The following is a 57,671-nucleotide window of genomic DNA, read 5'->3' on the forward strand; positions in this document are numbered from 1 at the left end:
AAACCGTGCAGACCATGGCTTCCTCCGGGGTCAAAGCGGAATACACCGCGATGTTCTCCTCAAATAACCCAGATAGCTGGGCCAAACAGTACGGCAAAGATCAGTCCATCCGCGTCAAACTACTCAGCATTCAGCTGATTGGCGGCGGCGAAGGTGTGACGCCCCGCGGCGCCACCGTGCGTTTCCAGCGCAGCCTTTTCAACAAATCGAATGGCGCCACCCGGACCCTCGACAGCAAGATCGCCACGATCGAGTTCACCTACAAGCAGAATCTGGAAATGGACGACCAGAATCGGATCGAGAATCCACTGGGATTCTGGGTAACCAGTTATCGGGTAGACGACGACTACGCTACCGCACCACCGGCGGAAATTTCGGGGTCACCCATCGCCCCGCAGGCGGCAGTACCGACATTCGCCGCTCCTGCGAGTTCGGCGACCACCGCCGCAGCGATCCCGGTTCCGACAACGTCTACCGATTCCGCCACGGGAGCGGCTCGCCGATGAAACGATCAAGCCTCTGGTGCCTTGGCGCCGCCCTGTGTGTTGCCGCTGCCATTGCACCTTCCACAGCAGCGGCGCAGGTGCTAACGCGCTACCAGTTCAAGCCCGACAGTATTTATCCGGTAAACACTGGCCTGGGTATCACCACCCAGATCGAGCTCAGCCCCAACGAGAAAGTGCTCGATTACAGCACTGGTTTCAGCGGCGGATGGGACCTTACTCGTCGTGAAAACGTTTTCTACCTGAAGCCCAAGAACGTGGATGTTGACACCAACATGATGGTGCGCACCGCGACACATTCCTACATTTTCGAACTCAAGGTGGTGGCGACGGACTGGAAGACCCTGGCGCAGGCCCGCCGCGACGGCGTGCAGTACAAGATCGCCTTCACCTACCCGGCCGATACCAGCTTCGCCAACGAAAAGAAAAAGCAACTTCAGGCTGCCGCGCAGGACAGCAACCTGCTACCTGACCGCAGCTACAACTTTGACTACGACTACGCCACCAAGAGCAAAGCAGCTCCATGGCTGGTCCCCGCCAACGTCTACGACGATGGTCGCTTCACGTATATCAAGATGAGCGACCTGAAGGCCTTCCCAACCGGCGATTTTCCGGCCGTCTACATGCGCGAACAGGAGCACGGCGAAGACTCGCTGGTGAATACCACCGTCGAAGGCAACACCATCATCGTCCACGGCACTTACAGCTATCTGGTCATCCGCCACGGCGACGACGTCGTGGGCCTGCGCAGGAATACCAAAAAGTGAATACTCCCCGGCACCCCGAAGATGAGCGCGCAGGCAACGAGCCGGCGCAGGCCGCCCCGCGCGACCAGAGCGAGGCAATTCACGATAACCCGTACGCAAACCGGTACCAGCGTGGTGCGGAGCCCGATCTCGACGCCAGCGCACCTGAGCTGCGTAGCAATGAACTACGACAGATGAACCGCCGCGCGCTGTTCTTGTTGGGTGCCGTGGTGTTGCTGCTGCTATTCCTGGCCTTTTGGCTAATCAGCGGCGCGGGCAAAAAGAGCGATCAGTCCAAACCGCGCGAGGAAAAGGTGACGGTGGCCGAGGCGCCTGCATCTCTTGTCCTGCCACAGTTGCCTCTCGCGCCGGCCCCGCAGCCAGCGGCCCAACCCATTCCACTGATACCACCACCAACGCCAGTGCCGAACAAGCAGAATCCGGCATCGAGTGGCCCCACCCTGCTGCAGCGCCGGCTCGCTGCCAGCGGTGACGACACTGGCACCAGCGATTCCGGTTCGCTGACTGCAGCCCAGCAATCGCTTGGAAAGAAGCTGCCCGGCGATGTCGATTCCGTTCCCACCAGTGCACAGCCGCTGACCCATCCGGATACGCTGTTGCAGCGTGGAACCTACATCCGCTGCGTGCTGGAAACGCGCATCATTTCAGACATCCCCGGTTTCAGTACCTGCTTGGTCACCGAACCGGTCTACTCCTTCAACGGCCATACCTTGCTGCTTCCGAAGGGTTCCAAGCTGCTGGGTAGCTATAGCGGCGGCCCCACCGGCGATCGAGAAGCGGTGCTCTGGGATCGCATCATCACGCCCACCGGTATCGACGTGAATATGTCCAGCCCTGGCATTGACAACCTCGGCGGCGCAGGCGTGCCGGGTTACTACGATGCTCACTGGGGCAAGCGCATCGGTTCCGCCTTGCTGATCAGTCTGCTCAGCGATGCCTTCAAATATGAGGCGGCCGAGCACGGGCCTCGCACCACCAGCATAAGCAACGGTGTCGTGACCCAGACACCGTTCGAAAGCAACACCGCTCAAACCATCCAGAACCTGGCCAATCAGGCCGTTCGTGAAGCCGCCAACCGCCCGCCGACAGTCACCATCAACCAGGGGACCGTCATCTACGTCTACGTGACCAAGGATGTGGACTTCAGCGGCGTGGTTGCGCGCTCCTGATCCGGAATAGTCAATAAGCACCTAATCAATAAGCACCTAACTGGTATAGCCATGGAAGACGTCACCACCCACATCTCGAATGACTTTCTCGACTACCAGTACGAGGTGCTGGGTGTGCGCGAATACATGGCCTCTCCCGAGGTCACCGAGATCTGCATCAACCGCCCCGGCGAGCTGTATCTGGAGAGCCGCGGTAGTTGGCAGCGGGTGGATGTGCCTTCGCTCACCTTCGAGCGCGCGCGACAGTTCTGCACCGCCGTGATCAACGAGAGCAACACCGGTCAACGCATTACCGACGTGGATCCGGTGGTCTCGCTGACCTTTCCCACCGGCCAGCGCGCGCAGTTCGTGATTCCACCGGCCTGTGAGGCAGGCTTCGTCTCTATCACTATCCGGCTGCCGTCCAAGCAGCTCAAGACGCTGGAACAGTACGAAAGCGACGGCTTTTTTGATGAGATCGTGGAAATCAGCCACGGTCTCAGCGACCTGGATAGCAAGCTTCTGGAACTGCGCGCGGCACGGCGCTACGCCGAGTTCTTCCGCCAGGCCGTGCTCGGCAAGAAAAACATCGTGGTCTCCGGTGCCACCGGTAGCGGCAAGACCACCTTCATGAAGTCCCTGGTCAACCACATCCCTGCCGATGAGCGTCTGGTCACCATCGAAGACGCGCGCGAGCTCTTTATCGACCAACCAAATGTGGTGCACTTGCTGTACTCCAAGGGCGGGCAGAGCACCAGCAACGTCACCGCCAAAAGCTGCATGGAAGCCTGCCTCCGGATGAAACCCGACCGCATCATCCTTGCGGAGCTACGCGGCGATGAGTCCTTCTACTTCATTCGCAACTGCGCCTCAGGTCACCCCGGTTCCATTACCAGTTGCCACTCCGGCAGCACCGAGCAAACCTGGGACCAGCTCGCGCTGATGGTCAAGGCATCCACTGAGGGCGCCGGGCTGGAGTTCAACACAATCAAACGCCTGCTGATGATGACCATCGACATCGTGGTGCACATCAAGGCACACGGCGGACGTCGCTGCATCACCGGCATCGACTTCAATCCCCAACGCAGCCATGAGGAGCATTGAATGTTGCCCGGAATGGAAATGCTGGCTTGTCCCAACCTCGCCGTCTCACCCGAGGTAATGCAACACGTCGTGCACGTCGAATCCAACGCCAATCCCTACGCCATCGGTGTCGTCGGCGGTCAGCTGCAGCGCCAGCCCAAGAACCTCGCCGAGGCGCTTGCAACTGTGCAGATGCTCGATACCAGGGGTTACAACTTTTCAGTGGGTCTGGCCCAGGTCAACCGCGCCAATCTCGGCCGTTACGGACTCGATTCGTATCAGAAGGCGTTCAGCACCTGCGCCAACCTGTCCGCTGGCGCGCATATTCTGGCCGACTGCTACGCCAGTGCGCACGGCGACTGGGGCAAGGCCTTCAGCTGTTACTACTCGGGCAACTTCGCCACTGGTTTCCGCGACGGCTATGTGCAGAAGGTTTATGCCTCGATCAGCCACGAGGCCAACGAGCCAGGAAAAGTGATGTCTACCTCGGTGCCTGCAACAGAGGCCATTGCGCTGCGCTCGCGACCAGCGGCGCCAACAGAATCGGAGGCACCCACACGCGCAACCGATCTCAAACCCGTCATCATATACGCCTCCGGTAGCGCCAACTATCGCGTTGCCCTGCGCAGCATGGCAATAGACGCAACCGCGGCGGCCACGGTGCCCGCGATCGTCACTGCGATCGCCCACGCTACGCCCGCGAATGCGGCAGTACCCCCGGGTTCGCCGGCGATCAGTCCCATCGACGCGAATACCAATCAAACCCTGCCAGCAACGCCGGGTCCGGTAGACGCCTCACTTGCACAGACCTTGGCAGCAATGACCCAAGCATCCGCGGCATCCAGTGGCAGCTCGTCGAACGATGCCGTATTCGTTCCCAAGGTTCGTGGCCCCAACGATTTACCCGATGCCTCCGCATCCACTGAATCAGGCCCCGCCATAACCCAGGCAACGTCCTCCAACGCAGGCGCAGATCGCGCCGACCTCCGCCAGGAGCAGCGCGATGCCGCTTTTGTCTTCTGATGGAACTGGGTCTCTGCCCAATCCGGTGATTTTTCTTTTACCCGACGCACACCTCCATACGCGTCGTCCTGGCCTCACGGCCATCCAAGCGTCGCGGGGCAACCCGGGACATAGCGCAGCACGCACCGCCGCCCAAAGCGGCCGAACCTGAACCGGCTGTCGCCACCTGTCTGGCGTACTGCTTCAACTATCGACAAGGAAACTCAGATGGCTATCCACTCGCTCGGCAACGAAAGCATTCTGCACTCTCAGCGCACGCGGCTTTTCATGATCATGTGCATCATGGCCTTTATCGTACTTCCCGGCCTTGCTTTCGCGCAGGACGCAAGCGCGACGATCGATACGACCTGCGGTTTCGCGTCGAACATCCAGAAAATCCTCAACGCGTTGTCCATCGTCGTCGTCACCATTGCGGTGATTTTCTCCGGCTATCAGATCGCCTTCGCGCACAAGCGCATTGGCGACGTCGCGCCAATCATGATCGGTGCCATCCTGATCGGTGCAGCCGGACAGATCGCCAAGATGTTTCTGGGCACCAGCGCCGGAACTGACGCCTGCAAAGCGACCACGAACCTGATCACGCACGCACTCGTCAACTATGTATAAAAACCCGCTGTTTCGCGGCTGCACCCGCCCGCCGATGTTCATGGGCGTGCCGTACATACCTTTTTTCATGGGTGCGGGTGGGTGCTTTCTGCTGGCGGTGTACACCAACTTTTTCTACCTGCTGCTGTTGCCGGTAGTGATCTTCATCATGCGGCAGATGGCACGCCGCGATGAGATGATTTTCCGTCTACTGGGCCTGCGCTTGCAGTTCCGCACGCGGGTCAGAAACCTGGGCGATAACGACGGCATGTGGGTGTTTACCCCCAACAGTCATCGCGGTCAGGGCAAGGACAAATCGTAGTTTCCCCAGATGCCCTGATCGCAAGGTCAGGGCATCATCTCGGACCCGAACCATGGCTAAACCCAACTTTAGACCCGACACCCCCATCGCCGAATTCCTGCCGCTGTCCACGCACGTGTCGCCCACTGTGCTGAAGACTACCGACGGGGATTTTCTGCTGGTGTGGCGCCTCGGCGGACTGCCATTCGTGGGTCGCGAGGAATGGGAAATCGAGCACCGCCACAACACCTTCAACCGCCTGCTGCAAACGCTGCGGGCACCAGACTTTGTCAATGTGGCGTTCTGGGTGCACGACGTGCGCCGTCGCCGTCGTTTGAAAGACCACAGCAAGTTCGATCAAAGTTTCAACCAACAGATGTCGGACACCTATTTCGAGGCTTTGTCCGCCCAGAAGTTGATGCAGAACGAGCTTTATCTGACCATGATGTACCGGCCCATCGTGAGCGGCAAACGCTTTGCGGAAAAGTCCAGCGACGTCGGCCGACTGGAGTCCCAGCAGCTCGACGCGGTAAGCACCATGCTGGAGCTGGCCGGCAACGTGGAAGCCGTGCTCAAGGACTACGCCCCGTATCGTCTAGGCATGTACGAAGCCGGCAACGGCGTGGTGTTTTCCGAAGCACTGGAGCTTTACGGCTACTTGCTCAATCGAATCGACGAGCCGGTACCCGTGCTCAATGCACCCGTCTACAACTACCTGGCGGTAAGCAAACAACGTTTCTCGGCCAAGACGGGTGATTTCGTGATCACTACGCCCGAAGGCAAAAATCACTTCGGCGCCATGCTCAACATCAAGGAATACACCGACGGTACCTATCCCGGCATCCTCAATGGCCTGAAGTACCTGGATTTCGAATATGTCATCACCCACTCCTTCAGCCCCATGGGTCGCCAGGACGCACTGAAGGCATTGGACCGTACCAAGGGCATGATGGTCTCCTCCGGCGACAAGGCCTTCAGTCAGATCGCCGAGCTCGATCACGCGATGGACCAGCTCGCCTCCGGCAACTTCGTGCTGGGTGAATACCACTTCTCCATGGCCATTTACGCACCCAGCCAGGAGGCGCTCTCCCAACAAATCGCGACCACCCGGGCGGAGCTTTCCAACGCCGGCTTTGTCTCGGTCAAGGAAGACCTGGCTGTCACGGCCGCCTTCTACGCCCAGTTTCCGGGTAACTGGAAATACCGCACCCGGTTGGCCAACGTTAGTTCGCTCAACTTCCTGGGCCTGTCACCGCTGCACAACTTTGCCACCGGCAAAAAAGAGAACAATCCCTGGGGCGATTGCGTCACCACGTTGCAGACCACCAACGGTCAGGCTTATCACTTCAACTTCCACGCCACCCACCCGGCGGAGAATTCCCTCGGCGAGAAGGCCATCGCCAACACGATGGTCATCGGCAAGTCCGGTACCGGCAAAACCGCGCTGATCAACTTCCTGCTCAGTCAGGTGCAAAAGCTGAAGCCCTCGCCCACCATTTTCTTCTTCGACAAGGACCGCGGCGCGGAAATTTTTGTGCGTGCCTGTGGCGGCAACTACCTTGCGCTGGAAAACGGGAAACCCACCGGCTTCAACCCGTTCCAGTGCGAGCGCACCGAGGCCAACGTGCAATTTTTGGCCGAGCTGGTGAAAGTGCTGGTGGGCAAAAGCGTCTACAGCTCGCGCGAGGAAGAAGACATCTTTCGCGCGGTCGAGAACATGCTCGACACACCCATGCATCTACGCACCATGACCAACTTCCAGAAGAGCCTGCCCAATATGGGTGACGATGGGCTTTTCATCCGCATGCGCAAGTGGACCGCCAGCAATTCGCTCGGCTGGGTTTTTGACAACCCTGCCGACACCATCGATCTGGAAAAAGCCAATATCATCGGCTTCGACTACACCGATCTGATCGACAACCCCGAAGTACGTGTACCGGTCATCAACTATCTGCTGCATAAACTGGAGGCGCTGATTGACGGCCGCCCGCTCATCTACGTGATGGACGAGTTCTGGAAGATCCTCGACGGCAAAGGCGGGCTCAAGGAGTTCGCCAAGAACAAGCAGAAAACGATCCGCAAGCAGAACGGTCTCGGCATCTTCGCCACCCAAAGCCCGGAGGACGCCCTGGCCAGCGACATCGCCGCCGCCCTCATCGAGCAAACGGCCACGATGATCCTGCTACCCAACCCCAACGCCAGTCGCGAGGACTACGTCGGAGGGCTGAAGCTGACAGACGCCGAATACAAAGTCGTTGTAAGTTTGGACGAACGCTCGCGCTGCTTCCTCGTCAAGCAAGGCCACGCCAGCGCGGTATGCCAATTGAACTTGCGCGGCATGGACGATGCTTTGGCAGTCATTTCAGCCTCCACCGACAACATCGAAATCATGCACGACGTATTGTCGCAGCGAGCTGCGGTCGAAGGCGTACCCGTCGATGCCCTTAGTCCCGAGCAGTGGCTCAACGATTTCTATGAAAATCGAAAAGGCAGCGGTAAATCCAGGCCCAAACCACCGTCCACCTCCAGTGCTGCCCGCACGGCGGCCGGCTAGTCCGTGTGTGATCGACCACAATTACAAAAGGAGTGCGTCATGCCTCATTTGCCCACCCGTCCGATGAAATTGCAATTGCGCCAAGTCGCTCTGGCCGTCTCCTTGCTCGGCATCTTTGCCGGCACCGCCCACGCCCAGGTCTTGGTCACCGATAATGCCGCCATCTCGACCAATCAGGAGGGTTTCAAGTCGCAGTTGGCCCAAACCGTAGAGCAGTACACCAAGCAGGGCATGCAGTACGCGAAGCAGCTTCAGCAGTACGAAACACAACTGCAGCAATACGAGCAGATGGTCATGAAGGTACAGGGCCTCGGCACAAACATATCAATCACCCCAAACAATCTGCAGCAGATTAACGACCCTTCAGCCCTTATCGCTCAGAACTGTCCAGGTTCATCCGGCGGCTCAGTGGTCGGGAGTGTGGTGACGTCCATTGCATCCGCTTTCAGTCCCGGGGACTCCATCACCAAGAGCCAGCAGACGATCTGCGCCAAGATCGTCACGCTTCAAGTCGACAAGTACAACAAGACGGTCATCATTCTCAACGACCTCAACACGTACGGCGGCACGTTGCAGCAGCTCAACGATCTGGCCAATCAGGTGACCAATGTTGGCAACGCCAGCAATACCACTTCGCAAGCTGAGACAGTCAGCGCAACCATGGCCCGAAGCATGTCCGACTGGCAAACCTCGATAGCAGGGGATGATGCCCTCATCAGCTCGCTCAACCAGCAGCAACAAATTCTCGCCAAGGTCGCGTTGAACGGCAGCCCCTTGGGAAATGTGGTGCAAGGTGCGGCATTCGCGCTGGCATTCGGCAAATGACGCAAACACAGGCCTGCAATCGGGCCTGATGCAGCGTTTCACCACTCGGCTGGGATCACGAGCACCATGGTTTACTTCGTCCTTATCTACAATTGGCTTCACAGCAGGATCGACAGCTTCGGGGCCAACCTGATGGGCGCTGTGACCAGTTGGATGACAGCTCTCGCGCTGCTTCTGGTCACCATATGGATCATGATCCAGGGCTACCGCCTGATCACCGGCCAGTCGCGCGAATCCATGATGGGCCTGGTGACCAACATGGTGCGGGTGGTGGTGATCGTCGCCGTCGCCACCACCGTCGGAGCCGTCGGCCACAACCTGCATACCCTTGTCACCACCGAGCTGACTACCGACATCAATCAATTGTTCACCGGTGACGACACCACGCTGGCGCAGACCATCGATAAAAATCTCGCCGAAACCCAACTCGCCATGTCGGCCATCGATACCGTACAGGTTCCCCCAGGCGACACGGAAGGCGCCGCCAGCAAGGCGCGCGCGCAGACCTTCGCCACCTTTGGCACCGCCAGCCCCGCCATGGCCGCGGCTGCCATGCTGCTGCTGTACGAGATCACGCTAGCCCTGGTGATAGGGCTGGCGCCGTTATTCATCATGTGCCTGATCTTCGAGCAGACCAAAGGCTTGTTCCAGAAGTGGCTTCTCTACGGTGTCGGCACGCTGTTTTCGATGGGCGTGCTGGCCTTTATCAGTTCACTGGTACTGGAGCTCACCTACAAGGTTGCCGAAGCACTGTGGGCAAGCTCAATCATCAATAGCGTCACCGGCCTAGGTGCCGAGGGCTTCACCAGTCAATCGATGCAGCAAGGCGGCGTCGGCCTGCTGATGACCGTGCTGATCATCTCCTCGCCTCCGCTGGCGGCGATGTTCTTTCAGGGGACGGTGGGCAATTTCATGCACTTCTCAGCCTTTGGCGGCGGCATGGCCAGCCGACCAGGGCCGCAAGGGCAGCCACCTGGGTCGTATGGCGGATATGGCGGTGGTGGGTTCCCGACACCACATATTGATTCTCGGCAGACCAGCGCAGCACAACAAAGCGCTCCTTCCAGCAGCCTTAATTTTGGCCAAATGGCAGGTAGGGCAGCTACTGTTCAGGCCGATGTCACAAAGACCACTAGTCACCGATCGTAAGAGGCTAGCAATGAATCCTACATGCCTACTTAGGCTGATGTTTGCTCTTTTGCTATTAGTGACAGGCTGGGTGCATGCCGAAGGTGGCTGCCCACCTGGACTAATTCCCGCAAACGGCACGAATGTCAATTCATGCGTTCCCATACCTCCGGGGTACTACAACAATCAACAGGGAGTTCAGCAACTACAACCGCTTCCGCCCGTCTGGGCCAATCGATACGGTGCGATTGCAACCGATATTCCAAATAGAAGCGGAGGGATTTCGATTAACCAGCCGGATAGAAGCAGAGCAGAACAAGTGGCAGTCGCCAATTGCCAATCAAATGGCGGATCGAATTGCAACATAGAGATTTCTTATGGAAATGAATGTGTTGCTTTGGTAGGTGGAAAAACCGGTCACAACGCAAAGGCCGGCCCTACGATAGAGGCTGCTACTCAAGCTGCTATGAAAGTCTGCGATGCGGCCGATACTCATTGCCAAGTCACGTATGCCGCCTGCAGCCCAGCCATACGAATTCAGTAGCCCAAAGGACCACTGCTATCACGAACTCGCGTAACCAAACACGGAGGTATGCCATGAAACTTCGCGCCCTGTTCACCACCGTCGCTCTCGGCGCGGCATGTTTGACCATCGCTCCCATTCACGCCCAGGGCGTGGACCCCTGCACCGTCTACATGTGCATGGCCGGAATTTCCGGTGCCGGCACCAGCGGTGGTCCGGCTTGCATCCCATCACTGACTTACTGGCATACCGCCTTGGCCGTCTACAGTCCCTATTTCAACCCGCCTGCCAGCGCCGCACGGCGCAAGGCATACCTGATGACCTGCCCTGGTGCTACCACCGCGACCAACGCCGGGGTGCTGAGCGCCATCATCGCCCAATGGGGTTCGGTGCCATAGGGCATCGCGTCTACTTCACCACCGGCAGCCTGCCCCGGCGAATTCAATGACCAAACAGATCACGAACTGCCATGTCAAAACGCCTGACCTCCTCGCTGATTCTATTTCTGACCCTGATCACCTCTGCCTGTGGCTCCCCCATGAAAACTCCCGACATCAAGCAAAATCCGCATCCGAAGATGCGCTACGAAATCACCATGACCATCCAGGGTGCGCCGGGACCGTTCGACTCGATCAGCGGGTTTGTGCAGTACAAGGTTTCGAACGATCGCTGCGTGCCATTGACTCCCGTCAGCGGCGCGACGTTACCGCCAGAGAAAAGTGTTCCGCTTGAGTTGTCTCATGTCAGCGACAACGTCTACAAGGGCACACTCTATGTCGATCTTCTTCAGGACGAGGACTATTACGGCCTTGGCGTCTGCCACTGGGCGGTTGTGGCAGCCACGGCCTCACTAAAGGTCAAGAAGGCTGATTTCAGCCCCGATCTGTTTGCGGAGAGCGTTCTGAAGCAGGCATCCGAAACACGCTATTTCAGCAAGAAGCAATTTGAGGCCGTTGGCCGCGGCGAGTTGGCGCCGCCGGTAGTAAGCGGCGTATTGCCTGCCGAATACAGGAATCTCAAACCTGAGTGGCAACAGGACATGTTCTCGGTGACTCTGTCAGCCAAGGAAGATTTCCAATGACGACAGCAACTGATACGTACGCCTTGCTGGCTCAGGATTCGTACAAAGATCATCAGCTCAGTCAAATAGTCTCGATCGCAGGCATCGACTACAAGATTCTCGACCAGACCAGCGATCCGGTCACTGGATACCAGGGCGTTGCCTATCAGCGCGTGGGAACCGATGACATCGTCATCGCTCATCGTGGCACCGAGCAGATTGTCCGCGATGGCGTCCTTACGGATGGCGGCATGGTCTTGACCGGAATGAATCTTCAAACGCCCGATGCCATGGCATTTACGCGACGTGTGCTCGACGAAGCCAAAGCAGATGCAGAAGCGAATCACCGGCCTCTCAATGTCACCGTCACCGGTCATTCCCTCGGGGGCACATTGGCCGAAATCACTGCATCGCGGTTCGGCTTGCACGGTGAAACGTTCAACGCATATGGCGCGGCTGGCTTGCTTCAGGATATTCCCAAAGGCGGCAACCAGGTCATTGACCATGTCCGCGCCACCGATGTGGTCAGCGCCGGCAGCATTCATTTCGGTGAAGTCCACGTCTATGCCGCGCAGCAGGATATCGACCGGTTGAGCAGCGCCGGCTATCGCGACGACGGGAGCATCCTGAAGCTGCGCGATCCACTCAAGGCGATTGACCTCGGCGCTCATGGTATCGACAACTTTGTGCCAGGCAGTAAGATCCTTGGCCAGTCCATCATCAGTCCGGAAAGCGAAGCGCGTTATCGCGCGCATCACGGCATGATCGATCGCTACCGCAGCGATGTCATGGATTTGCGCACCGGTTTGTCGGCGAATTGGGAGATACCCAAGGCAGCGGCAGAGAGTGGCATGGCGCTTGGACATGCCGCCGCCCGTGAAGTCTCGCTAGGCGTGCACGCTGTCGAGCGCGCAGCGCAGCATGCCGCTCGAGTGGTCGAGAATACGACCCAGAGCGTTGCGCGCACCGTCCGTGACGACCTTCTGCAGGGTGCACACGCTACGGAGCGTGCTGTATCGCAGGGTGCCCATGCCATCGAACATGGCGCGCAATATCTCGCCGACAAAGCGGCGCAAGGTGCGCGCGCGGCCGAGCACGGCGTCCAGCAGGCAGCCCAGACCGTCGAGCACGCGGCGATGAATGTCGCCCACACGGTCGGCGAAAACGTTTCGCATGGCATGCACGCCGCGGAGCGCGCTGTTTCGCAAGGCATCCATGCCGCGGAACATGCCGCACAATCCCTCGCCAGCGACGCGTCGCAGGCATTCGATGCGCTGCGTCATCCCGGCTCCTTGTTCGATAGCAAGCCGGCACCATTATCGGCTCCGGTGCGACTGGATCACGCGACGCATCCGGATCATCCGCTCTATCAGCAGACACGCGATGCCGTGCATCGGCTGGATGCCGAACACCATCGAACGCCCGATCAGCACAGCGACAACCTCGCTGCCTCCCTGGTGGTGGCCGCGCGGCGTGATGGCATGCAGGCAGTCAACCACGTCGTGCTCAGCAATGACGCGGCACGGACCTTTGCCGTGCAGGGCGAGCTGAACTCGTCGTTCAAGCAGATCACCCACGTGGAAACGGCACAAGCCAGCAACACGTCCATCGAACAAAGCAGTGCAGCGTGGCACTCCATGCAACAGAAGCAGTCGGATCCGGCTCACGCACTACAGATGACGCAGGAGCAGCGAACTCAACAACCATCCCAACCTGCGATGGGCTCGTAGCTGACCGCGCTGTGGAGTTTTTTCGTGAACCGAACGGTCGAGTGCGGACTCGCTGCACCCATCAACGAGGCGCATGCACTCCTGTCATTCGAAAAAAACGCAGTACGAGAAGCGGTCGACGAATGGCGAGTGGTGCGTATGAGACCTTAGGTCAAAGATGCCCGTTCTGTCGCCGACATTCCATTCGAACGCCTGACCATAGAAGCCGAACCCGGAAAGCAACCCCATGAAGCCAAACTGCACAAGCGCTCTATTCGCCACTCTTCTTGGCATGTGCTCGCTGCCATCGTTTGCAGCGGACTCAGCCAATACCTTGTGTGCTTCGACGGACAAGGTGGTTTTCTCCTGCCCGCTCGGTAACGGCAAAAAGGTCGTGTCCATGTGCGCGTCCGGCGACGCAAGCCAGGGGCACGGACGTTTCTACTACGCCTATGGACGACCCTCCGCACCGGAGCTTGTCTACCCCGCCAAGGATCAATCGTCGGACGGCGTGTTCATGAGATCTCACCTGGTCTACGGAGGAGCCTCGGGAGGAACTGCTTATTCGTTCGTCAAAGATGGATACAAATATATTGTCTACTCGATTGCCGGAACCGGTTTCCACGATGGCGGAGTCATCGTGCAGCGCTCGGGCGAGGCCGGGGCCGCGAAGAAGATGCAGTGCCAGTCGTCCAAGATCGTCGAATCCCAGGACGATGGCGTCATCGACGCAACTCTCAAATGGAAAAGCGATTCTCCGCTCGCAACACACGGCCTGCCGGGCGTGCGCTGATCGACCCATCTGTCACAGACTTTGACTGAGGAAACCAGATCATGTCATCCAAAGACAATGCCGATTACCTGATGCAGGTAGCTATGACAAGCGGCATCCGAGACCCCCAGGAACTTGGCAATTTCATGGGACAGATGCAGGTCGAGTCCGGTGGTTTTGCGAGCATGAACGAGAACCTTCGCTACTCGGGCGAACGCCTGCTGGCGGTGTTCCCCGGTCGCAATGGCATGAATAATCTCAAGGAGGCCAACCAGATCGCATCAGGTGGCCCCGAGGCCATCGCCAACGAAATCTATGGCGGTCGGTGGGGCAAGATGAACCTCGGCAACACCGAGCCGGGCGATGGCTGGAAATATCACGGCCGCGGCTTCGTCCAGCTGACCGGACGCGCCAACTACGAACAGACCGGCAAGGAAATGGGCCTGGATCTGGTCAACCATCCGGAGTTGGCCGAAAACCGCGAGATCGCCGCGAAGATTGCCGTTCACTACTGGGAGTCGCGCGTTGTCGCCAACCACGATCAGAGAAATGTCACCGCAGCCTGTCGCGATATCAACGGCGGCACCAACGGCCTGGCAGACAGAAAAACCGCAGCGACGGCGTGGGATCAGAAGATCGCCCGCGGCTACGTGCCCGGCGCCCCCGAAACTCAGACCCATACCCACGCGAATTCGAACCAGCGCAATCGCCATGTGCAGGAGCTGTTGAATCAACACGGCTATCGGGATGCGTCGGGCCACTCACTGACGGTCGATGGCAACTACGGTGCGCAAACCAGACAGGCGATCGAGGAATTCCAGCGCGAGCAGCATCTGAAGGTGGATGGCGTGGCAGGCCCGAACACGTTGCGCCGGCTGGAGGCGCTGACTCACACGCAGGCCAATACCGGGCAGCCCGCGCTCGCCGCTCCCGTGCATGCCGCGCTGCCCCGATTGAATGATGCATCACACCCAGACCATGCGCTGTACCAGCAGGCGCTACGCGGGGTGCACCTGCTGGACGCGCAGCAGCAGCGCGCACCGGATCAGCACAGCGAAAATCTCGCCGCCTCCCTGGTCGTGGCAGCGAGGCGCGACGGCATGAACCGGATCGATCACGTCATGCTGAGTGACGACGGATCGCGAACGTTCGCGGTGCAGGGAGACACGCAGTCTCTCTTCAAGCAGGTCGCCAACGTGCAGACGCAACCGGCAGTGGGCACCACCGTCGAGCAAAGCAGCCTTGCCCTGGCACAGGTCGCGCCAAAGCAACCCGAACCGGCACCCGTACCGATGTACCAGGAAGCAGTACAGCAACCTGCGAACCCGACCCGCATGGCTTGAGAGAGCCCGGTCTCGATGCTCGTTCATCGTTTTGCCACCCATGCGTCTGCGCACCGACGAGGAGGCCGGACACGAATGCGCGACGGCCGGGACATGCCCTGCGCAGGCCACTAAGCGCGGATACCCGCTGCAGGGAGGCTCGTGCGGAAGCGGTCCTAGCAATGAAGAACGTTTAAAAATACGTAGCGCAGGATAGAACTTCATGAACAAGGGCAAGTGGTACTGGGCGGCGTTCCTGGCCCTGATCGTGCTGGTGGCTGGCGAATATCTTTCCGGATTTCTGACGCTGCTGTTCCTTCGGCTGGATACCGGCCTGCTCGAATGGGGCACCTATTTGAGCTACCTGCGCGCCTTGAATCTGCCTGAAGTCCAACCGTATCTGGGCAGGGTGAAAGCGGGGGGCTATATCGGTTTCGGCCTGCCTGTACTGCTGTGGCTGGTGACGCTGTACTTTCTGGCCAGGCGGAAAAAGCCGTCCATTCACGGTGATGCCCGCTTCGCCCATGCCGGCGACTTGAGCAGGCATGGTCTGTTCAAGCCATCGGCCAATGGCATCCTGGTCGGAAAGTTCAAGGGCGATCTGGTCAGACTGAGCGGACAGCAGTTCGTGATACTGGCGGCACCAACGCGTTCCGGTAAAGGTGTCGGCGTCGTCATTCCGAACTTGCTGGAATACCGGGAATCGGTGGTGGTTCTCGATATCAAACAGGAGAACTACGAGCTGACCAGTGGCTGGCGCGCGAGCCAGGGGCAGGAGGTCTATCTGTTCAATCCATTCGCGGAAAATCGACACACCCACCGCTGGAACCCGCTCAGCTACGTATCGCAGGATCCCGCCTTCCGCGTTTCGGATTTGATGAGCATCGCGGCGATGCTTTACCCGGATGGTTCGGATGAGCAGAAATTCTGGGTCAGTCAGGCGCGCAACGCGTTCATGGCTTTCACGTTGTTCCTGTTTGGAAAATGGGACGACGACGAAAAAAACGGCATCCCACTGCAGTTGCGGAACAAGCCGACGCTGGGCGCCGTCTATCGACTTTCTTCCGGCGATGGCTCGGACCTGAGGCAGCTCTATCAACTGCTGGCGCAGCAGACATTCCTCGACGGCAACGCACAGGCCGCCTTTGCCAACCTGCTATCGCAGGCGAACGAGACCTTCGCCTCGATCCTTGGCACGTTCAAGGAGCCGTTGAACGCCTGGATCAATCCGGTATTGGATGCCGCAACCAGCGAGGACGATTTCCTACTGACCGATGTGCGCAAAAAGAAGATGACGATCTACATCGGCATCCAGCCCAACAAGCTGGCGGAGAGCCGATTGATCGTGAATCTTTTTTTCAGCCAGCTGATCAACTTGAACACCAAAGAGTTGCCACAGAGCAATCCGGCACTGAAGCACCAATGCCTTCTGCTGATGGACGAGTTCACATCGATCGGCAAGGTGGAAATCATTGCCTCGGCGGTGTCGTACATGGCCGGCTACAACATGCGCCTGCTGCCGGTCATTCAGAGCATGTCACAGCTCGACGCCACGTACGGAAAAGACGTTTCGCGCACACTGATCACCAACCACGCGCTGCAAATCGTATTTGCACCACGCGAACAACAGGACGCCAACGATTACTCGGACATGCTCGGCTACACCACCGTGCGCAAAGAGAACATCACGCGCGGCCGCGAAGTTTCCCGTAGCCATTCGGAAGAGCGGCGCGCCCTGATGCTTCCCCAGGAGTTGAAGGCGATGGGAAGTGAAAAGGAGGTCTTCCTGTATGAAGGCATCCCGCATCCGGTGATGTGCGAGAAGATTCGCTACTACCAGGACAAGTACTTCACAGCTCGCTTGCTGCCGAAAACCGAGATTCCCAGGCTTGTCGTGTGATTGCAGGTACCAGTCCGGACCCTGTTGTCCTGTGCAACAGCGCTAGACTTGCCGGATGACGCTACCCTCCGCCCTGCTCGACAGTCTTCGTGCCACCTTCCCCGCCGAGGCGCTAGCCACTGGGGAGGCGGAACGCATCGCCTACTCTTATGACAACTCGCGTCTGCATGCGCTGCCGGATGCCGTGGTGTTTCCCGTCCAGCACGCGCAGGTAGAAGCGTTGGTGCGGGCTTGCTGCATGTACAAAGTGCCGGTGATCGCGCGCGGACGCGGCAGCAATACCACCGGCGCCAGCGTGCCGATCAACGGTGGCGTGGTGGTGAGCTTCGAGCGGATGAACCGGATTCTGCGGATCGATCCGGACAATCGTCTGGTGGTGGTCGAGCCGGGTGTGTTGAATGGCGATCTGCAACAGGCGTTGCTGCCGCTCGGGTTCTTCTGGCCACCCGATCCCACCTCGGCACCGTGGTGCAGCATCGGCGGCAACCTGGCTTGCAACTCGGCCGGGCCGCGCACGGTGAAATACGGCAGCCCGCGCGAGAACACGCTTGGCCTGCGTGCGGTAGCCGGCAATGGGGAAGGCTTTCGCTGCGGGACCTATACCAGTAAGGGCGCCACCGGCTACGACCTGACTCGGTTGCTGATCGGCTCGGAGGGAACACTGGCGCTGATCACCGAGGCCACCTTGAAACTCACGCCGAAACCCTCGGCGTTGCGCACGCTGCGCGCGACCTATCGCGACGTCGGCAGCGCCGCGCGTGCGGTAGCGCGAATCATGGCGCAGCCCGTGACGCCCTGCGCGCTGGAGTTTATCGACGACGTGGCGCTGAAACTGGCACACGAGCACGGCGGCGACAGCGTGCCGCTGGCCGGCGCGATGCTGATGATCGAAGTCGATGGCGAACCGGCTACGCTGGACAGCGTGGTCGATGCGGTGGCTGCTGCCGCACGCGGCGATGGGCTGGAAGAACTGCGGGTGGCGCAGAGCGCCGAAGAAACCCGCGCACTGTGGGCGGCGCGCAAGGCGCTGTCGCCGGCGCAACGCACGATCTCGCCGAACAAAATCAACGAGGACGTGGTGGTGCCGGTCAGTCATCTGCCAGCACTGGTCGATGGCATCAAGCAGCTGTCGGCGAAACACGATGTGCTGATCGTCACTTTCGGCCACGCCGGCAATGGCAACCTGCATGTGAACTTGCTGCCGCGCGACGAGGCCGAACGCACTCGCGCGCATGCCTGCCTCGCCGACGTGTTCGCGCTGGTGATCTCGCTCGAAGGCACGCTCTCGGGCGAGCACGGCATCGGGATGGTCAAGCGCGAGTTCATGCCGCTGGCGCTGGAAGCGTCCACGCTGGCGTTGATGCGCAACATCAAGACGGCGTTCGATCCGGACGGCATCCTCAATCCCGGCAAGCTGTTGCCGGATGTGGCTGGCGCGATGGCCGCAGTGGAAACCAGTGAGCGTAGCGGCCGGAATTTCTGATGGCCAACCGCTTGGACAAGACGCTCTGCGAAATTCGCGCGTGCCGACTGTGCGAGGCACATCTATCGCTGGGACCGCGGCCAGTGTTGCAGGCGTCGGCCACCTCGCGGTTGTTGATCGTCAGCCAGGCGCCGGGACGCAAGGTGCACGACACCGGCATCCCGTTCAACGATGTCAGTGGCCAGCGGTTGCGCGAGTGGCTGGGCATCGAACGCGATACGTTCTACGACGCCAGCCGCGTGGCGATCGTGCCGATGGGTTTCTGTTTTCCCGGCACTGGCCGCGGTGGCGATCTGCCGCCACGGCCGGAGTGCGCGCCGACCTGGCATCCGCGCCTGTTGCCGCTGTTGACGCAGGTGCGGCTGACCCTGGCGATCGGGCAATACGCGCAGACTGGTGTGTTCGGCCTGCCGGGCGGCACCCGCCTCACCGATACCGTGCAGGCGTGGCGCGACCATCTCGTGCATGGCTGCCTGCCGCTGCCGCATCCGAGTCCACGCAACCGGCTGTGGCTGGTACGCAATCCGTGGTTCGGGACGGAGCTGTTGCCCGTGCTTCGTGACCGCGTGGCTGCGGTGGTGAACGATGCCGGCTGAGCCCGCGTGCAACGCGCCTTGCCGGTCGGGCGCCGATTCATCTAACCTGCGAGGGCTTCATGGCCACGGGGTGTTCCCTCGGCCTTGCCAGGGGAACTTCACTATGCGGGATATCGGCCGATGAGCATCAAGCTCCGCCTTGTGGCGATGAACTTCATGCAATTTTTCGTGTGGGGCGCCTGGCTGATCACCATCGGCGCGTACTGGTTCCAATATCGGCACTGGTCGGGCGCACAGTTCGGCGCGATCTTCTCGACCATGGGCATCGCCTCGCTGTTCATGCCGTCGCTGATGGGCGTGATCGCGGACAAGTGGCTCAACGCGGAGAAGCTCTACGGCCTGCTGCACATCGGTGGTGCCGTGGTGCTATTCATCGTGCCCAGCATCGATAACCCGACCACGCTGTTCTGGGTGATGCTGCTCAACATGATGTGCTACATGCCGACGATCTCGCTGGCGATCGCGGTGGCCTACAACGCGTTGAAGACCGATGGCGCGGACGTGGTGCTGGTGTTCCCGCCGATCCGTGTGTGGGGTACGGTCGGTTTCATTGCGGCGATGTGGACGGTGAGCCTGCTGCACCTCGAAACCTCGGGCGGCCAGTTCTACGTCGCCTCCGGCGCGGCGCTGCTGCTCGGACTGTATGCATTCACCCTTCCGAAGTGCCCGCCGCGCCTGCGCGGTCAGGCGCACACGTCGTGGCTGGATACGCTGGGCCTGACCTCGTTCGCGTTGTTCAAGAACGGCAAGATGGCGATCTTCTTCGTGTTCGCGATGCTGCTGGGCGCGGCGCTGCAACTGACTAACGCCTACGGCGACACTTTCCTGCACGACTTCGCCAACGTCGACGCGTACAAAGGCATGATCGCGGTGCGCTACCCGGCGATCATCATGTCGATATCGCAGGTTTCCGAGACCTTGTTCATCCTGGCGATTCCGTTCTTCTTCAAGCGCTTCGGCATCAAGACCGTGATGCTGATCAGCATGCTGGCCTGGGTGCTGCGCTTCGGCCTGTTCGCCTACGGCAACCCGGGGCCTGGCCTGTGGATGATCGTAATGTCGTGCATCGTGTACGGCATGGCGTTCGACTTCTTCAATATCTCCGGCTCGCTGTTCGTCGAGGAGCAGAGCGACCCGGCGATCCGCGCCAGCGCGCAAGGCCTGTTCATGCTGATGACGAACGGCATCGGCGCGATCCTGGGCAGCTCGATCAGCGGTGTGATCATCGACCTCTGGTTCACCCACGCCGATGGCAGCAAGGATTGGCACGGCATCTGGACCACGTTCGCGTCGTATTCGCTAGTGGTGGCCGTGCTGTTCGTGATCCTCTTCAAGCACGAGCATGTGCGTGGCGCCACGACTGCCACTGCGGACAGTCTGCATCGGGTCTGAGGCTGCTCGAGACGGCAGCGGGCTGGCAATCCATCGCCGCACAGGGTCTGCAGTTACAATGGCTGGATGCGCATCGGCCCTTACCTGATCGACCCGGCGGTAGTGCTCGCCCCGATGGCGGGCGTTACCGACAAGCCGTTCCGCCTGCTGTGCAAGCGGCTGGGTGCGGGCCTGGCCGTGTCTGAAATGACCAACGCCGACCCGCGGCTATGGCATACGCGCAAGTCGCTGCAGCGGATGGATCACGACGGAGAACCTGAGCCGGTCAGCGTGCAGATCGCCGGCTATGACCCGGCGATGCTGGCCGAAGCGGCGCGTTTCAACGTTGCCAATGGCGCGCAGATCATCGACATCAACATGGGCTGTCCGGCCAAGAAGGTGTGCAATGTGTGGTCCGGCTCCGCACTACTGCAGGACGAACCGCTGGTCGCGCGCATCGTCAAAGCGGTGGTCGACGCGGTCGATGTACCGGTAACGTTGAAGATCCGCACCGGCTGGAACCGCGACAACCGCAATGCGTTGAACATCGCGCGCATCGCCGAGGACTGCGGCATCGCCGCGCTCGCCGTGCACGGGCGCACCCGCGCCGACAAGTACGAAGGCAACGCCGAATACGACACTATCGCCGCGGTGAAAGCCGCGGTGCGCATTCCGGTGCTGGCCAACGGCGACGTCGATACACCGCGGCAGGCGCGACATGTGCTCGACGTTACCGGCGCCGATGCGTTGATGATCGGCCGCGGCGCGCAGGGGCGGCCATGGATCTTCCGTGAGATCGTGCACTTCCTGGCCACCGGCGAATTGCTGCCCGAACCGGAGCCCGCCGAAGTCGCCGCGATCCTGCTCGGCCACCTCGAACAGCTCTACGCGTTCTACGGCGAGCAGGCCGGCGTGCGCATCGCGCGCAAGCATCTGGGCTGGTACGCAAAGGATCGCCCTGAGAACGCGGCGTTCCGGCAAGTGGTCAACCGCGCCGAGACAGCCACCGAGCAGCTGCGCCTGACCCGCGATTACTTCGCCGCACTCGCGGCCGGCGAGCGCCTGGCCGCCTGATCGTCCACCCGTGGGGGCGGCTTCAGCCGCGATAGCTCTTCGACCTGCCAAAAGCATCGCGACTGAAGTCGCCCCTACAGAAGACTGTCTTCGTTTGACTTTGGACGTCCATACGTCTAACTTGCGACGCGCTGATGGTAGTCGTCTCTCTATGCGAATGAGGGAGGCGACCTCAAGGGAAGCCGGTGCGAATCCGGCGCTGCCCCGCAGCGGTATGTGGAAACGACCTCCGTCACAGGCACTGGACGCAACACGTCCGGGAAGCGACGAACAGTAGGCCATGCAACACGTCCACGAGCCCGAATACCTGCCTCAGCCTGAAGCGCACGAATGCGCTTCTGCCCGACCTGGCGTTTCCGCGGGGGAACACCGGAGCCTATGCGCTGCCGCCTTCATGGCCGTGGCGATGGCTTTGCGTTCTCCCGCGTCGACACCGGCTCGCCCGCGGGGGCGAAGGTCAACGGCACAGCGACAAGGCTGGCCATCCTTCGTTCCTCTTTGCCCAACATGCAAGAGGAATTTCCATGTCACTCGTTACCTACTCAGGCTTCCCACGCATCGGCCTCAAGCGCGAACTCAAGCGAGCGCTCGAATCCCGCTGGCGCGGCGACAGCAGCGCCGAAACCTTGCTCGACACCGCCCGCATGCTGCGCAAACGGCACTGGAAACTGGCGACGGAGGCCGGCGCCGACGTCGTGCCGTGCAACGATTTCAGCCTGTACGACCACGTGCTCGATACGGCTGTGCTGTTCGACGCGATTCCATCGCGCTATCGGCCGGTGTTTGCCGCCAGCGAACTGGACGGCTATTTCGCGATGGCCCGCGGCCACAAACGCGACGGTCACGATCTGCATGCGCTGGAGATGACCAAATGGTTCGACACCAACTACCACTACCTGGTACCGGAACTGGAAGCCGGCCAGCGTTTCGCGCTCCGCAGCAACAAACCACTGGCCGATTTCCTCGAAGCGCGTGAACAAGGTCTCCGGGCGCGCCCGGTGCTGCTGGGCCCGGTGTCGTTCCTGCTGCTGTCCAAGACGGTGGATGGCAGCGACCGACTGGCGCTGCTCAATGCCTTGCTGAAGCCTTACATCGAGCTGCTAGGACAACTGGCCGATGCCGGCGCCGATTGGGTGCAGCTGGATGAGCCCTGTCTGGTGCTGGATCTGGACGATGACGATCGTTCCGCGTATCGCCATGCCTACGCGGCGCTCGCCACGGCGCGCTCGCCACGCCGGCTGCTGGCCAGCTACTTTGGTGCGCTCGGCGACAACCTGGCACTGGCCGCCTCGCTGCCGGTGGACGGACTGCATGTCGACCTGGTCCGCGCTCCGGAGCAACTCGATGCCGTGCTGGATACGCTGCCGACCCACTTCATCCTTAGCGCCGGCATGGTCGATGGCCGCAATATCTGGCGCAGCCGGCCCGAACGCGTGCTGCCGTTGCTGCGCAGGGCACAAGCGCGCATCGGCGACGAACGCCTGTGGCTGGCGCCGTCGTGCTCGCTGTTGCACGTACCGATCGATCTCGGGGCGGAGACCGCACTCGACCCGAAGCGCTGTGCACCGATGGCGTTTGCGCGGCAGAAGATCGAGGAGCTGCGCGTCTACGCCGATGCGCTCACCGGCCTGCCAGAAGCCCATGCCGCGCTCGCCGCGCAACAAGCTCTGCTGGACATGCAGGCGCATGCGCCCGGCGTGGTCGACATCGACGTACGCAACCGTTTGCGCACACTCAGCCCGCAGGCCACCTTGCGCCGGTCCGCTTACCCGATACGTCGGGTGACCCAGGCCGAAACCCTGACGCTGCCGCCGCTGCCGACGACCACGATCGGCTCGTTCCCGCAAACCGACGAGCTGCGCAAGGCACGCGCCGCACACCGCGCCGGCAAGCTCGACGATGCCGCCTACGACAATCTGCTGAAAGCGGAGGTCGAGCGCGTCGTACGTTTCCAGGAGCACATCGGCCTGGACGTATTGGTTCACGGCGAGCCCGAGCGCAACGACATGGTCGAGTATTTCGGCGAGCAGTTGGACGGCTATCTGTTCACCCAGCTCGGCTGGGTACAAAGCTACGGCTCACGCTGCGTGAAACCACCGGTGATCTATGGCGACATCGCCCGCCGCGCCGCGATGACCGTGCACTGGTCGAGCTATGCGCAATCGCTCACCGACAAGCCGATGAAAGGCATGCTGACCGGGCCGGTGACGATGCTGCAATGGTCGTTCGTGCGCGATGATCTGCCGCGCGAAACGGTCTGCCGGCAAATTGCTCTGGCCTTGCGCGATGAAGTGCATGACCTGGAGGCGGCCGGCATCGACGTGATCCAGATTGACGAGCCTGCGTTGCGCGAAGGTCTGCCGCTACGTCGATCCGACTGGCCGGTCTATCTGGCATGGGCGGTGGAGTGCTTCCGCATCACCGCCGGCGGCGTGCGCGATGCCACGCAGATCCACACCCACATGTGCTACTCGGAGTTCAACGACATCATCGAGGCGGTGGCGGCGATGGACGCCGACGTGATCTCGATCGAAACCAGCCGCTCGCGAATGGAATTGCTCGACGCATTCGTGCGCTTCCGCTACCCCAATGGCATCGGCCCCGGCGTCTACGACATCCACTCTCCCCGCGTACCCGACACGGCGGAAATGCTCGACCTGCTGCGCAAGGCACTCGACGTGCTGCAGCCGGAACAGCTGTGGATCAACCCCGACTGCGGCCTGAAAACCCGCGGCTGGCCAGAGGTCGAACTGGCGTTGCAGCACATGGTCGCCAGCGCGCGGCAGCTGCGCAAGGAACTGGAACTGACGGCCTGAGTTCGCGGAGTCGACCCCGCCTGTCGCCGACGAGGGCGGGGATCGACGATTGCCCCTGACATCCGACCGCGTGCCAGAATAATCCGGCCGATGCGGGCTCTTGGCTGCCCGTCGTTATCAGGCGACATCGGGCGCCGGGCCGCGCCGCATCAAGGCGACGAAAGCTGAACAGACGTCCAAACGACTGAACACCCGGCTAACTCCGTGGCAGGCTGAACGACATCGGGCTGCAAAACCGGACGTGTCGATGTAATATGCCGGGCTTCTTTATCTCTTTATCCGCACGAAAGGATATATACCGCGATGTCCAACTACCTGTTCACCTCCGAATCGGTCTCCGAAGGCCATCCGGACAAAGTCGCCGATCAGATCTCCGATGCCGTGCTCGATGCGATCCTCGCGCAGGACCCGCGCGCCCGCGTCGCCTGCGAGACGATGGTCAAGACCGGCGTGGCGATCGTCGCCGGCGAAGTCACCACCAGCGCGTGGATCGACCTGGAGGCGCTGACCCGCAAGGTCATCGTCGACATCGGCTACGACTCCAGCGAAGTCGGCTTCGACGGCGAGACCTGCGGCGTGCTGAACCTGATCGGCAAGCAGTCGCCGGACATCAACCAGGGCGTGGACCGCAAGAACCCGGAAGACCAGGGTGCCGGCGACCAGGGCCTGATGTTCGGCTACGCGACGAACGAGACGAAGGACATGATGCCGGCGGCGATCTACTACTCGCACCGTTTGGTCGAGCAGCAGGCGAAGGTGCGCAAGAAGAAGAACTCGCCGCTGCCGTGGCTGCGCCCGGACGCCAAGAGCCAGGTCACCTTGCGCTACGAGCACGGTGTCGCCACCGCGATCGATGCCGTGGTGCTGTCGACCCAGCATGATCCGGACATCAAGCAGAAAGACCTGATCGAGGCCGTGCGCGAGTACATCCTCAAGCCGGTGCTGCCCGCGAAGTGGCTGCACAAGGGCACCAAGTTCCACATCAATCCGACCGGCAAGTTCGTCATCGGCGGCCCGGTGGGCGACTGCGGCCTGACCGGCCGCAAGATCATCGTCGACACCTACGGCGGCTGGGCCCGTCACGGTGGCGGCGCGTTCTCCGGCAAGGATCCGTCCAAGGTCGACCGTTCGGCCGCCTACGCCGCGCGTTACGTGGCCAAGAACATCGTGGCCGCCGGCATTGCCGACCGCTGCGAGGTGCAGGTGAGCTATGCGATCGGCGTGGCGCATCCCACCTCGATTTCGGTGACCACGTTCGGCACCGGCAAGATCAGCGACGAGAAGATCGAGAAGCTGATCCGCAAGCACTTCGACCTGCGCCCGTACGGCATCCTCAAGATGCTCGACCTGATCCACCCGATGTACCAGCAGACCGCCAGCTACGGCCACTTCGGCCGCACCCCGCAGAAGGTCAAGGACGCCAACGGCAACACCTACACCACGTTCTCGTGGGAGCAGACCGATCGCGCCGAGGCGCTGCGCAAGGATGCCGGGCTGAAGTAAGCCGACACCGCACGCTGAAAACGAACGGGCCGCCTTGTGCGGCCCGTTTTTTTTTCATCGCGCGCAGGCATCCGTCATGGGTGTGACCGCAGCACCGGCTACAATGGGCGGATGTCTCTTATCCAATTGCAACGCGTCGACTTCAGTATCGGCGGCCCGCTCCTGCTCGAACACGTCGATCTGTCGATCGAGGCGAACGAGCGGGTGTGCATCGTCGGTCGCAACGGCGAAGGCAAATCCACCTTGATGAAGCTGATCGCCGGCGAGCTGCATGCCGACGATGGCGAAGTGCGCGTACAGAACGGCGTGGTGATCGCGCGCATGGCGCAGGAAGTGCCCCAGGGCACCGCCGGCAGCGTGTTCGACGTGGTCGCCGAAGGGCTGGGTGATCTCGGCCATCTGCTGGCGCGTTATCACCACTTGCTGCATGAACTGCACACGCAGGCCGATTTCGATGCGCTGGGCGAGGTGCAGCATCAGATCGAGGCGCAGCACGGCTGGGATCTCGATCGCCGGGTAACCGAAGTGCTGACCCAGCTGGAGCTGCCCGGCGACACCGACTTCGCTGCGCTGTCCGGCGGCATGAAGCGGCGCGTGCTGCTGGCGCAGGCGCTGGTGCGCAAGCCGGACGTACTGCTGCTGGACGAGCCGACCAATCACCTGGACATCGAGGCGATCGGTTGGCTGGAAAGCTTCCTCAAGCAGTTCGCCGGCAGCATCATCTTCGTCACCCATGACCGCAGCTTCCTGCGCGCACTGGCGACGCGCATCGTCGAGATCGACCGCGGCGCTCTGACCGACTGGCCCGGCGACTACGACAACTACCTGCGCCGCCGCGAGGAACGCCTGCACGCCGAGTCGCAGGCGAACGCACTGTTCGACAAGAAGCTGGCGCAGGAGGAAGTGTGGATCCGCCAGGGCATCAAGGCTCGGCGCACCCGCAACGAGGGCCGCGTACGGGCGCTGAAAGCGTTGCGCAACGAGCGCGCCGAGCGGCGCAACCTCACCGGCAACGCGAAGATGGCGCTGGCCACCGCACAATCGTCCGGCAAGAAGGTGATCGATCTGGAGCACGTGCATCAGGCCTACGGCGGCCGCGTGCTGATCGACGACCTGTCCACCACGATCATGCGCGGCGATCGCATCGGCATCATCGGCCCGAACGGCGCCGGCAAGAGCACCTTGCTGAAAATCATGCTTGGCGAGCTGAAGCCGCAGCGCGGCGAAGCGACGCTGGGTACCAGCCTGCAGATCGCCTACTTCGACCAGCACCGCCTGCAGCTCAATGACAAGTTGAATGCGCTGGACAACGTAGCCGAAGGCCGCGAGTTCATCGAGCTCAACGGTCAGCGCAAGCACATCATCGGCTATCTGCAGGATTTCCTGTTCTCGCCCGAGCGTGCCCGCTCACCGATCACCCGGCTTTCCGGCGGCGAGCGCAATCGCCTGCTGCTGGCCAAGCTGTTCGCGCAGCCGTCCAACCTGCTGGTAATGGATGAGCCGACTAACGATCTGGACGTCGAAACGCTGGAACTGCTGGAAGAACTGCTGACCGACTACCAGGGCACCTTGCTGCTGGTCTCGCACGATCGCGCGTTCCTCGACAACGTGGTGTCCAGCACGCTGGTGCTGGAAGGCGAAGGCCAGATCGGCGAGTACGTGGGCGGCTATACCGACTGGCTGCGGCAGCGGCCCGGCGCACGCAGCGCGGCAGTGGCCAAACCCGCGGCCTCCGCCCCTGCGGTTGCCGCTGCACCGGTGGAATCCAAGCGCAAGCGCAGCTTCAAGGAGCAGCACGAACTGGAACAGCTGCCGAAACGCATCGAGCAACTGGAAGGCGAGATCGGCAGCCGCAGCGCGGCAATGAACGAACCGGCCTTCTTTCAGCAGGATAGCGCCGCCATCGTCAAGGCGAACGAGGCACTAGTGGCGCTGCAGGCAGAGCTCGACGCCGCATATGCGCGCTGGACCGAGTTGGACAGCTGAGACTCCGCTACCGCCGCTTGGCTTCAGTCGCGATGTGGCGCCTTCGCTGATCCGGAGCGTGTGGCCAGCTTTGTCGCACCATCGGCGCCGGGCGCGTGCTTGTGGTGCAAGCAGCCAGCGCGGCCCTTGCTGCTTTTCCGGCAGGTGCCGCGAAACCGGTTGCTGGCCACGGTGCTGGCATGCCGACGCGATGACGTCTTCTTCGCTCGCGGCGCCGCCCTAGCGACGGTCGCCGCCTCGGCGCTGCCGATCGGCGAAAGGGCGGCGAGCACACGGTGCGTCGTGCGGCGATCGGACATGCCGGCCTCGGCGACCAAGGTGGGCGACGTCTGCCGATGCTCGAAACCATCGTCCAGCAGACGGGCCATCAAGTTATCGCGGGCCGTCGAAGTGCGGCCGCCCATGACGACACCGAACAGACGCTGGCCATCGCGCACGGCGGTGGAGGCAAGGTTGAAGCCGGCAGCGTCGGTGAAACCGGTCTTGAGCCCATCCATGCCCGGGTAACGATCCATCAGATGGTTGTGACCACGCACCAGCCGGCCGCGGAACTTGAATTCACGGGTGGCGAAATAAGGCGCCTGATTGGGGAAATCGCGATAGAGCGCCATCGCCAGCTTGCCCATGTCGCGCGCCGTGGTGGCGTCGTCGGGATCGGGCAGACCCGAGGCGCTTTCGAATTGAGTGTGGGTCATGCCCAGCAACAAGCCCTCGGCGTTCATCATCTCGACGAAATGATCCTCGGAGCCGCCCAGTTTCTCGGCGACCACGGTGGCGGCGTCGTTGGCCGAGTTGGTAATCATGCCCAGAATGCAGTCCTGCACCGAGATGGTCTGGCCGGCGCGCAGGCCGAGCTTGGTCGGCGCCTTGCCCGCAGCCCAGGCCGAAACCGGCAACTGCTGATCCAGTTTGAGCTGTCCGCCTTCCAGCGCCTGGAAGGTGAGATAGAGCGTCATCATCTTGGTCAGCGAAGCCGGATGATTGATCTCGTCCGGGTTGATGGCGCTGAGCACGTCGCCTGTCGAGCCGTCGAGAACCAACGCCGCGTGGCCCGCATGGGCGTTGCCGGCAAAACTGCCCAGTCCGCACACCAGCACGGCCGCCAGCACCATGCGGCCCAGCCTGTACAGCGACCGGGTGGGCGGGGGAGATTTGACATGCATTCGGGTGATCCTCGATTCCTGGCGCAACGATAACCGGAACCGCACGCCAAAATCCATAGATTTCCACTTCAACTAACCGATACAAATGTATGTTCCGCAACGAAAACAAGATCGACTGACACGGCCTGTGCGGCTGCATCCGCGGGCTGCAGCGGCGTATCATCCGCCGACCGTCCGCCGCGAATTGCCGCCATGCACGCACTCAATACCGACGCCTGGGCGGTGTACTTGCTGGAATGCGCCGACGGCCGCGTATACACCGGCATCGCGCGCGACCCCGAACAGCGCTACGCCAAACATCTCGCCGGCAAGGGCGCCCGCTTCACCCGCTCGAATCCGCCGCGGCAGTTGCTGGGTTGGGTATGGGTCGCCGGCCACAGCGAAGCGCTGCGACTGGAAATCGCCTGGAAGCGGCTGCCCCGCGCCCAGCGAATCGCCGCACTGCACGCATATACCGCGTCTAGTCTGTAGGAGCCCGCTAGCGGGCTCCTACCTATCAACGGAATGTACGGGCGCAAATCAGCCAGTGTTCTGCAGTCCCTGCGACACGCCATTGACGCAGGCGACCAGGGCCTGCAGCAACGCATCGTCAGTACATTCGGTGGCGCGCCAGCGTTGCAGCAGATCGACCTGGAGCAGGCTCATCGGATCGACGTAGGGGTTGCGCAAGCGGATCGATGCGGCGAGACGCGGCGAGACCTGCAGCAATGCATCGCTGTGCTTGAGCTGAAGCAGCCAGTGGCGAGTGCGCGCGAACTCGTCGTGGATCAGCCCGAAGAATTCTTCGTGCAGCGGGCCGGACAGCTTCGAGAACGCCTCGGCGATATCCAGGTCGCACTTGGCCAGCACCATCTCGACATCGTCCAGCACGTTGCTGAAGAACGGCCAGTCACGCGCCATCTCGACCAGTGCTTCTTCGCCGAACTGCTGGGCGCCCTGCTCCAGCGCGCTGCCGAGGCCGTACCAACCGGGCAGGATCGAACGACACTGGGTCCACGCGAACACCCATGGGATAGCGCGCAGGTCCTGCACGCCGCGCATGCTGCGCCGGCTGGCCGGACGCGAACCCAGCGTCATCTTTTCGATCACGTCGATCGGCGTGGCGGCGCGGAAATAATCGACGAAGTGCTCTCGATCGACGAAGGCGCGATAGGCTTGCCGGCTGCTCGCCGACAGCGTGTCCATCAGCTCGCGCCAGTGCTCCTCGCGCAACTCGGTTTCGCGTGGACGCAGACTGGCGCGCAACACCGCACCGACGGTTTGCTCGAGGTTGCGCAAGGCCAACGCGCGGATGCCGTACTTTCGATGGATCACCTCGCCCTGCTCGGTTACCCGCAGTACGCCGGCCACCGTCCCGCGCGGCGACGACATCAGCGCCGGCGTGATGCGCGCGCCGCCGCGACTGGCCGAACCGCCGCGACCGTGGAAGAACGCCAGCTCGATACCGGCCGCATTCGCGACTTCCAGCAACTCCACCTGCGCGCGCTGCAAGCCCCAGCGCGAAGCCAACGTGCCGCCGTCCTTGCCGCTGTCGGAATAGCCGAGCATCACCCATTGCTGGTTGTTGCGCGCGGCCAGGTGCTGGCGATAGACCGGGTCGTCGAACAGCGCGCGCAAGGTCTCCGGCGCGGCTTTCAGATCGTCGACAGTCTCGAACAAGGGCGCAATGTTGAGCGGGACGCTGCCGTTCTCGACCAGGCCGCCGTAACGCGCCAGTGCCAGCACCGCCAACACGTCGGCAGCCGAGCGCGCCATGCTGATGATGTACAGGCCGACCGCCTCGCTGCCGTAGCGGCGACGCGCATCGCCCAAGGTGGCGAACACATCGTAGAGCGAGGTGACCACGTCGGCGCGGCTGATCGGAAAACGCGCGCTCCCGCTGGCGTAGTCGCGCAGCTGCAGCGTGCGCTCGTCGGGGGCAAGCTGCGGCCATGTCGCGTTCTCCAGCAGTGCCGCCAGCGCATCGTCGTGCACGCGCGAATCCTGCCGCACGTCCAGTCGCGCCAGATGCAATCCGAAAGTGCGCACGCGGCGGACCAGACGCTGCACGGCGTAAGCTCCGGCATGCAGGCCGCGGTGGTCGACCAGGCTTCTGACGATCAACTGCAGGTCATCGAGCAATTCGGCCGCGGATCGATAGCCTTCCGGATGGCTGTCGTCATGGGTCGCCTCGAGGCGTGCACCGATTACCGTCAACAGACAGCGGTAAGGCATGTCGGCATGCCGCGGCCGCACTCTTTGCGTGGCGGCGGGAAAACGTGCGCGGTAATCGTCCAGGCGCTGCTGCAGATCCGTGTCGACCGCGACCCGGCCTTCGGTCTGGCTGAGCAGGCGCGCCAACCCCGCCACATCGGCCACGTAATGCTCGATCACATGTGCGCGCTGGGTGGCCAGGCTGGCGGCGATGGTGTCGGCCCCGACGTTCGGGTTGCCGTCCATGTCACCACCGACCCAGGTCGCGAAGCCGAGCAGTTGCGGCAGGTCCGCGGCCACGCCATAGACAGACTGCAACGCCGCAGCCAGCGATTCGTAGAGCGCGGGCACGATACGGTAGAGCGGGTTGGCCAGGTAGAAACCGACATGATGGTGTTCGTCCTGCACGGTCGGCCGTACCGGCGAGGCCTCGGCGGTCTGCCAGCCGGAGGACAGCGCCATGTAGATGCGGTCGTCGTCTTCCTTGCGTTCCTGCGGTGTGCGGTGCTGGTCGAAGCCGTCGATCAGCGAACTCACGATCGCCTGTTCCTTTTCCAGCAGCGAACGGCGCACGGCTTCGGTCGGATGCGCGGTGAACACCGGCTCGATCCACAGCCGGTCCAGCCAGCCCAGCAGCTCGCTCGCGCCTACGCCTTCCGCCTTCAACCGGCCCAGCACGTCGAGCAAGGACTCCGGCTGCGGCGCACTGCCCTCGCGCTGGTAGTCGCGCCGGCGGCGGATGCGATGCACCCGCTCGGCGGTGTTCACCGCCTGGAAATAAGTGGCGAAGGCGCGCGCCATGGCTTGCGCATCCGCGGCATCGAGACCCGCCAGCGAGTCGGCCAGTTCATCCACCGAGGCGCCTTCGCGGCGGCGCCGAATGGCCGCGACACGGACCTGCTCGACCCGTTCGAAGAACCCCGCGCCGCCCTGCTCCGCCAGCATCCTGCCGACCATCGCGCCCAGCCGGCTGACGTCCTCGCGCAGCGGGCCATCGGGTGGCAGGAATTCGGCCTCGCGGTTCTCTTCCAATGCAGTCGCTCCGGTGCTGGGTGAACGGCCAGCCTATCGAATTGCAGCGCCGGAGGCATCTCCCGTTACAATAACCAGCTTGTACTGCCCGCCGAGGGGCGCTGCGACCGTTCGACTGCGGATCCACCCGCAGTCAGAAACGGCCAGGCTCGGCGCGGCACGTTCCACAACGGCGCCCGGTTGTTTTTACGCGAAGAGATTCGCAATAAACCGGAGATACGTATGAACGCCGTCACCAAAGAAACCGCTACCCACGACTACAAGATCCGCGACCTGTCGCTCGCCGACTGGGGCCGCAAGGAACTGGACATCGCCGAGCACGAGATGCCGGGCCTGATGTCGATCCGCAAGAAGCACGCCGCCACCTTGCCGCTGAAGGGCGTGCGCGTGACCGGCTCGCTGCACATGACGATCCAGACCGCGGTGCTGATCGAGACCTTGAAGGACATCGGCGCCGACGTGCGCTGGGCTTCCTGCAACATCTTCTCGACCCAGGACCACGCCGCCGCCGCGATCGCCGCGACCGGCACGCCGGTGTTCGCCTGGAAGGGCGAGACACTGGAGGAGTACTGGGACTGCACCATGGACGCGCTGTCCTTCCCGGATGGCAAGGGCGGCTTCCTCGGCCCGCAGCTGGTGGTCGACGATGGCGGCGACGTCACGCTGCTGATCCACAAGGGCTACGAGCTGGAGAACGGCAGCAAGTGGGTCGACGAGAAGGCGTCCTCGCACGAGGAGCAGGTGATCAAGAACCTGTTGAAGCGCGTGCACAAGGAGCGCCCTGGCTACTGGCATACCGTGGTCAAGGACTGGAAGGGCGTCTCCGAGGAGACCACTACCGGCGTACACCGTCTGTACCAGCTGGCCGAGGCGAAATCGCTGCTCATTCCGGCGATCAACGTCAACGACTCGGTGACCAAGAGCAAGTTCGACAACCTGTACGGCTGCCGCGAATCGCTGGCCGACGGCCTGAAGCGCGCGATGGACGTGATGCTGGCCGGCAAGGTCGCCGTGGTCTGCGGCTACGGCGACGTCGGCAAGGGCTGCGCGCACAGCCTGCGTGCGTACGGTTCGCGCGTGGTGGTGACCGAGATCGATCCGATCAATGCCTTGCAGGCGGCGATGGAAGGCTTCGAGGTCAACACGGTTGAATCGACCTTGGGCCGCGGCGACATCTACGTCACCACCACCGGCAACAAGGACGTGCTGACGCTCGATCACCTCAAGTCGATGAAGGATCAGGCGATCGTCTGCAACATCGGCCACTTCGACAACGAGATCCAGGTCGATGCACTGAATGCGATGGCCGGCGTCGAGAAGATCAACATCAAGCCGCAGGTGGACAAGTACGTGTTCCCGGACGGCCGCGCGATCTTCCTGCTCGCCGAAGGCCGCCTGGTCAATCTGGGTTGCGCCACCGGCCACCCCAGCTTCGTGATGTCCAACTCGTTCTCCAACCAGACCCTGGCGCAGATCGACTTGTGGGCGAACAAGGACAGCTACGAGCCGAAGGTCTACATCCTGCCGAAGAAGCTCGACGAGGAAGTCGCGCGCCTGCATCTGGAGAAGATCGGCGTGAAGCTGACCACGCTGACCAAGGAGCAGGCCGGCTACCTCGGCGTGCCGGTGGAAGGCCCGTACAAACCGGACCATTACCGCTACTGATCGGCGATCCCGTCGAAACCGTAGGGCGAAGGGCGCAGCGATGCGCCCTTCTTTTTTTATTCCGCGTGCAGCGCAGCGATGCGCCCTTCTTTTTCTAATTCCGCGTGCAGCGCAGTGATGCGCCCTTCTTTTCTAATTCCGCGTGCAGCGCAGCGATGCGCCCTTCGTCTTTTTCGGTCCGGGACGATCGCGCCGCGCAACGCTCAGCGGAACCGCGCTCCGCAGCCCAGTGCGCCCAGCACCGCATGCAGCGCGGGCACCTGCATCAGCCACGGCGCGGCCATCGTCAGCACGCCCGCGCCGAGCACCAGCACGCCCGCGCCATGGCGGATGCCCGGACGCTGCAGCCAGCGGCTCATCCGCGCGCCGGACCAGGTCAGCGGCAACATCACCGGCAAGGTGCCCAGGCCGAACGCCGCCATGGTGAGCGCCCCATCCACCGCGCTGGCCTGCATCCAGGCGACCGCCAGCAAGGTGGTGCTCAATCCGCAGGGCAGCCAGCCCCACAACACGCCGGCGGCAAGCCGGCGCGGTGCGGTGGTCGCCGGCAGCAACGGCCGCAGCAACGGCTGTAGCCAGCGCCACACCCGCGCGCCCGGTCGTGACAGCGCGTTGAAGCGGCCGCGCCGGTCGAGCAGGCGCAGGCCGACGACCACCAGCACCGCGCCCACGGCCATGCGCATGGCGATGGCCAGTCCATGCCATTCGAAAACGCGCAGCACACCGTCGCCCAATCCGCCGACCAGCGCGCCGGCCAGCACATAGCCACCCACGCGCCCGAGGTTCAGTTGTGCGGCGCCGGCCCAACCGGCCTGCGGCGCACGCGCCGAAAAACCGGTGGCGATGCCGCCGCACATGGCCGCGCAGTGCGCACCGCCAAGCAGGCCGCTGAGCAAGGCGGCGCTCAGCGCAAGGCTATCAAGCACCATCGTCCCGCTCCTTCGGCGCCGCCGGGGGATCGTCGCGCAGGATGTCCAGCGCAGGCGTGTCCAGGTCGTCGAACTGGCCCTTGCGCACCGCCCACACGAAGGCACCGACAGCGGCTGCCAGGAGGACCAGACTCAACGGAATCAGCATCAGCAGGATGACCATGACCGATTCTCCTCGCGCGGACGCCGCATCAGGCGCAACGCATTGACGGTGACGACGAGCGAGGATAGCGCCATGCCCGCCGCGGCCCAGCCCGGCGTCACCCGGCCCATGGCCGCCAGCGGCAGGGCGATCAGGTTGTAGCCAACCGCCCAGGCGAAGTTCTCGCGGATGATCCGCCGGGTGCGCCGGGCCAGCGTCACCGCGGCGGGCACGCGCATTAGCTGCGGCGCGGTGAGTACCAGATCGGCGGCACGCTGGGCCAGTGCAGCGCCCTCGCCCATCGCCAGCGAGACATCGGCGCCGGCGAGCACCGGCGCATCGTTGAGTCCATCGCCGACCATCGCCACCGTGCGCCCTTGCGCCTGCAGTTCGCGCACCAGGGCCAATTTGTCTTCCGGACGCTGACGCGCGCGCGCGTCAGCGATGCGCAGCGTGGCCGCCATGCGCTCCACTGCGGCGGCGCCGTCGCCGCTGGCCAGATGCACGGTCAGGCCGAGCGCCTCCAGCGAACGGATCGTATTGGCTGCGTCGGGGCGCAGTCCCTCGCGCATCGAGAAACGAGCGACGGCGCGCGTGCCGTCACCCAGCCACAGCTGGCCGTCATCGGCCAGGGCCGCGGCGAACGGGGCCGTGCCGAGCCGCCAGTCGACGCCATCGACCCGCCCGGCGAGCCCCTGGCCGGCGACCAGTGTCAGTTCCTCGACCGCGAGCTGCTCTTCTTCGTCGGCGAACGCGGCAGCGATCGGATGGCCGCTGTCGCGCTCCAACGCGGCGGCGATGGCGCAGGCGCGCCCCTCGTCCATGCCGTCGAACACGTCCACCGCCTCGAGCACAGGATGCACGCGAGTCAGTGTGCCAGTCTTGTCGAACACAATGTCGGTGGCGCGGGCCAGGCGATCCAGCGCGCCAGCCTGCACCGGCAGGATGCCGCACCGCGCCAGCGCGCCACTGGCCGCCGCCAGCGCCGCCGGTACCGCCAGCGACAGCGCACACGGGCAGCTCACCACCATCAGTGACAACGTCACCTCGAAAGCCCGCGACGGTTCGATCCAGTGCCAGGCCAGGTACACCGCCATCGCCGCGAGCAGCACGCCGCCGACGAACACCGCGCCGATGCGGTCGGCTAGTTGTGCCAGCGGTGGACGCTGCGCCTGCGCCTGTTCCACCAGCCGGGTCAGCTGCGACAACCGCGTCGCCGTGCCGATGCGGGTAATACGCAGCCGCGCGGGGGTCTCGCGGCAGTGCGTGCCGGCAAAAACCGGAGCGCCCCGGGCCTTGGTCAGCGGGTGGGATTCGCCGGTCAGCAGCGCTTCCTCGAACAGCGCCTGCGCATCGAGCAGCTCACCATCGGCCGGCACCGCCTCACCCACCGCCACGCAGGCGATATCGCCCACGCGCAGCGCGGAAAGCGGCACCGCCTCGCGCGTGCCGTCGGCACGTTCGCGCACCGCCACGGCCGGACGCGCGCGCGCCAGCGTGTCGACCTGTGCGCTGGCGACGCGCCGCGCGCGCTGCTCCAGCAGGCGCGCCAGCAGCAGCAGGAAAACAAACATCGCCGCCGCATCGAACCACACCTGCGGACCACCGCGAACGGTGACGACCGCGCTGGCGACATACGCCAGCAGCGTGGAACCGGCGACCAGCACGTCCATGCCCAGGTGTCGCCGCTTCAGGCCGCTCCACGCGCCAGCGAGGAACGGCCAGCCGGAGTAGAACACCACTGGCGTGCATACCAGCAGGGTGAACCAGCGAAACAGGTCGCGCGTGGGCACGCTCATGTGATGACCGAAGTCGAGGTACGAAGCCTCGGACAGCATCATCGTCTGCATCGCACCCAGCCCCGCCACGCCCACACGCAGAAGCCACTGCCGCCGCTCGGTCACGCGCTGGCGCTCGGCCGCCGGATCGCCGGCGAGGTAAGGGCGGTAGCCGAGCATCGCCAGCTGCCCCAGCACGGCCGACAGTCGCGTGCGCGCCGGGTCCCAGGCGATGCGGATGCGGCCGGTTACCGCATTGGCGCCGGCATCGAATACGCCGGGCGTACGCTCCAGCGCACGGTCGATCAACCACGCGCAGGCGGCACAGCGCATGCCGTCGGTGAGCACCGTGATCTCGCGACCGCCGGCTACCGGCACGGCGTGCTCGGCCAGCAGCTCCTCGCCATCCCATGCGTCCAGATCCGGCGCTTCAGCATCCACGCGCGTGCCGGCGTCGCTGCGCAGGCGGTAATAGTCGCCGAGGTTGGCGTCGCGAATCCACCGCGCCGCGGTGGCGCAGCCATCACAGCAGAACAGGTGGCCTTCATCGCTGAGCGCCACCCGGACCGGCGCGGCCGGCAGGCGCTCACCGCAGTGGTAGCAGACGGTCTCGACGCGCTGATCCACTGCCCCGGCCTGCCCTAGGAGCCTGTCGGACTTTGGTCGGCCGGGCTGCGAATCCGGCTGTGCAGTCCATATTTCCGCCACTTCTTGGCCCATGGAACCACCATGGGCCGGCGAATCGTCGAAAATCTGTCCTCGCACATCCAAATCCTCTCCTCGACCAACCAAAGTCCGACAGGCTTCTAAGGCGCCAGGCGCGCGAACCGCGCCCGTGCCGGCCAGTGTCCGCGCAGGCGCCAGGGCGCACGGTCGGAGGCGACCTCGATCCTCCAGCTACGGTCGGATCCGACCACCCCGGCGCCGCGCCAGCCCAGCTCGCTGGGCTTCAGGTAAAAGGTCAGCACCCGGGCTGGCGCATCCTGCGCCGTGAGCGTGACCGTGAGGACGCCGCCGCGGGCGATGCGCGCATCGGTCGGCACGGCTTCGATCATGCCCTCGCTGGGCCGCAGGATCAGCTCGAGGTTCGATGCGCGCTGCCCATTCGGCGGCGCCGCCTTGGCGCTCAGCTGCAGCTGGCCAAGCCGGGTCACCTGGTCCGGCGAATCGATCGCCGGGCCGGCGTGATCGACCGCCGCGAACAGCAGGGCAAAGCCGATCGCCACCGAGGCCAGCGGCATCCCGATCAGCATCCACACCATGGGTTCGCGCCAGGCGCTGCGGGTCTTGTTCATGGCGAAGGTCCGAAGAAGCTGCTGTCGATGGTTACGGTGACCGGGGTATCCACGCCGCTCACCTTGAAGTGCACCACGTGGCGGCCGGTGGTTTCGGAGGATGCGACCACCGTCACCGGCACCGACAGCACCTGACCGCTCTGCGCCTGCACCTCGCGCACTCCGCCGCGCAGGGCGACGTTCTGCAGGTCCGTGCCGCTTCCCGCCTCGATGCGATAGCGATGCACCTGCTGGTCCTTGTCCACCAGCTTGATGATGTACGTGTTCTCGATGCTGCCGTCGTCGGCCTGGGCGTACATCGCGTTGCGGTCGCGCAGCGCCTCGGCCAGCAGCGGGCTGCGGTGCGTCACGCCCCAGCCCCACGCCGAGGCGAGCACCAGCAACAACGCGCCATAGATCAGGATGCGCGGGCGCAACACTTTGGTCGCTGCGCCGTCGATCGTGTTCTGGGTGGAGTAACGGATCAGACCGCGCGGATAGCCGACCTTGTCCATCACCTCGTCGCAGGCGTCGATGCAGGCGCCGCAGGCGATGCATTCGTATTGCAGGCCATTGCGGATATCGATGCCGGTGGGACAGACCTGCACGCAGATGGTGCAGTCGATGCAGTCGCCGAGTTCCTCGAAGGCGAACTTCGGCAGCGGATCGACCGTCACGCCCGGTCCGCTCAAGGTGATCGTGCCGGTGGCCTGGGTGCGATTGTCGGCCGCCGAGGGATGGCGACTGGCGCGGAATACGTAGTCGTAGGCGAGCACCTTGTCCAGCAGGCCACGTGCGCGCTCCAGCACGCTGACCAGGCCGCGCTTGCGCGACCCGCGCGGCTCGCCGCGCATCGGGTCGTAGGCGATGATCAAGGTGTTGCGGTCGAACATCGCGCTCTGGAAGCGGGCATAGGGGCACATGTACTTGCACACCTGCTGGCGCAGGAAGCCGGCGTTGCCCCAGGTGGCGACGCCATAGAACACGATCCAGAACGCCTCCCAGCCGCCCAGGCCGAACGGCATGCGATGCGCCAGGTCGACGATCGGGCTGAAGAAGCCGACGAAGGTGAAGCCGGTCCACAGCGAGAACAGTGCCCACAGCAGGTGCCGCGCACCCTTGCGCAGAATCTTCTCGCGGTTCCATGGCGCCGCGTCGAGCTTCATCCGCTTGTTGCGGTCGCCCTCGACCCAGCGCTCGATCCACAGCGACACCTCGGTCCACACCGTCTGCGGGCAGGCATAGCCGCACCATAGCCGTCCACCCAGCGCGGTGAAGAAGAACAGCGCCAGCGCCGCAATCATCAGCAGCATGGCCAGGAACAGGAAATCCTGCGGTAGAAACAGCAGGCCGAACACGTGGAACTGGCGCGCCGGCAAGTCGAACAGCACGGCCTGCCGACCGTCCCAGCGCAGCCATGGGACCACGTAAAACATGCCCAGCAACCAGATCACCGCGGCCACGCGCAGACGGTTGAAGCGACCGGACACTTCGCGCGGGTAGACCTTGCGCTCGCTCACGTAGTACGAGTCGGCGCCGTCCTCGACGAGTTGCAGGGGAATGCGCGATGTCATGAACGATGGTCCGGCGTCGCGAGGCCGCGTTGGAACGCCTTGCTCGGCCGCAGCAGCAACCAGGTGAACAGGCTGGACGAGGCGGTGCCGGTCCAGGCCAGGAAGAACCCGAGCGAATAACCCAGCTCGCGCCCCAGGTGGAGCGTGGGAAAGGTCATGTCCTGCAACACGAGCGGGTCGACATAAGCGAAGAACACCATGGTCATCACGCCGGCGGCGAAGAAGCTCGGCCAGAGAATGGCGCCGGCGCGCCGGATCAGCCGGCGCGCCGTGGCGGAGGGTTGCCCGTCCGCCCGCATGCTCACGGTGCCGCCTCTCTCGGAGCGGGGGCGTCGTGCTTGGACAGCGTCCACACATAGGCACCGACCAGGCGCACGCGGGTTTCCCCGAGCACCGGCTCCCAGGCCGGCATCACGCCGTTGCGGCCGTCGGCGATGGTCTGGTGCAGTGCCTCCTTGCTGCCGCCATAGAGCCAGCGCGCAGTGGTGAGATCGCGCGCGCCCAGTATCGGATTGCCCTTGCCCTCCGGACCATGGCAGGCAATGCACAAGGTGGAGAACTGCTTCTCGCCGCGCTCTGCCGCCTCGTCTTCCGACTGGCCCGGCTTGGACAGCGACTGCACATAGGCGACCACGTCGTCCACCGCCAGCGGCCCACCCTGCGCGGTCAGCACCGTACCCCAGGCCGGCATCACTGCATTGCGTCCGTTGCGGATGGTTTCCAGCACGCTCTCGGGCGAACCGCCCCAGTACCAGACCTCGTCGGCCAGATTCGGAAAGCCCTTCGCGCCCAGGCCGGTGGAGCCGTGGCAGGCCGCGCAATTGTTGACGAAGATCGTGCGGCCGAGGGCTACCGCGCCAGGGTCCTTGGCGAGCGCGTCGATCGGCTTGCCGGCGTACAGCTTCAGGGTCTCCTCGAGGCGGGCATCCTCAGCCGCCTTGTCCAGCGCCCACTCCGATTTGGAGCTCCAGTGGCCGAAGCCGTGCATACGGCCCACGCCATACCAGGCCAGATAGCCGATACCGAAGACGATGGTGATGTAGAACAGATTGATCCACCACTTCGGCAGCGGCTTGTTGTACTCGGTAATGTCGCCGTCCCACACATGGCTGGTGTCTTCCGGCGACGGATCGCCCGGACGCCGCTTCACGTTCGCCATCAGCAGCCACAGGCAGCCGGCGATGTTCAGCGCCACCAGGACGACCACATACCACGTCCATCCCGAAGTCATCATGGCGTCTTGTTCCCTTCGTCTTCGAGCGGCATGCGCGCGGCCTCGTCGAGCGCCGCCTTGTGCCGCGGCAACCAGATCCAGATCCAGCCGGTAACGAAAAGCACCAGCAGTACAGCAGTTATCAGTCCGGCCACCATGTCAGTCGCCCCCCTGTTGTGCGTTGTCGTCCGCCGGCGTGAGATGCGTGCCCAGGTGCTGCAAGTACGCCACCACGGCGTCCTGCTCGGTCTTGCCCTTGACCGCCTCCGGCGCCTGCGCAATCTCGGCGTCGGTATAGGGCATGCCGATGCGTTGAAGTGCCTTCATGTGGCGGGCCACCTCTTCACCATCGAGCGTGTTTTTCTCCAGCCAGGGATAGGCCGGCATGTTCGACTCCGGCACCACATCGCGCGGGTTGTTCAGGTGCGCGCGGTGCCAGTCGTCGGAGTAGCCGCGCAGGCCGACCCGAGCCAGGTCCGGTCCGGTGCGCTTGCTGCCCCACTGGAACGGATGGTCGTAGACCGATTCGCCGGCCAGCGAGTAATGGCCATAGCGCTCGGTCTCGAAGCGCAGCGTGCGCACCATCTGCGAGTGGCAGTTGTAGCAGCCCTCGCGCACGTAGATGTCGCGCCCCGCCAGCTGCAGTGCCGGATACGGCTTGATGCCGGGCAGCGGCTTGATCGTCTCGGCCTGGAACATCAGCGGGACGATTTCGGCCAGGCCGCCGAAGGATACGGCGGCCGCCACCAGGATGATCATCAGACCGATGTTCTTCTCAATCTTGTCGTGCAGATGTGTCTGGGTCATGTCCGTTCCTCAGGCCCGTGCGTCCGCGACATCCGGCGGCAGCACCGGTTGCGCGGTGACGGCGCTGGCGGCCAGCTGGTAAGTCTTGAACACGTTCCAGGCCATCACGAACATGCCGCCGAGCACGATCAGGCCGCCGCCGAGGCGGAACAGGTAGTAGGGCTTGGTCGCGTTGAGCGCCTCGACGAACGAGTACACCAGGGTGCCGTTGTCCGGGTCGGTGGCACGCCACATCAGGCCCTGCATCACACCCGCGATCCACATCGCGACGATGTAGACCACCACGCCGATCGTGTGCATCCAGAAGTGCGTGTCGATCAGCTTCACCGAGTACATCTGCGGCAGGTTGAGCAGCCGCGGCAGCATGGCGTAGATCGAGCCGATTGAGATCATCGCCACCCAGCCCAGTGCGCCGGAGTGCACGTGGCCGATGGTCCAGTCCGTGTAGTGGCTTAGTGAGTTGACCGTTTTGATCGACATCATCGGCCCCTCGAACGTGCTCATCATGTAGAACGAGAGCGAGACGATGAGGAACTTCAGGATCGGGTCGGTGCGCAGCTTGTACCAGACACCCGACAAGGTGAGGATGCCGTTGATCGCACCACCCCATGACGGCGCCAGCAGAATCAGCGAGAACACCATGCCGAGCGACTGCGCCCAGTCCGGCAGCGCCGTGTACATCAAGTGGTGCGGGCCGGCCCACATGTACACCGCGATCAGTGCCCAGAAGTGCACGATCGACAGCCGGTAGGAGTAGATCGGCCGGCCGGCCTGCTTGGGCACGAAGTAATACATCATGCCCAGGAAGGCCGTGGTCAGGAAGAAGCCGACCGCGTTGTGGCCGTACCACCACTGCACCATCGCGTCGACCGAGCCGGAGTAGACGGAGTAGGACTTCATCCCGCCGGCGGGAATCGCCAGGTTGTTGACGACGTGCAGCAGCGTGATGGTGATGATGTACGCGCCGTAGAACCAGTTGGCGACGTAAATGTGCTTCACCGTGCGCTTGACGATGGTGCCGAAGAACAGCACCGCGTATGCCACCCAGACGATCGCGATGGCGATGTCGATCGGCCATTCCAGTTCGGCGTACTCCTTGCCCTGGGTATAGCCCAGCGGCAAGCTGATCGCGGCCGCCACGATGATCAACTGCCAACCCCAGAACACGAACGAAGCAAGCCGGTCCGACAGTAGCCGGACATGGCAGGTGCGTTGCACGGTGTAGAGACTGGTGGCGAACAGCGCGCTGCCGCCGAACGCGAAGATCACCGCGTTGGTATGCAGCGGCCGCAGCCGCCCGAAGCTGAGCCAGGGCACGTTGAAGTTCAGCGCAGGCCAATAAAGCTGCGCTGCGATCAGCACGCCGACCAGCATGCCGACCACGCCCCATACCACGGTCATCACGGCGAATTGCCGCACGACCTTGTCGTTGTAATTCCCCACTGGGCCCACTCCTGAGACTCGGAATGGGCAGATGGTCAGCGATGCGGGACCCGGCCAACTTGATGCCGATCAAAAACTCTGGCGATCGCCGGCCGGACAGCTTGTCGCAGGGCACCGGACCACACCGTGGTCAAGGTCTGGAAGGCGTCTCCGAGGCGAAATCGCTGATCCCTGCAATCAATGTCAACGACCTGGTGACCAAGGAGCGGGCCGAGATCCAGAGAAACATCCCCAAGATGGGCGTAGTGATGCGCCCTTCTTCATTTCGCGCGCAGCGCAGTAATCCACCCTTCTCCAATGGACGTAGCAAAGCGTTACCCGGCGAGAAACGCCGCCGGCACGTAGGGCACACGACCCACACCGCTGAACCAACGCAATTTGAGGTAGGCCGGCAAACCCAGCAGCAGCATCCAGCGATTCACCGAATGGATATCGTTTTGCGCGACCTGCAACGCGGGCGACTCGCCAGCCACGGGTGCCCGTTCTGTGCTCGGGTGCATCCAGCGCACCCGGCCGCGCATGCTGCCGCGACGCTCGCGCTGCGTCCGGATCAGCGTTTCATACGGAAACGCCGCATCGCGATCATGGATACGGAACAGCTGAGTCTGCCACGCGAACAGCGACTGCAATCGCGGGTGTTGGGCGAAGTGCGGCACGATCCGCAACGGCCGCAGCAGCGACGCCAGTGTGATGTCCGCCGCGCTGAAACGGTTGCCGACCAGAAAACCCTCGCGCTCGAGCTGCGCGGCGATCGGGATCAGCTGCGCCTCCAGCGCCTCGTACACACCGTCCCCGCGGTTGCGATGGAAGCCGAAGCGCAACGACAGCATCGCACCGAGCACCGGCGCGGCCAGCACACGCCAACCTCGTCGGGTAAACACGCCGCCAGCAACGTTTGGCATGAACAGCTGCGACAGGACGTGCGGGCATTCCATGATCACCTGCGTGTAGCCCAATCGCCGTGCGTGCAGCCCCAGTGAGGAATCGAGCCGCAGCATCCACTGCCATACCGCTTCGCGCTCGGCCGGGTCGGCGGGCAGCAGCGGGTGCTCCGGGTAGGTCTCGTCGAGATAACGGATGATCGGCGAGGAATCGCTGATCGCCACACCGGTGATGGTGTCGTGGATCAGCGGCACCGTCTGCGCGCAATCGAAGCGCTGCATCTCCTTCTTGGTGAACGCGACTATGTCGATGCCGCGCCAGTCCAGCTGTTTGAAATCCAGCGCCCAGCGCACCTTTTCCACGTAGTGCGACCAGTGCAGCTTGTACAGCTCGATCATGAGCACTCTCCTTGTCGAGCCATAGCAATGGGGCCACCGCACCGGTGCCGCAAGCCAATACGGCATACGCCGGGTTCGCATCTATATATCGCTTCATCGCGAGATAGAGATATATACTTGTCCGCATCGTCCATCCGGAACCTCCGCCATGCCGGCCATCAGCTTCGAGTTCTTCCCGCCCAAGACTGACGAGCAGCGTTCACAACTCGATCGCGCTGCCCAGGTATTGAAGGCGTACCAGCCGGAATACGCCTCGGTCACCTTCGGCGCCGGCGGCTCGACGCTGAGCTACACCGGCGAGACGGTGGCGCGGTTGCATGCACAGCACGGCCTCAACGTGGCGCCGCACTTGTCCTGCGTAGGCGGCACCCGCGCCGAACTGGGTGCTCTGCTGGATGACTACCGCGCGGCCGGCTACCGGCGCATCGTCGCGCTGCGTGGCGACATGCCCTCGGGCATGGCCACGGCAGGCGACTTCCGTTACGCCGCCGAGCTGGTGGGCTTCATCCGCGAGCACTGCGGCGATCACTTCCATATCGAGGTGGCGGCGTATCCGGAAACCCATCCGCAGGCCGACGATGCGCTGCGCGACCTGCAGCATTTCAAGGCGAAGATCGACGCTGGTGCGAACGGCGCGATCACCCAGTATTTCTTCAACCCCGACGCGTACTTCCGCTTTGTCGACGACGTGCGCAAGCTGGGCGTGAACGTGCCGATCGTGCCGGGCATCATGCCGATCGCGAACTACAGCCAGCTGAAGCGTTTCTCGGACATGTGCGGCGCGGAGATTCCACGCTGGATCGCCAAACGCATGCAGGCGCACGGCGACGACGCCGAGTCGGTGCGCGCGCTGGGTGCCGAAGTGGTGGCGCAGCTGTGCCGGCGCCTGCTCGAGGGCGGCGCCCCCGGCCTGCACTTCTATACGTTGAATCGCGCCAAGGCGACGCAGTCCGTATTGCAGCAACTTGCCTGAGCCAGTGGACGGGTATGCTGGCGTGATGCGTCAGTCTGCTGTCTTGCTGTGCCTCATCCTGCTCGCCTGGGCCGTTCCGGTGCGGGCGCAGACGGAGATCCATCGCTGCATCGGCACGAACGGCAGTGCGGTGTTCACCGACCAGCCGTGTGCCGCGCTGCAGGCCACCCCGGTCAGCCCCGCTGCCACGCCCGCCAACGACATCCCGCCTGCGACGGCACCGCCGACCCTCTGCGCGGCCAGCCTGGGCGCGCTGCGCCAGAGCGTGATCGACGCGTTTGCCAGCCATGATGCGAATCGCATGGCCGGCCTGATGCTGTGGAGCGGCTACGGTCGTGGCGCGGCGATTGCGGATATCCGCTCGCTGGACGAGTTGATGAAGCAGCCGTTGCTGGACGTAGACACGCCAGGTGATCCGGCGCCTGGCAACGGGCCACCGGCCGCAGCGGTCGCCACCAGCGGTACGGCCTCATTCCCTCCTCCCGGTATTCCGCCCGACCCGCCGACAGCCAACGCCCAACTGGTGTTGCATACTGCAGGCAACGATGGCAGCGGAAGCCCGCGCGAATTGCGTTTCAACGTCGTCAGCCGTGCCGGTTGCCTGTGGCTGCGCAACGCCGATTGATGCGGGCCGACTGAGGCGAGTTGACGCCTGGTAGACGCGCAGCAGCTATCATGGGCGGTCACCCTTGGAGAAACGACATGGCTCAGCAATACCCTGAGTGGATCTGGCAGAACGGCAGCATCAAGCCCTGGGCCGAAGCAACCACGCATGTGATGTCGCACGCGCTGCATTACGGCTCGTCGGTATTCGAGGGTATCCGCAGCTATGCCACGCCGGACGGAGCGGCAATCTTCCGGCTTACCGACCATCTGAACCGGCTGTACCAGTCGGCCAAGATCTACGACATGGTGTTGCCGCATTCCGCTGACGAGCTGGCTGCGGCCTGCCGTGCGGTAATCAAGAAGAACGAGCTCGGCGCAGCCTATCTGCGCCCGGTCGCGTATCGGGGCCTGGGCGGTTTCGGCCTGTCCGCCGAAACCCCGATCGACGTCGCGGTGGCGGCGTGGCCAATGGGTCCGTACCTCGGACCGGAGGCGCTGCAGAACGGTATCGACGCCTGCGTGTCGAGCTGGCAGCGCTTCGCGCCGAACACCATCCCCGCTGGCGCCAAGGCCGGCGGCAATTACCTGTCCGGTCAGCTGATCGCGCGCGAAGCGCGCCGCCTCGGTTTCGGCGAAGGCATCGCGCTGGCGTCCAGCGGCCTGCTCAGCGAAGGCGCGGGCGAGAATCTGTTCCTGGTGTTCGACGGTGTGCTGCATACCACCCCGGCGAGCGCCTCGATCCTGGCCGGTATCACCCGCGACACGCTGAAGACGCTGGCCCGCGAAGATGGTATCGACGTGGTCGAACGAGACATCCCGCGCGAATACCTGTATCTGGCGGACGAGCTGCTGATGTGCGGTACCGCGGCCGAGATCACCCCGATCCGTTCGGTCGACGGCAAGCAGGTCGGTACCGGCAAGGCCGGCCGCGTCACCTTGCGTCTGCAAGAGCTGTTCTTCGGCCTGTTCGACGGCCGCACCCATGACAAGTGGGGCTGGCTGGAGCAGGTGTGACTACAGGAGTGAGTGGTGGAGCGGGAAGTGAGAAAAGAGAGATAGGCCAGCTCGCGCGCAACCCGCTCAACGAAAAAAACGCCCCGTCATGCGGGGCGTTTTCGTGTCGGCAGATTGACTCGACACCAAGCATGCGCTCACTTCTGCCGCTAGAACTTGATGCTGGCGATCGCGCCGTTGGCGTCGGCGCGGGGGCGCATCGAGACATCCCAGCCGTACAACTCGCATAGCCTGCGCACGATCGCCAGGCCAAGGCCGGCACCGCTGCCGCCGGCGCCCTCGCCACGAACGCCGCGCTGGAACAAACGCTCGGCATCTTCCGGCTTGATCCCGGGGCCGGTGTCGATCACCTCGATGCCGCCGGCGCCCACTTCGACCTGTACGCTGCCTTCGAGCGTGTACTTGATCGCGTTGCCGATCAGATTGGTCAGCGCTACCGACAACACCGAGGCCGGCGCGTTGACGTTGACGGTCTCGTCAACGATCAGCTCGATAGTCAACGATTTGCCGCGCACCTGCGGGCGCTGACTCTCGATCACATCGGCAGCGACCTTCCCGACCTCGGTGATTTCGCCACGGGTCGGGCCGCGTCGTTCGGCGCGCGACAACAGCAGCAACGCCTCGATCAGTTCGGTGGCCTGCCGGGAGGCGCGCTCGATGCGCTTCAGCCGCTCGCTCAGTTTCTCGGTGAGATCGGGTGATCCCTGCAGTAGCTCGGTGGTGCTGGCGATCACCGCCAGCGGCGTGCGCAATTCATGGCTGACATCGGAATTGAACTCGCGATCGCGCTCGACCATGGCGGTGAGCCGCGCCGAATATTCGTCCAGTGCACGCGCCAGTTCACCCACTTCGTCGTCGGCGAAGTGCGGTGCCAGCGGCTCGGCCTTGCCGATCTTGCGAAATTCGCGCAGACGATTGGCCAGCTCGCTGACCGGCTTGAGCACCTTGCGCGATAACCACAATCCCAGCACCAAGGAGAGCAGACCGAACAGGAAAACCGCACCGATCACACTGAACAACAGCTGCTGTTTGCCTAGTTCATCGCGGGTGACGTCGTAGCGGATGAATCCGATCAGTCCGTACTTCTTGCGCACGGCAAGCTTGTAGTGGTGCCTCGAACCGTCTGCTCCCGCCTCATAAATATCGTGCACGCCGCTGTCGAGCGCCTGCCAGGAAAGCGGCATGTTGTAGAGCGTGCGATCGCTGCGCATCCAGGCCTCGATGAGGTCGGAACCCGCCGGCTTGGTGGGATCCTTGTGCACTTTCTCTACAGCCTGATCCACATCCTGCTGCAAGGATGCGGTAACCAGCTGGCTTTCGACTTTGGCGCGAATGTTGAGCGCGGCCACGGCAAACAACGCGCTGAGGCCGAAGCCGAACAACGCGAAGGAGACGATCAATCGAAAGCGAAGCTTACGCCTGGACTGCATCCGGCTCGACCATCCGATAGCCAATGCCGTGCCGCGTATGAATCAGCGGCTTCTCGAATGGTTTGTCGATGGCCGCACGCAGGCCGTGGATATGCACGCGCAGCGAATCGCTGTCGGGCAATTCCTCACCCCATACTTTCTGTTCCAGATCCTGCCGGGTGACCACCGACGGGCTCGCTTCCATCAGCGCCTGCAGCAGTTTCAGGCCGATCGGGTTCAGCTGGATCGACTTGCCTTCGCGGTTCACCGTCAGCGTGTCGAGATTGAAAGTGAGGTCGGCCACCTTCAGCACGCGGCTCTGCGGACCCTTGCCGCGACGCGCCAGCACTTCCAGCCGCGCGGCAAGCTCCTGCAGCGCGAAGGGCTTGGTCATGTAGTCGTCGGCACCGGATTCGAAGCCGGTCAGTTTCTGCTCCAGCGCATCGCGCGCGGTCAGCATCAGGATCGGGGTCTGCTTGTGCGCCTCGTGGCGCAGCTTGCGGGCCACTTCCAGGCCGTCCATCCCAGGCAGTGTGAGATCCAGCACGATCACGTCGAAATCGTGCACCACCGCCAGATGCAGGCCGGTTACGCCGTCGCCCGCAAAATCGACCACGTTGCCGCGGTCTTCCAGATAATCGCCGATGTTGGTCGCGATATCGCTGTTGTCTTCGATCACCAGAACGCGCATGTGTCACTCCTGCGCAGCCGACGCACGGGCCGGCTGAGGATGCAAGCTTAACAAGCTTGCGTGAACGAAGTGCGCCGATCGCGATACGAAACTGAACGCACCATGCTACCGGCAAGAAAAAGGCCCAGATGCACGACTCGCCGTCGCCCACCTGGGCCCAAGCTACTGCCCCGATACCATCATCTGCTCGTCACCGGGCCACAACGGCCAGCGTGCCACGCAAAAAACAGTGTCCGCTTTATAGGGGGTCGCTGGTTACGGTGTGGTTAACCCGCACTCACCTGGCCGTTAAAGGCCGCCACTCAAGCACGCGCCGGCTTGCGCCGGGGCCGCGTCTCGGCCTGCGTGTCGCCTGACTGCGCCTGCAGCAGGTCCATGATTGCTCCCGCCACATCGACACCAGTCGCCGCCTCGATACCTTCCAGGCCAGGCGAGGCATTCACTTCCAACAACAGCGGACCACGATTGGAGCGCAACAGATCCACCCCGGCGATACCCAGGCCGAGTGCGCCGGCCGCACGCACGGCGATGCGCTTTTCTTCAGCGCTCAAGGTTGCCGCTATCGCACTGCCGCCGCGGTGCAAGTTGGCGCGGAATTCGCCCGGGCTGGCGTCGCGCTGCATCGCCGCCACCACTTTCTTGCCGACCACGAAACAGCGCAGGTCGCTGCCCTTCGCCTCGGCGATGAACTCCTGCACCAGGAAGTTGGCGTACAGCCCGCGGAATGCCTCGATCACGCTCTGCGAGGCGCTGCGTTTCTCGGCCAACACCACGCCGGTGCCCTGGCTGCCTTCGTTGAGCTTGATCACGTGCGGCGGATCACCCAGCAGTGCCAGCACGTCGGCGGTGTCATCCGGATTGTCGCCGAACACCGTGATCGGCATATCGATGCCTTGCGCGGCGAGGATCTGCAGGCAGCGCAACTTGTCCCGCGCACGCAGCACCGCATCGGACGGGTTCGGCGTGTATACGCCCATCATCTCCAACTGGCGCAGCACGGCGGTACCGTAGAACGTGCTGGTGGTGCCGATGCGTGGAATCACCGCATCGATGTCGCGCACTTCCTTGCCCTTGTAACGGATTGCCACCGCACCCGGCGCGATGCGCACGTAGCAGCGCAGCGGATCAAGCACCCGAACGACGTGGCCGCGCTCGCGCGCAGCCTCGACCAGCCGCTTGGTCGAATAGAGGCGGGTATTGCGCGACAGGATGGCGATTTTCATAGTAAGGCCGTCATGGGATGTCCGAAGCAGCCGGCAACGGCCGTGGCTGGGTATAGGAACGCGCCGGATCGACCGCGAAACGCCCGTCCAGGGCGCTGCGACCCAGCAACATCGGAAACAGCATATGCCGGCGGTCGGTCAGGTTGATGTCGACACTGAAATGCTGCCCGGCCAGCCTCACCTCGCTGCGGATGAACCAGCGCTCGGTACGCCGGCCACCGGTATCGGTCACCGCACGCCGATCCAGCGCCGGTGCCTCGCAGCATATGTGCGTCGTCTGGCGTCGGCCAACGTGCATCGTGAAACGCAGCCAGATCGCGCCGTCGCGCTGGAACTCTTCGAGGGTATCGACGTGCAGCGAACTGCTGCGCGCACCGGTGTCCAGCTTGGCCTTGAGCAGGCCGATGCCCAACTGCGGCAACGCCAGCCGCTCGCGCCAGCCCAATGTAATCAGGCCCGCGGTGATCAGATCCGCCATAGGGTTTCGGGATAGCTCGGATCGCTGGAGCGGGGGAGTGGAGCGGGTGAAGGGAATCGAACCCTCGTCAGTAGCTTGGGAAGCTACAGCTCTACCATTGAGCTACACCCGCGTTGGCCGGCGGATGGTAACGCGTGACATGCGCCGTTGGAAAGTCGGGCGAAGCGGTGTTTTGCCATGCGAATAGGCCATTGTTCGGATACGCCTAGGGAGAGCAGGACGCAGCAGCAGCCCCAACGCTGCATGAATCACAGATGGCGGCCAGCTGAATCGCTGGTGGCACGATCAGCAAAACTAAGATCGGACTAATTTTCGATGTGCCCATAATTGGATCGAACGGACTCACCGCGCGATGACATATCGCGTCCACTCTTATCGCGTCCACCTTTGGGGGAACGTCACATGCGTGTGCTCGCCAAATTTCTCACTCCATCACGCTTCGGCTGGCGACTGCCGGCGATCTTGTTGCTGTGCGCGGCCACCGCTCTGGTGCAGGCGCAGTCCGCCGCGGACAACGACAGCGCCGATCCGCCGAGCCGGGTGGCCCGTTTGTCGTACATCTCCGGCGATCTCGGTTTCTTGCCGGCGGGTGCAAAGGATTGGAGCGACGCCAGCCTCAACCGCCCGCTGACCACCGGCGACCGACTTTCTACCAGCCGGGGGTCCCGCGCCGAACTGGAACTCGGCGGCGGCAGCTTGCGCATGGACGGCCAGACCGACTTCGGCCTGCTCAATCTGAATGACCAACTGGCGCAGATCGAACTGACCCAGGGCACGCTCAACCTCACGGTGCGTCATCTGGATCAGGGCCAGAGTTACGAGATCGACACGCCGACGGTGGCGCTGGTAGTCGATCAGCCCGGCAGCTTCCGCGTGGACATCGACGGCAACGGCGGCAGCACCCAGGTCACTGCGTTCGACGGCGGCGCCACCGTGTATGGCGAGAACAACGCGCAGCGCACGATCAATCCCGGCCGCAGCTACCGCTTCGCCGATTCCGGCCTCGCCGACGTGACGATCAGCGACATCGATGGCCGCGATGCGTTCGACTCGTGGGTAAGCGGGCGCGACCGCCGCTATGTGCAGTCGCGTAGCCGGCAATACGTTTCCGACGACGTGGTCGGCTATCAGGATCTGGATCAGTACGGCGACTGGCAGACCACCAGCGACTACGGCGAAGTGTGGTATCCCACTCAGGTCGCCGTCGACTGGGCACCTTACCGTGACGGCCACTGGGCGTACATCGCGCCGTGGGGCTGGACCTGGGTCGACGATTCGCCGTGGGGTTTCGCGCCCTACCACTACGGCCGCTGGGCCTATACGCATCGCGGCTGGGGCTGGATTCCGGGGCCGCCCGAAGTGCGTCCGATCTATGCACCGGCGCTGGTCGCCTTTGTCGGTGGCGGCGGCTGGTCGGTCGGCATCAGCAGCGGTCCCGTGGGCTGGTTCCCGCTGGGCCCGGGCGAGGTCTACAACCCGTGGTACCGCGCCAGCCGCAACTACTACACCCGCGTCAATGTCACCAACATCAACGTGCACAACACCTACAACCAGACCACGATCATCAACAACATCAACAATTCGTACAACAACTACCGCAGCGGTCAGTCGGTGCGTGACGGGCACTATGCCAACCGCGAGGCGCCACGCGGCTTCACCGCCGTGCCGGGCAATACGTTCGCCGGTGGCAGCCATGTGCAGCGCAATCTGGTGAAGGTCGACCCGCGTCAGCTGGCCGCAGCGCCGGTGCTTTCACGCGGAGCCAGCCAGCTGCGTCCCGTCGCCGAGACAAGGCCCGCACTCAGCGCGCATGCACGCGGCCTGCCGGCTGGCGGATTCAATCGCGAAGTAGTGGCGCGCCACGCCCCGCCGATGGTGACGCAGGACGCCGCGGACGCACGGGGGCCCGGACGCAACAGCCGTCTGGTCGAGTCGCCCCGAACCGGCGTGGGTATGCCCGCATCCAATGTCCGCGTGTTGAATGCGGGCGATAACCGCGATCGCGGCGCCCGCCCCGCCCCGGCCGATCGCCTGAACAGTGATCGGGATAACGGCCGCGTCGGCAGCGACGTTGTGCGCCACTCTCCCGGTACGCCGCAGCAGCCTCCGGCCACCAGCCGCGTCACTGCGGCGGATACGCCGCCGGTGGCACGCGACAACAACCGCCCCGAAGTGCGCGGCGACGCTGGACTGCCATCGGCTCGTTTCGCCCATCCACGCGGCCGCGACAACGTGGATCAACGCGAACCGATGCCGCGACCGGGCGTCAGCTATATCTCCGGTGCCGGTGAAAACCAGCCTCGTCCCGGTTCCCGCAACAATTCGCCGCTGCCGCAGGTGCCGCAGATCGAGCGTGCCGACCAGAACCCGGGCAACCGGAACGTACCGGTACCGGCCAGCGACGAACGCAGCCAGCGCTACCAGTCCAACCGCACGATGCGGCAGCAGGACTTGCCGACGCCAACTGCACCGATGCGCAACAGCGAGGAGCCCCGCTTCCAGCGCCCCGAGCCCGCCCGTGCCGAGCCGGCCCCGCGCAGCTACGTTCGCGAACGGCCGCAGCCGATGCCCGAGCCGGCCCGCAATGAGCCGCCGCGGCGTCCGGCCTTCCAGCCGCCGCCGCAACAACAGCCGCGTTACGAGCCGCCGCCTCGCGCCGAAGCGCCGCATCCGCAACGCACCGAGCCGCAACGCACCGAGTCACGGCCGCCGCCGCAACAAAAAAATCCGCATCGGCCGAAAGACGACACCGAACAGCACTAAGGCGTGACAGCCCTCGCTCCGACTTCCCCCCTAGTTTCCGGTGGGACGTCGGGGCGAGGAGCAACGGCTGGCATCGGCACTCTCGATGCCAGTCGCTACAATGGCGCATGCCTAAAACCGATAACCCCGACGCCGATAACTCCAACCGCGAGGACTCCACACCGGAATACATGCGCCGCATCCGCAGCTTCGTACTGCGCGAGGGCCGCATGACACCGGCACAGCAGCGCGCGTTCGACACGCTGTGGTCGCGCTTCGGCATCTCTTATCGCGGTACCCCGCACGATTTCGCCGCGACCTTCGGCCGCCATGCGCCGCTGGTGCTGGAGATCGGTTTCGGCAACGGCGAGGCGCTGGCATGGGCCAGCGAGCACGATCTGGCACGCGACTTCCTCGGCGTCGAGGTGCACGGCCCAGGTGTCGGCCGGCTGATGAACGCACTGGCCGCACGCGATGCCGGCAACGTTCGGCTGTACAAGCATGACGCCGTCGAAGTGCTGGAACACGAGATCGCACCGGGCACCCTCGCCGAGGCGCGCATCTGGTTTCCCGACCCGTGGCACAAGAAACGTCACAACAAGCGCCGGCTGATCCAGCCCGAGTTCGTCGCCCTGCTCGCCTCACGCATGGCGCCGGATGGCTTGCTGCATCTGGCCACCGACTGGCAGGCCTATGCCGAGCACATGCTCGAAGTGATGGAAGCCGCACCCGCCTGGCGCAACCAGCTCGGCCCAGGCCAGTACGCCGAGAAACCCGAGTGGCGGATCGAGACGCACTTCGAGCGGCGCGGATTGAAGCTGGGACACGGCGTATGGGATTTGTTGTATCGGAGGGTTTGAAGGGCAGGCTCGGGACGACTTCGAGGGAATCCCTCCGGTGCGGGATCACGATGGCGCGCCCTTAGCCTTCGCCCTTGGCCTTCGGTTCACCAGTCGTCGCATCAGCCCGCTTATACTCCCGCTACTCATCCAGGGACGAATCGACGCAGCGTGAAGCTTCCACTGCCCCGCCGTATCCGCCGCAGCCCGCTACCCATCGGGGACGTCCGCTAGTGGGACTTTCGCTCACTCCCGAAATGGTCCTGGTACTCGGGCTGGTGGGCTTCACCATGCTGATGCTGGTGCTGGAGTGGATCCGCGCCGACATGGTCGCGCTGCTGGTGGTGGTGGTGATCGGGTTGACCGGGCTGATTCCGTCCGATCGCGTGTTCAACGGTTTCGCCGGCAACGCGGTGATCGCGATCATGGCGATAATGATCATGGGCGAGGGACTCGACCGCGCCGGTGTGCTCAATCTCACCGCGCGTTTCGTGATGCGCATGGCGCGCGGCGTGGAGTCGCGCCTCGGCGTGGTGATCAACCTGGTCGCCAGTCTGTTCAGTGCGGTGATTCCCAGCCAGGCGCTGGCGGCGCTGATGATCCCGGTCAGCAGCCGGTTGTCCGCGCGCACCGGCGTGCCGCTGTCGCGACTGCTGCTGCCGATGGCGTTCTGCATTCTCACCGCCACCAACACCACACTGATCGCGAACTCGCCGCTGATCGTGCTGAACGACCTGATCGCCAGCGCCAACGTGAACCTGCCGCCGGGCGCGCACACGATCCCGAAGTTCGGCCTGTTCAGCGTCACCCCCATCGGCCTGGCGCTGGCCCTGCTTGGCGTCGCGTATTTCTACTTCTTCGGCCGCAAGCTGCTGCCCGGCCACGAGGACGAACGGCTCAAGGTGACGCCCGGACGCACCGAGAGCTACTTCGCCGAAACCTACGGCATCGGCGGCGAGACCGCCGAACTTACCGTCACCGCGGAAAGCCCGCTGGTCGGCATGAGCATCGGCGAGGTCGAGCAATTGCACGGCGCCCCGCTGATCCTGGCGATCAAGAGCGGCAACGACGCGCGCATGGCGCCACCGGCCGATCACGTGATCTGGGTCGGTTCGGTACTGGGCGTGCTCGGCCCGCGCGATCAACTGACCCAGTTCGCCAACAACCAGCTGTGCCGGTTGTCGACCCGCATGCGCCAGCTCGGCGAGCTGTTCAATCCGACCCGCGCCGGCATTTCTGAAGTGGTGATCCCGCCGGTGTCGCGCTTTATCAAACACACCGTCGGCGAGCTGCGCCTGCGCAAACGCTTCGGCATCTCGGTATTGGCGGTGAACCGTGGCGATCAGGTATTTCGCGACGACGTGCGCGGCGTCAACCTGCGCGCCGGCGACACCGTGGTGCTGCACAGCAACTGGCGCGATCTGGCGCTGGCCTCGGAAGACAAGGACCTGGTCGTCGTCACCGACATTCCGAAGGAAGAGCAGCGCCCGGGCAAGATCTGGCAGGCGGTGGGCTTCTTCGTGCTGGCGAAGTGTCTGGCGCTGTTCACCAACCTCGACCTGTCGGTGGCGATGATGACTGGCGCGATCGGCATGTTGCTGTCCGGCGTGCTGAACATGGACGAGGCGTATAGGGCGATCAACTGGAAGACGATCTTCGTGACCGCGTGCCTCATTCCGCTGGGCTGGTCGATGGACGCCACCGGCACGGCTGCATGGATCGCGCAGGTTGTGTTGCAGCATCTGGGTGGCGCATCGCCATGGGTGTTGCAGGCTTGCCTGGCCATCCTCACTTTGCTGTTCTCGCAGGTGATGTCGAACGTCGGCGCCACCGTGATGATGGTGCCGATCGCGATCAGCGTCGCCGTCGCCACCGGTGGCAATCCGTCGGCCTATGCGCTGATCGTCGCGGTGTCCTCATCCAACACTTTCCTGCTCAGCTCCGGCCATCCGGCGCTGATGATGATCACCGGTCCCGGCGGCTACAGGGGCAAGGATTTCCTGCGTGTCGGCGCGCCGCTCACCGTGCTGGTACTCGTGGTCACGCTGATTGCGATCAACCTGATGTTCCATTGATCCGGTAGGCGACGCGGTGCGGCTCGCGGTCAAGGGCTTGGCGTCCGAGCGTGAACCGTGGCCCGAGCCCGTAAATCGCCTCAGGCACTCGGCGCCAGATGAATCGCGCCATCCTGCATCTGCACAGCTATCTCGCGCAGATGCTCGCCGCGGCACGGACCGGCGATGCACAAACCGTCGGCCTGGTTGAAGGTGGCGCCGTGCACGGCGCAGATCAGCGTGTCGTTCTTCAGCAGGAATTTGCCGGGGGCGTAGTCGAGCCGGCGACCGGTATGCGGGCAGATGTTGAGATAGCCGCGCACCTGCTCGCCGCGCCGCAACAGGATCAGGCTGCTCAGTTCGGGATCGGCCCCGCCATCGGCCAGCATGGCGTCGACGGCGGTGGCGCCACCATCGGGAATCTCGTCCAGCCGGCAGAGCGCTTGCCGGGCTGGCGATCCGGCAGGGAAAACTGTATCCATCGGCACTTGCCTCGCGGGCCGGATGGCCCCATCGTTGTCGCGTAAGTCGTTGATTTTACCACACGGATTTTTAACACATGTACTTTTCCATGCCTTCCATTCGTCGTCCTCGCCATCCGCTGGTTCGTGCCTTCTCGCTGCTGTTGGGCGTGGCAGTGATTGGCGTGTTGCTGGTGTTCGGACTGGTGGTCGCCGGTGTGCTGCTGGTCGGCGGCGGCGTGTTGCTGGCGGTGCGTCAATGGAAGCACGGCCGTGCTCCGGCAAAGCCTGCTGTACCGAACGCCGCCCATCAGCCGACCGTGCTGGAAGGCGAGTTTGTGGTGATCCAGCAGGGTCGTCCGGTCGCGCACTGAGCAATAACCTTGCGACTGAATTCGCTCCCACCGTGGTGGGAATTCGCTTGGCGACAAGCGCGGTGGGCTCGCGGATAATGCATCGTCCCCACACGATCCAACCCCATGTCCGATACCTCTGCCTGTGCCGCGGCTGAAACGCCGCGCAGCCTGACCGATCCCCGCTTCCTGATACCGCTGGCGCTGTTCGCGCTGTACGTGATCTGGGGCTCGACCTATCTGGGCATCCGTTTCGCGCTGGAAAGCTATCCGCCGTTTCTGCTGGCCGGTGTCCGTTTCCTC

The 57,671-nt window shown here is 63.5% G+C and carries 52 protein-coding genes, 1 tRNA gene and 2 riboswitches (2 of these 55 only partly in view); of the genes, 33 read left to right on the forward strand and 20 right to left on the reverse strand.

Annotated features, from left to right (window positions below):
* The 13 genes from BUA26_RS05335 to BUA26_RS05400 all read left to right on the forward strand — a co-directional run.
* Positions 1-506: the 3' portion of a VirB8 family type IV secretion system protein gene (locus BUA26_RS05335; protein WP_072758495.1), read on the forward strand. 367 nt of this gene lie to the left of the window's left edge; only the last 506 of its 873 coding nucleotides appear in the window; its start codon lies off the left edge, out of view; it ends in the stop codon at positions 504-506.
* On the forward strand, positions 503-1,270 hold the full coding sequence (locus BUA26_RS05340) for a TrbG/VirB9 family P-type conjugative transfer protein (protein ID WP_072758497.1): 768 nt from the start codon (positions 503-505) through the stop codon (positions 1,268-1,270). Before BUA26_RS05335 ends, BUA26_RS05340 begins: the two co-directional genes overlap by 4 nt.
* Positions 1,267-2,439 (forward strand): TrbI/VirB10 family protein, encoded by a 1,173-nt coding sequence (locus BUA26_RS05345; protein WP_072758499.1) that lies wholly within the window; start codon positions 1,267-1,269, stop codon positions 2,437-2,439. Before BUA26_RS05340 ends, BUA26_RS05345 begins: the two co-directional genes overlap by 4 nt.
* 51 nt (positions 2,440-2,490) lie before the next feature.
* The gene (gene virB11 / locus BUA26_RS05350; protein ID WP_072758501.1) at positions 2,491-3,522 is read left to right on the forward strand and encodes a P-type DNA transfer ATPase VirB11; all 1,032 of its coding nucleotides are present in this window, start codon (positions 2,491-2,493) and stop codon (positions 3,520-3,522) included.
* A complete protein-coding gene (locus tag BUA26_RS05355; RefSeq protein ID WP_072758503.1) occupies positions 3,523-4,524 on the forward strand; it encodes a lytic transglycosylase domain-containing protein in 1,002 nt (333 codons plus the stop codon).
* 207 nt (positions 4,525-4,731) lie between these two features.
* On the forward strand, positions 4,732-5,130 hold the full coding sequence (locus BUA26_RS05360) for a TrbC/VirB2 family protein (protein ID WP_072758505.1): 399 nt from the start codon (positions 4,732-4,734) through the stop codon (positions 5,128-5,130).
* Positions 5,123-5,431 carry a VirB3 family type IV secretion system protein gene (locus tag BUA26_RS05365; protein WP_072758507.1) on the forward strand — a complete coding sequence of 103 codons (309 nt, stop codon included), beginning with the start codon at positions 5,123-5,125 and terminating at the stop codon, positions 5,429-5,431. Before BUA26_RS05360 ends, BUA26_RS05365 begins: the two co-directional genes overlap by 8 nt.
* Before the next feature lie 52 nt (positions 5,432-5,483).
* Positions 5,484-7,964 (forward strand): VirB4 family type IV secretion/conjugal transfer ATPase, encoded by a 2,481-nt coding sequence (locus BUA26_RS05370; protein WP_072758509.1) that lies wholly within the window; start codon positions 5,484-5,486, stop codon positions 7,962-7,964.
* 39 nt (positions 7,965-8,003) lie between these two features.
* A complete protein-coding gene (locus BUA26_RS05375; RefSeq protein ID WP_143154181.1) occupies positions 8,004-8,789 on the forward strand; it encodes a TrbJ/VirB5 family protein in 786 nt (261 codons plus the stop codon).
* Positions 8,790-8,855: 66 nt separating this feature from the next.
* Positions 8,856-9,938 (forward strand): TrbL/VirB6 family protein, encoded by a 1,083-nt coding sequence (locus tag BUA26_RS05380; RefSeq protein ID WP_072758513.1) that lies wholly within the window; start codon positions 8,856-8,858, stop codon positions 9,936-9,938.
* A 576-nt stretch (positions 9,939-10,514) separates the two neighbouring features.
* Positions 10,515-10,838: a hypothetical protein gene (locus BUA26_RS05390; protein WP_072758517.1), complete on the forward strand. Its 324-nt coding sequence runs from the start codon at positions 10,515-10,517 to the stop codon at positions 10,836-10,838.
* 71 nt (positions 10,839-10,909) lie between these two features.
* Positions 10,910-11,521 (forward strand): hypothetical protein, encoded by a 612-nt coding sequence (locus BUA26_RS05395; protein ID WP_143154182.1) that lies wholly within the window; start codon positions 10,910-10,912, stop codon positions 11,519-11,521.
* Positions 11,518-13,230 carry an XVIPCD domain-containing protein gene (locus BUA26_RS05400; protein ID WP_143154183.1) on the forward strand — a complete coding sequence of 571 codons (1,713 nt, stop codon included), beginning with the start codon at positions 11,518-11,520 and terminating at the stop codon, positions 13,228-13,230. Before BUA26_RS05395 ends, BUA26_RS05400 begins: the two co-directional genes overlap by 4 nt.
* Positions 13,231-13,314: 84 nt before the next feature.
* On the opposite strand, the gene BUA26_RS05405 is transcribed toward BUA26_RS05400, so the two are convergent.
* Entirely contained in the window at positions 13,315-13,611 is a 297-nt protein-coding gene (locus BUA26_RS05405; protein WP_072758523.1) for a hypothetical protein, read from the reverse strand.
* Between BUA26_RS05405 and BUA26_RS05410 the strand changes: the two genes are divergently transcribed.
* From BUA26_RS05410 to BUA26_RS05455, 10 genes are all read left to right on the forward strand, one after another.
* A complete protein-coding gene (locus BUA26_RS05410) occupies positions 13,610-14,002 on the forward strand; it encodes a hypothetical protein (protein ID WP_072758525.1) in 393 nt (130 codons plus the stop codon). The genes BUA26_RS05405 and BUA26_RS05410 overlap by 2 nt on opposite strands.
* Positions 14,003-14,043: 41 nt before the next feature.
* Positions 14,044-15,324 (forward strand): XVIPCD domain-containing protein, encoded by a 1,281-nt coding sequence (locus BUA26_RS05415; RefSeq protein WP_083572881.1) that lies wholly within the window; start codon positions 14,044-14,046, stop codon positions 15,322-15,324.
* A 202-nt stretch (positions 15,325-15,526) separates the two neighbouring features.
* Positions 15,527-17,203 carry a type IV secretory system conjugative DNA transfer family protein gene (locus BUA26_RS05420; protein WP_072758529.1) on the forward strand — a complete coding sequence of 559 codons (1,677 nt, stop codon included), beginning with the start codon at positions 15,527-15,529 and terminating at the stop codon, positions 17,201-17,203.
* Between the two features lie 55 nt (positions 17,204-17,258).
* Positions 17,259-18,686: an FAD-binding oxidoreductase gene (locus BUA26_RS05425; RefSeq protein ID WP_072758531.1), complete on the forward strand. Its 1,428-nt coding sequence runs from the start codon at positions 17,259-17,261 to the stop codon at positions 18,684-18,686.
* A complete protein-coding gene (locus BUA26_RS05430) occupies positions 18,686-19,282 on the forward strand; it encodes a uracil-DNA glycosylase family protein (protein WP_178368540.1) in 597 nt (198 codons plus the stop codon). The genes BUA26_RS05425 and BUA26_RS05430 overlap by 1 nt, the downstream gene beginning before the upstream one ends.
* 120 nt (positions 19,283-19,402) lie before the next feature.
* A complete protein-coding gene (locus BUA26_RS05435; RefSeq protein WP_072758532.1) occupies positions 19,403-20,674 on the forward strand; it encodes a nucleoside permease in 1,272 nt (423 codons plus the stop codon).
* A gap of 66 nt (positions 20,675-20,740) precedes the next feature.
* Entirely contained in the window at positions 20,741-21,727 is a 987-nt protein-coding gene (dusB, locus tag BUA26_RS05440; RefSeq protein WP_072758534.1) for a tRNA dihydrouridine synthase DusB, read from the forward strand.
* A 118-nt stretch (positions 21,728-21,845) separates the two neighbouring features.
* A riboswitch (cobalamin riboswitch) is annotated at positions 21,846-22,056 on the forward strand.
* Between the two features lie 195 nt (positions 22,057-22,251).
* Positions 22,252-24,543: a 5-methyltetrahydropteroyltriglutamate--homocysteine S-methyltransferase gene (gene metE, locus BUA26_RS05445; protein ID WP_072758536.1), complete on the forward strand. Its 2,292-nt coding sequence runs from the start codon at positions 22,252-22,254 to the stop codon at positions 24,541-24,543.
* 303 nt (positions 24,544-24,846) lie between these two features.
* Entirely contained in the window at positions 24,847-26,046 is a 1,200-nt protein-coding gene (gene metK / locus BUA26_RS05450) for a methionine adenosyltransferase (protein ID WP_072758538.1), read from the forward strand.
* Between the two features lie 111 nt (positions 26,047-26,157).
* Positions 26,158-28,032, forward strand: a complete 1,875-nt coding sequence (locus BUA26_RS05455) for an ATP-binding cassette domain-containing protein (protein WP_072758540.1) — start codon at positions 26,158-26,160, stop codon at positions 28,030-28,032.
* 23 nt (positions 28,033-28,055) lie between these two features.
* Here BUA26_RS05455 and BUA26_RS05460 read toward each other — a convergent pair whose 3' ends face one another.
* Positions 28,056-29,195 (reverse strand): D-alanyl-D-alanine carboxypeptidase family protein, encoded by a 1,140-nt coding sequence (locus BUA26_RS05460; RefSeq protein WP_072758541.1) that lies wholly within the window; start codon positions 29,193-29,195, stop codon positions 28,056-28,058.
* Positions 29,196-29,387: 192 nt separating this feature from the next.
* On the opposite strand from BUA26_RS05460, the gene BUA26_RS05465 reads away from it, so the two are divergent.
* Positions 29,388-29,666 carry a GIY-YIG nuclease family protein gene (locus BUA26_RS05465; protein WP_072758543.1) on the forward strand — a complete coding sequence of 93 codons (279 nt, stop codon included), beginning with the start codon at positions 29,388-29,390 and terminating at the stop codon, positions 29,664-29,666.
* Between the two features lie 48 nt (positions 29,667-29,714).
* Here BUA26_RS05465 and ppc read toward each other — a convergent pair whose 3' ends face one another.
* Positions 29,715-32,420: a phosphoenolpyruvate carboxylase gene (ppc, locus tag BUA26_RS05470; protein ID WP_072758545.1), complete on the reverse strand. Its 2,706-nt coding sequence runs from the start codon at positions 32,418-32,420 to the stop codon at positions 29,715-29,717.
* Positions 32,421-32,507: 87 nt separating this feature from the next.
* Positions 32,508-32,605, forward strand: a riboswitch (S-adenosyl-L-homocysteine riboswitch).
* A 37-nt stretch (positions 32,606-32,642) separates the two neighbouring features.
* Between ppc and ahcY the strand changes: the two genes are divergently transcribed.
* Positions 32,643-34,085 carry an adenosylhomocysteinase gene (ahcY, locus tag BUA26_RS05475; RefSeq protein ID WP_072758547.1) on the forward strand — a complete coding sequence of 481 codons (1,443 nt, stop codon included), beginning with the start codon at positions 32,643-32,645 and terminating at the stop codon, positions 34,083-34,085.
* Between the two features lie 203 nt (positions 34,086-34,288).
* On the opposite strand, the gene BUA26_RS05480 is transcribed toward ahcY, so the two are convergent.
* The 11 genes from BUA26_RS05480 to BUA26_RS05530 form a co-directional block, all read right to left on the reverse strand.
* Positions 34,289-35,014, reverse strand: coding sequence for a sulfite exporter TauE/SafE family protein (locus BUA26_RS05480; RefSeq protein ID WP_072758549.1), 726 nt, complete (start codon positions 35,012-35,014; stop codon positions 34,289-34,291).
* Complete coding sequence (gene ccoS, locus BUA26_RS05485; RefSeq protein WP_072758551.1) at positions 35,004-35,177, reverse strand: cbb3-type cytochrome oxidase assembly protein CcoS; 174 nt, start codon at positions 35,175-35,177, stop codon at positions 35,004-35,006. Before ccoS ends, BUA26_RS05480 begins: the two co-directional genes overlap by 11 nt.
* Positions 35,162-37,561, reverse strand: coding sequence for a heavy metal translocating P-type ATPase metal-binding domain-containing protein (locus BUA26_RS05490; RefSeq protein WP_072758553.1), 2,400 nt, complete (start codon positions 37,559-37,561; stop codon positions 35,162-35,164). The genes ccoS and BUA26_RS05490 overlap by 16 nt, the downstream gene beginning before the upstream one ends.
* A 179-nt stretch (positions 37,562-37,740) precedes the next feature.
* Positions 37,741-38,229 (reverse strand): hypothetical protein, encoded by a 489-nt coding sequence (locus tag BUA26_RS05495; protein ID WP_072758555.1) that lies wholly within the window; start codon positions 38,227-38,229, stop codon positions 37,741-37,743.
* Positions 38,226-39,782 carry a 4Fe-4S dicluster domain-containing protein gene (locus BUA26_RS05500; protein ID WP_072758556.1) on the reverse strand — a complete coding sequence of 519 codons (1,557 nt, stop codon included), beginning with the start codon at positions 39,780-39,782 and terminating at the stop codon, positions 38,226-38,228. Before BUA26_RS05500 ends, BUA26_RS05495 begins: the two co-directional genes overlap by 4 nt.
* Complete coding sequence (locus BUA26_RS05505) at positions 39,779-40,081, reverse strand: hypothetical protein (protein ID WP_072758558.1); 303 nt, start codon at positions 40,079-40,081, stop codon at positions 39,779-39,781. The genes BUA26_RS05500 and BUA26_RS05505 overlap by 4 nt, the downstream gene beginning before the upstream one ends.
* A gap of 2 nt (positions 40,082-40,083) precedes the next feature.
* The gene (gene ccoP, locus BUA26_RS05510) at positions 40,084-41,016 is read right to left on the reverse strand and encodes a cytochrome-c oxidase, cbb3-type subunit III (RefSeq protein WP_255368171.1); all 933 of its coding nucleotides are present in this window, start codon (positions 41,014-41,016) and stop codon (positions 40,084-40,086) included.
* A complete protein-coding gene (locus BUA26_RS05515) occupies positions 41,013-41,153 on the reverse strand; it encodes a cbb3-type cytochrome oxidase subunit 3 (RefSeq protein ID WP_072758562.1) in 141 nt (46 codons plus the stop codon). Before BUA26_RS05515 ends, ccoP begins: the two co-directional genes overlap by 4 nt.
* Before the next feature lies 1 nt (position 41,154).
* Complete coding sequence (gene ccoO / locus BUA26_RS05520; RefSeq protein ID WP_072758564.1) at positions 41,155-41,802, reverse strand: cytochrome-c oxidase, cbb3-type subunit II; 648 nt, start codon at positions 41,800-41,802, stop codon at positions 41,155-41,157.
* A gap of 9 nt (positions 41,803-41,811) precedes the next feature.
* Entirely contained in the window at positions 41,812-43,245 is a 1,434-nt protein-coding gene (ccoN, locus tag BUA26_RS05525; protein ID WP_072758566.1) for a cytochrome-c oxidase, cbb3-type subunit I, read from the reverse strand.
* Between the two features lie 314 nt (positions 43,246-43,559).
* Positions 43,560-44,525, reverse strand: a complete 966-nt coding sequence (locus BUA26_RS05530; RefSeq protein WP_072758568.1) for a glutathione S-transferase family protein — start codon at positions 44,523-44,525, stop codon at positions 43,560-43,562.
* Between the two features lie 148 nt (positions 44,526-44,673).
* Between BUA26_RS05530 and metF the strand changes: the two genes are divergently transcribed.
* From metF to BUA26_RS05545, 3 genes are all read left to right on the forward strand, one after another.
* A complete protein-coding gene (gene metF, locus BUA26_RS05535) occupies positions 44,674-45,498 on the forward strand; it encodes a methylenetetrahydrofolate reductase [NAD(P)H] (RefSeq protein ID WP_072758570.1) in 825 nt (274 codons plus the stop codon).
* Positions 45,499-45,523: 25 nt separating this feature from the next.
* Entirely contained in the window at positions 45,524-46,123 is a 600-nt protein-coding gene (locus tag BUA26_RS05540) for a DUF4124 domain-containing protein (protein ID WP_072758572.1), read from the forward strand.
* Between the two features lie 77 nt (positions 46,124-46,200).
* Entirely contained in the window at positions 46,201-47,118 is a 918-nt protein-coding gene (locus BUA26_RS05545) for a branched-chain amino acid transaminase (RefSeq protein ID WP_072758574.1), read from the forward strand.
* Between the two features lie 149 nt (positions 47,119-47,267).
* Here BUA26_RS05545 and BUA26_RS05550 read toward each other — a convergent pair whose 3' ends face one another.
* From BUA26_RS05550 to BUA26_RS05570, 5 genes are all read right to left on the reverse strand, one after another.
* A complete protein-coding gene (locus BUA26_RS05550; RefSeq protein ID WP_072758576.1) occupies positions 47,268-48,548 on the reverse strand; it encodes a sensor histidine kinase in 1,281 nt (426 codons plus the stop codon).
* Complete coding sequence (locus tag BUA26_RS05555; RefSeq protein ID WP_007809337.1) at positions 48,532-49,218, reverse strand: response regulator transcription factor; 687 nt, start codon at positions 49,216-49,218, stop codon at positions 48,532-48,534. Before BUA26_RS05555 ends, BUA26_RS05550 begins: the two co-directional genes overlap by 17 nt.
* 302 nt (positions 49,219-49,520) lie before the next feature.
* Complete coding sequence (rimK, locus tag BUA26_RS05560; protein WP_072758578.1) at positions 49,521-50,441, reverse strand: 30S ribosomal protein S6--L-glutamate ligase; 921 nt, start codon at positions 50,439-50,441, stop codon at positions 49,521-49,523.
* Positions 50,442-50,451: 10 nt separating this feature from the next.
* On the reverse strand, positions 50,452-50,919 hold the full coding sequence (locus tag BUA26_RS05565) for an ATP-dependent zinc protease family protein (protein WP_072758580.1): 468 nt from the start codon (positions 50,917-50,919) through the stop codon (positions 50,452-50,454).
* Between the two features lie 38 nt (positions 50,920-50,957).
* Positions 50,958-51,031 (reverse strand) — tRNA-Gly (locus BUA26_RS05570).
* A 290-nt stretch (positions 51,032-51,321) separates the two neighbouring features.
* On the opposite strand from BUA26_RS05570, the gene BUA26_RS05575 reads away from it, so the two are divergent.
* The 3 genes from BUA26_RS05575 to BUA26_RS05585 all read left to right on the forward strand — a co-directional run bounded on the left by BUA26_RS05575 (position 51,322) and on the right by BUA26_RS05585 (position 56,575).
* Positions 51,322-53,682 carry a FecR family protein gene (locus tag BUA26_RS05575; protein WP_072758582.1) on the forward strand — a complete coding sequence of 787 codons (2,361 nt, stop codon included), beginning with the start codon at positions 51,322-51,324 and terminating at the stop codon, positions 53,680-53,682.
* Positions 53,683-53,789: 107 nt separating this feature from the next.
* Entirely contained in the window at positions 53,790-54,521 is a 732-nt protein-coding gene (gene trmB, locus BUA26_RS05580; protein ID WP_072758583.1) for a tRNA (guanosine(46)-N7)-methyltransferase TrmB, read from the forward strand.
* A gap of 236 nt (positions 54,522-54,757) precedes the next feature.
* A complete protein-coding gene (locus BUA26_RS05585; protein WP_072758585.1) occupies positions 54,758-56,575 on the forward strand; it encodes an SLC13 family permease in 1,818 nt (605 codons plus the stop codon).
* Positions 56,576-56,655: 80 nt separating this feature from the next.
* Here BUA26_RS05585 and BUA26_RS05590 read toward each other — a convergent pair whose 3' ends face one another.
* Positions 56,656-57,036, reverse strand: a complete 381-nt coding sequence (locus BUA26_RS05590; RefSeq protein WP_072758588.1) for a Rieske (2Fe-2S) protein — start codon at positions 57,034-57,036, stop codon at positions 56,656-56,658.
* A gap of 77 nt (positions 57,037-57,113) precedes the next feature.
* On the opposite strand from BUA26_RS05590, the gene BUA26_RS05595 reads away from it, so the two are divergent.
* Positions 57,114-57,389 carry a hypothetical protein gene (locus BUA26_RS05595; RefSeq protein WP_072758590.1) on the forward strand — a complete coding sequence of 92 codons (276 nt, stop codon included), beginning with the start codon at positions 57,114-57,116 and terminating at the stop codon, positions 57,387-57,389.
* A 105-nt stretch (positions 57,390-57,494) separates the two neighbouring features.
* A protein-coding gene (gene yedA / locus BUA26_RS05600; protein ID WP_072758592.1) for a drug/metabolite exporter YedA crosses the window boundary here: on the forward strand, positions 57,495-57,671 show its 5' portion. The gene runs 744 nt beyond the window's last position; the window shows 177 of its 921 coding nt (coding positions 1-177); the start codon lies at positions 57,495-57,497; the stop codon falls past the right edge of the window.

This window comes from Rhodanobacter sp. OK091 (assembly GCF_900142825.1).
GTDB lineage: Bacteria > Pseudomonadota > Gammaproteobacteria > Xanthomonadales > Rhodanobacteraceae > Rhodanobacter.

Coding starts and splice junctions, on each gene's coding strand:
- BUA26_RS05585 (WP_072758585.1), top strand. CDS start 54,758: ATGGTCCTGGTACTCGGGCTGGTGGGCTTCACCATGCTGATGCTGGTG.
- ahcY (WP_072758547.1), top strand. CDS start 32,643: ATGAACGCCGTCACCAAAGAAACCGCTACCCACGACTACAAGATCCGC.
- metK (WP_072758538.1), top strand. CDS start 24,847: ATGTCCAACTACCTGTTCACCTCCGAATCGGTCTCCGAAGGCCATCCG.
- BUA26_RS05550 (WP_072758576.1), bottom strand. CDS start 48,548: ATGCAGTCCAGGCGTAAGCTTCGCTTTCGATTGATCGTCTCCTTCGCG.
- trmB (WP_072758583.1), top strand. CDS start 53,790: ATGCCTAAAACCGATAACCCCGACGCCGATAACTCCAACCGCGAGGAC.
- BUA26_RS05410 (WP_072758525.1), top strand. CDS start 13,610: ATGTGCGCGTCCGGCGACGCAAGCCAGGGGCACGGACGTTTCTACTAC.
- BUA26_RS05460 (WP_072758541.1), bottom strand. CDS start 29,195: ATGCATGTCAAATCTCCCCCGCCCACCCGGTCGCTGTACAGGCTGGGC.
- BUA26_RS05390 (WP_072758517.1), top strand. CDS start 10,515: ATGAAACTTCGCGCCCTGTTCACCACCGTCGCTCTCGGCGCGGCATGT.
- BUA26_RS05405 (WP_072758523.1), bottom strand. CDS start 13,611: ATGGACACGACCTTTTTGCCGTTACCGAGCGGGCAGGAGAAAACCACC.
- BUA26_RS05400 (WP_143154183.1), top strand. CDS start 11,518: ATGACGACAGCAACTGATACGTACGCCTTGCTGGCTCAGGATTCGTAC.
- BUA26_RS05415 (WP_083572881.1), top strand. CDS start 14,044: ATGTCATCCAAAGACAATGCCGATTACCTGATGCAGGTAGCTATGACA.
- BUA26_RS05590 (WP_072758588.1), bottom strand. CDS start 57,036: ATGGATACAGTTTTCCCTGCCGGATCGCCAGCCCGGCAAGCGCTCTGC.
- metF (WP_072758570.1), top strand. CDS start 44,674: ATGCCGGCCATCAGCTTCGAGTTCTTCCCGCCCAAGACTGACGAGCAG.
- BUA26_RS05495 (WP_072758555.1), bottom strand. CDS start 38,229: ATGAACAAGACCCGCAGCGCCTGGCGCGAACCCATGGTGTGGATGCTG.
- BUA26_RS05360 (WP_072758505.1), top strand. CDS start 4,732: ATGGCTATCCACTCGCTCGGCAACGAAAGCATTCTGCACTCTCAGCGC.
- ccoS (WP_072758551.1), bottom strand. CDS start 35,177: ATGGTCATCCTGCTGATGCTGATTCCGTTGAGTCTGGTCCTCCTGGCA.
- BUA26_RS05500 (WP_072758556.1), bottom strand. CDS start 39,782: ATGACATCGCGCATTCCCCTGCAACTCGTCGAGGACGGCGCCGACTCG.
- BUA26_RS05515 (WP_072758562.1), bottom strand. CDS start 41,153: ATGGTGGCCGGACTGATAACTGCTGTACTGCTGGTGCTTTTCGTTACC.
- BUA26_RS05375 (WP_143154181.1), top strand. CDS start 8,004: ATGCCTCATTTGCCCACCCGTCCGATGAAATTGCAATTGCGCCAAGTC.
- BUA26_RS05555 (WP_007809337.1), bottom strand. CDS start 49,218: ATGCGCGTTCTGGTGATCGAAGACAACAGCGATATCGCGACCAACATC.
- BUA26_RS05340 (WP_072758497.1), top strand. CDS start 503: ATGAAACGATCAAGCCTCTGGTGCCTTGGCGCCGCCCTGTGTGTTGCC.
- BUA26_RS05595 (WP_072758590.1), top strand. CDS start 57,114: ATGTACTTTTCCATGCCTTCCATTCGTCGTCCTCGCCATCCGCTGGTT.
- BUA26_RS05540 (WP_072758572.1), top strand. CDS start 45,524: ATGCGTCAGTCTGCTGTCTTGCTGTGCCTCATCCTGCTCGCCTGGGCC.
- BUA26_RS05395 (WP_143154182.1), top strand. CDS start 10,910: ATGTCAAAACGCCTGACCTCCTCGCTGATTCTATTTCTGACCCTGATC.
- BUA26_RS05530 (WP_072758568.1), bottom strand. CDS start 44,525: ATGATCGAGCTGTACAAGCTGCACTGGTCGCACTACGTGGAAAAGGTG.
- BUA26_RS05425 (WP_072758531.1), top strand. CDS start 17,259: ATGACGCTACCCTCCGCCCTGCTCGACAGTCTTCGTGCCACCTTCCCC.
- BUA26_RS05565 (WP_072758580.1), bottom strand. CDS start 50,919: ATGGCGGATCTGATCACCGCGGGCCTGATTACATTGGGCTGGCGCGAG.
- BUA26_RS05365 (WP_072758507.1), top strand. CDS start 5,123: ATGTATAAAAACCCGCTGTTTCGCGGCTGCACCCGCCCGCCGATGTTC.
- rimK (WP_072758578.1), bottom strand. CDS start 50,441: ATGAAAATCGCCATCCTGTCGCGCAATACCCGCCTCTATTCGACCAAG.
- BUA26_RS05575 (WP_072758582.1), top strand. CDS start 51,322: ATGCGTGTGCTCGCCAAATTTCTCACTCCATCACGCTTCGGCTGGCGA.
- ccoP (WP_255368171.1), bottom strand. CDS start 41,016: ATGATGACTTCGGGATGGACGTGGTATGTGGTCGTCCTGGTGGCGCTG.
- metE (WP_072758536.1), top strand. CDS start 22,252: ATGTCACTCGTTACCTACTCAGGCTTCCCACGCATCGGCCTCAAGCGC.
- BUA26_RS05380 (WP_072758513.1), top strand. CDS start 8,856: ATGGTTTACTTCGTCCTTATCTACAATTGGCTTCACAGCAGGATCGAC.
- BUA26_RS05545 (WP_072758574.1), top strand. CDS start 46,201: ATGGCTCAGCAATACCCTGAGTGGATCTGGCAGAACGGCAGCATCAAG.
- virB11 (WP_072758501.1), top strand. CDS start 2,491: ATGGAAGACGTCACCACCCACATCTCGAATGACTTTCTCGACTACCAG.
- BUA26_RS05370 (WP_072758509.1), top strand. CDS start 5,484: ATGGCTAAACCCAACTTTAGACCCGACACCCCCATCGCCGAATTCCTG.
- BUA26_RS05465 (WP_072758543.1), top strand. CDS start 29,388: ATGCACGCACTCAATACCGACGCCTGGGCGGTGTACTTGCTGGAATGC.
- BUA26_RS05480 (WP_072758549.1), bottom strand. CDS start 35,014: ATGGTGCTTGATAGCCTTGCGCTGAGCGCCGCCTTGCTCAGCGGCCTG.
- BUA26_RS05435 (WP_072758532.1), top strand. CDS start 19,403: ATGAGCATCAAGCTCCGCCTTGTGGCGATGAACTTCATGCAATTTTTC.
- BUA26_RS05430 (WP_178368540.1), top strand. CDS start 18,686: ATGGCCAACCGCTTGGACAAGACGCTCTGCGAAATTCGCGCGTGCCGA.
- BUA26_RS05455 (WP_072758540.1), top strand. CDS start 26,158: ATGTCTCTTATCCAATTGCAACGCGTCGACTTCAGTATCGGCGGCCCG.
- dusB (WP_072758534.1), top strand. CDS start 20,741: ATGCGCATCGGCCCTTACCTGATCGACCCGGCGGTAGTGCTCGCCCCG.
- BUA26_RS05355 (WP_072758503.1), top strand. CDS start 3,523: ATGTTGCCCGGAATGGAAATGCTGGCTTGTCCCAACCTCGCCGTCTCA.
- BUA26_RS05505 (WP_072758558.1), bottom strand. CDS start 40,081: ATGCGGGCGGACGGGCAACCCTCCGCCACGGCGCGCCGGCTGATCCGG.
- BUA26_RS05420 (WP_072758529.1), top strand. CDS start 15,527: ATGAACAAGGGCAAGTGGTACTGGGCGGCGTTCCTGGCCCTGATCGTG.
- ccoO (WP_072758564.1), bottom strand. CDS start 41,802: ATGACCCAGACACATCTGCACGACAAGATTGAGAAGAACATCGGTCTG.